A 45,024-nucleotide genomic window follows, 5' to 3' on the forward strand; every position below is an offset into this window, starting at 1 on the left:
TGGACTGGGGTTCCGACACCACATTCGTCATCGGGCACAAGACTCCTGATGTCGATGCAGTCACTTCGGCTATGAGTTATGCAGCACTCATGCGAGCTTTGGGGCACAACGCCGTAGCCAAAATCGTAAGTCCAATCAATCGCGAAACGGCTTACATCGCCGAGAAATTCGGATTCAAAATTCCTGAACAGATGTCGTCTGTAAAAGCCGGTACGCGTCTCATCCTCACCGACCACGCCGAATCCGCGCAGTCCGTCGAAGGAGTCAAAGAGGCTAAGATTCTCCAGATTATCGACCACCACATTCCTGGCGACCTTGATGAAAAAATCACCTCCGACACTTACGTGAACCGTCAAATGATCGGTTCCACCTGCACCATCATTTGGGATCTCTACAAAAAGGCCGACGTCAAAATCGATAACGACATGGCCAAGATTCTTTTGGCAGGCATCCTTTCTGACACGCGCAACTTGACCAAAGTCGCATCCTCGGCTTTAGATTCGTCTGCATGGAAAAGCCTCATCGAACAGCTCAAGCTTTCCCCCGATAGCGTCGCCAAGCTCTCCCGCGAAATGGACGATGCGTCGCACGATTACTACGGCATGACAGACAAAGAAATTTTCCTCTCCGACTACAAGGATTACGAAATCGAAGGCGTCAAAATTGGAATCGCAAGCAACGACTGGTATGTCGATTCGACCAAGAAGGATTTCTTTAAACGTCTCGCCGCCGTGATGCCCGAAATTGCCAAAGAAAAGAAGCGCGACATTCTCTTTGCCAAGGTTGACGGACACGACCCGAATCCGGATTCGGAGACCGCGGCCGAAACACCGTTCATCGAATCGGGTTCCTACACCATCATCTACGCTTCAGATGATTACGAAGCCACGGCTAAAGAAATCGCCGAAAGTGCATTTGGAGAACTTTTCAGCGAAGGCGTTTACTTCTCCGCCGAAAAAATCAGCCGCAAGTCGCTGATGGTCCCAAAAATCACGGAATACCTCGAAGGCAAGAAAAAATAAAACCACCCCTTGCCTCAAAAAATTTCAACACTATAGCAAAATGGCTTCCGGGATTTACCGGAAGCCTAATTTTTTTCCGTTTGTATTTCAATTATCTGATAATAGGCTTTTCCCATTTAAACACTGGATAACCATCATTAATGTCGTCATCATCGGCAACATAAATATTGTCAAAAGCAAGGCCATTCATGGTACTAATAAATTCATCACTTTGCATAAAATATTGTTCTTTTTCCAAAGCTCCATTAGCAATCAGCTTACGGTCATCTTGGATTAGATAAAATGAATTCACAGAAGTATTATACGTATTGGAATTCGTAGTATTCGAAATTCCTGCAGCCCGTTGGTTATTCGGAGCGATCAGGAAACCCACATTATAACAAACCTTAATTGTTGAAGCCGAGTTATTGTTAAAGCCTGCGATTCCAGCTGTACGATTAGATTGAGTTACAATCATTCCAGAATTATAGGCGTAATACAACCATCCATAGTTTTTGTAACCAACAATACCACCAGCAAAATCAGAGCCTTTGACATAAGACTTTCGATTGAATACCTGTTGAATCTCAGCATAGTTCATTCGGCCAACAATACCGCCAACATATTTGTCTCCAACAATGTAGGAATTTTCAATGCCAAGGAACATTACATGTCCACTATCGCTTTTAGTCGTAGCGCCAAGAGTTCCAATAAAACCAGCTCGTTCATAAGCAGGCTTATTTACATAAATGCCAGAAACAATATAACCATTTCCGTCAAAAGTTCCTTTATACATAATTTTATCCGTTCCGCCACCAATCGGCGTCCATTCATTCAAAGAACTTTGAGGCAAAATCAAATTTCCTTTTTCATCCACCATATTATCAGGGTTAAGGCGGATATGCTGCATCAACTTGGCATTAAGTCTTTCTTCGCCCTTATTCGTCACCTGGTCAGCAAAATACGCCAATTCCTCAGCGGTATAGATAAGCATGAATGACTTTCCATCAATAAATTCTGTTGATGGCTTAGTCATCTTGCCTGTCCAAACATCAGAAACATTTGTATAAGCTTTAGTGCTGCTTGACGATTTTACCGAACTACTCGATAATTTTGCAGAACTACTGGATTTTGCCATGCTGCTGGACGATTTCACGCTGCTTGAGCTTTTTGCTTTTTTCTCTGGAGCCCAGGTATATTTACCATCAACATAAGAGCACGTATAATAGTCCACTTCTTCAGAAACAAAAATACGCTCGCTAATGTTTGAATTTTTACAAGCTCCAAGTTCAAACATTGATTCAACGCTCGTTCTTTTTTCGCTAGAACTACTTTTAATTTTGCTGGAGCTACTTTCCTTTTCACTCACCTGCGGAACAACCGGCGAAGCGCTGTCATCACCACACGCAGAAAGAAGGGACATTCCTACGAGGGCAAATACGCCAACAAGGCTAGTCCATTTAACTTGTTTACTTTTCATTTTTTCTCCATTGGTTAAAAATCCAACAATGGAGCCCACCTCATCCCGTAAAAACGTTTTCGATCCGCACAAAAAAGGCGTGGAATCGTCCGCGCCATCGTAGTTGAGGTAACGACCAAGTAAACCTTAAGCAAAATAAACGCAAACGACCCACACCATAGGGTGTGAGTGTCTGCCCTTTTTCTCTTGCTTAGAAAGTTTTGGTCGTTTTTCAACTACAAGAATAAGAGCGAACTCTAAATTATGTCAATGTAAATATAAGTAAATAGTGAAATTTTCCAAAGCCCCTTTTTTATATCGAGAAAAAATCGAAAAAAATTTCCCATTCCCTTGCCAAATTAAATTTCCATTCCTACATTTATAGTATGAAGATGAACGCAGTAATCCGTTTCAACCGTTGGTGGTGGGGCTCTACGAAATAGAGTCCGGTTTGCTGATTTCATCAAGTGTTTGTAAAAGGCTTTCGGGACTCTCCGGAAGCCGATTTTTTTTGGTTTCTGGACTCGCAGCGCCTCAGCAGGCATAGAGACTTTAACCCTTAACTAGATCCTTCGACTTCGGGCTCCGCCCATCGCTCAGGATGACAGAACAACAATGACCTCTACAACTTCTAACAACGGTTTCTTTGACAAGTTCGGCGGCAAGTACGTTGCCGAAATCATCCGCCGCCCGCTCGACGACCTCGAAGCGGCATTCAACAAGTACATTCACGATCCGGAATTCCTCGAAGAACTCCACATCATCCAGCGCGACTACATCGGCCGCGAAACTCCGCTGTACTTTGCCCCGACGGCAACCAAGCTTTTGGGCGGTGCGCAGATTTACATCAAGCTCGAAGGCCTCGCCAACACAGGCGCCCACAAAATCAACAACGCTATCGGCCAGTGCCTACTTGCAAAGAAAATGGGCAAGACCCGCATCATCGCCGAAACAGGCGCCGGTCAGCACGGGCTCGCCACTGCCGCCGCTTGCGCCAAGCTCGGCCTTGAATGCGTTGTCTATATGGGCGAAGTGGATGTGCGCCGTCAGCAGCCGAACGTTGCCACCATGGAAATGTACGGCGCAAAGGTTGTGCCGGTCACGAGCGGTAGCCGCACGCTCAAGGATGCCGTGAACGAGGCGATGCGCGACTGGGCAACGAACTTTAAGAACACTCATTACGTGCTCGGTTCCGCTCTCGGCCCAGCCCCGTTCCCGGATATCGTTCGCACGTTCCAGTCCATAATCGGCGAAGAAGTCAAGCGCCAAGCCGCAGAACGCAACATCGACATCGCAGCCGTTGTCGCTTGCGTCGGAGGCGGTAGCAATTCCATCGGCGTGTTTACGCCGTTCATCAACGATGCGAATGTGCGCCTGATTGGTGCAGAAGCCGGAGGCATTGGCCCGAACGTCGGCGAAAACGCAGCCCGCATGACGGGTAACGCCAGCCGCGAAGGCATTGTGCAGGGTTACAAGAGCCGCTTCCTCATTGACGAAGACGGTCAATCCATGCCGACGCGCTCCATTTCGGCAGGCCTCGACTACATGGGCATTGGCCCGCAGCTCGCCGCCCTCGGCGAATCGGGCCGCGTGGAATTCACCGCGATTCTCGACAAGGAAGCTCTTGAAGCCGTCAAGTTCTTTGCCCGTAACGAAGGCATTTTGTTTGCCCTCGAAAGCGCTCACGCCGGTGCAGCCGCTATGAAGATTGCGAAGGAACTCCCGAAAGACAAGGCGCTCGTCATCAACATGAGTGGCCGCGGTGACAAGGACATCTTTATCACGAGCCCCGTGTTCCGCCCCGAAAAGTGGAAGGAATTCCTGAAGGCCGAACTCAAACGCCTCGACAACAACGAAGACATCCACGACGCGGAGATAATGAATAAGTAGGTTGTAGGTTACAGGTTATAGGTCTTAGGAAAAAACACGCGCAAGCGCATCTATAAAAGTGCTAAAACCGTGAAGTAATCCTAACTCCTATCTCCAAATGCCCAAAACCTAAAATCCATAACAAAATCCTAAAACCTAACACCTACTACCTAATACCTATTATGAACCTCATGTCTCATCTCATTGCCGGGTTTCCGGACGCTGAAACTTCTATCGCCATCGCCGACGCACTTGTGAAGGGTGGTGCAAACATCCTTGAAATTCAGCTCGCCTTCAGCGACCCGAGCGCAGACGGTCCGGCCATCCAGACCGCCTCCACCATCGCTCTCGAAAAGGGCTATTCCACCAAGCAGGGTCTCGCCATCGTGAAGCAGATTCACGAACGCCACCCCGAAACGCCGATCTACATCATGACTTACGGCTCCCTCGCCTTTACGCCGGGTGTAGAAAACTTTGTCAAGATGTGCAAGGACGCAGGCGTTTCTGCATGTATCATTCCGGACCTGCCGTTCGATTGCGATGAAGGCCTCACCGAAGCTTGCAAGAAGCATGGCCTCGAAAACATCCCGGTGGCGGCCCCAAGCATGACCAAAGAACGCCTTGAAACGATGGCATCCAAGGGCTTCAAGTACATCTACGCAGCACTCCGCGCAGGTACAACCGGCAGCGAAACCACCATTGACCAGGCAACGCTTGACTTTATCGACACCGTCGGTAAGGGTGGCGCGAAGGTGCTCGGCGGCTTCGGTATCCGCAACGGCGAACAGTCCAAGGTGCTCTCTAAGCATGTGTACGCCGTGGTCGCAGGTTCCGTGTTCGTGAATATTGTGCTCAGCAACGCAGACACCGCCGAAGGCCGCGCAAAAGCCATCGCCGAAATCGAAGCAAAAGCCAAGGAAATCGCCGGGAAGTAACCCGCGCGTATTTTTCCCGCGCATTCCCAAGCGCATTTCACAAAAGAAATTTGTCGTATGGAATTTATCCATACGACATTTCTTTTATTTGAATTTTACGGCAGTTCCGTAAGCAATGATTTCAGCGGAGCCAGCCATCACCGAGGCTGTAGCAAAACGCACGTTTACGATTGCATCAGCACCGATAGAAGTCGCTTCGCTAATCATACGTCCAATGGCTATATTGCGAGCATCGTTAAGCATTTCGGTATAGCCTGCAATTTCTCCACCTACAAGAGTCTTGAGCCCGGCAAACACGTCGCGCACCACATTCTTGCTAAAAACCACGCTCCCTCTTACCATTTGAAGAGTTTCTATTTCTTTGCCCGTAATAAAATCTGTTGTATAAAGTTTCATAAATTCTCCTTTTCTATACGTCTAAATATAAAATCAATTTTTCACACAGCGGACAGAAAATGCAATATCCTTGTTATCGCCAGGGATATCCGCAGAGTTGTTTCGGAAATACATATCCATGAAATAAGAATTGGCAAAATAGACTTCAGTCGTACTCCCAAAATACGCACTGCTATCCTGAAATCCGAAATGCCCATTAGCATCCCTGAAACCAGCCGGCATCGCCGCAAATCCAAACGCATCCGCACCGTTGCCGTTTTCAGTCCAGCCATGAGTTGCTTTTAGTTTCAACGCAGCAATAGAACTGCCACCCACCGCATTTAGCAAAGCTTCGAATTCTTCCATGCTAGGGAGGTGCCAACCTTTAGGGCATACACCGCGAACGACCTCGCTTGCTTTGCAGTCCCTCGTATAACCGCAGCCTTTGCCATCGGTACTGAATAAAGCGGCACTGTCCATAGCGGCAGGCCATGTATAAAGCCTCCCCAACGTTTTGCATTTCTCCGGATCGTTATAGACGCAATAACTTGATGTATCGGCGACACCTCCATTAACGGACTTCAAATTATAGCGGTAATTCAAATTTTGTGCCATCCATACTTTGGAATAGCCCGTTCCTTCGGGAGCTATAGTCGTAGTACGGTAAACTTGTCCGTCACGTAGATCGATTAATGTATTTTTCTCAGCATCGTAAATGCTTTCATCGCTGAAGGAAATCGTAGAATTACTGTCACAGGCAACGCAAGCAAAAGTTGCGGCACCAAGCAACCAATTCAGAAGCTTAAAAAGAACCTTTTGGGACGTAGATTTTACAGACATGATTACATTGAAAATATAAAATTGTCCGTATCGCGCACACATCACAAAAGCAGCTTTTTAAGAGCTCCAACAGAACATAATTGAAAATTACTAAAAGAAAAAATATATTTGCACCATGAAAAAAATCTTAGCTTTCTGCATTTTCAGCTTACTCTTTTTCACAGGTTGCGCCACAACAGCGTTCGAAAACAACTATAATCCTTGGCATAAAGAAGGATATTACCCCAAAGAAGCTTATCTTAAAGATGGACAAGAACCTAAAATAATCAAAACAAATAATATAGAGGAACAATATAGAGACATCGCATCACAATGGTATTGGTGTTTAGGTTCTTCATTCTTCAACGATGATGAAATCAACGAATATGAAGTTAATGCGGCATTAAAGAAGCTCAGCAAAAAAGAAAAAGCAACAATCGCATTATGGACTGACGAATATACAGGTTCAAGTGGAGTGATGTCCTACGCAATAACCTCCACAATAGCATACACAGAGCAAATAAATCAATACAATTATTCAGCTTTTCTATTCATTCCTATTCCCTATAAAAATAGACAAGCTTATACACCAGGAATTGCGGTATCTGAACTATCACAACACGATCGTGAAATTTATCAGCAAAACACCGGAGCCTTAATCAATATTGTATATAAAAACACGACCGCATATTACGCCAATTTAATTCATGGCGATATAATCACAAACATAAACGGGAAAAGAATTAATTCTCCAGAAGATTATTTTGACGTTTTAGAAAAATCAAAAATAGGTGATATTTGGAACATAACATTCGTTAGAAATGGACAAGAAAGACACGTTGAAATACCATTTAAGCTTTAACCATTACATTTCTTGTTCGCACATTACATTTGCAAGCCCCGCCTTTACACTTTCTAGAGGCCGCGTAGAAGTCGTGTTAACATACCCCAAACGCTTAATTCTTCCCTTTTTCCCACTTCGAAACCAAATCGAGTTCATTAGCAACAATTCTAAGATCTAAGTTCTAAAATCTAAGTTCTAAAAAGCTATCTTTACGCCCGAAAAATTCATGAGGTAACTATGCTTTTTAATTTCGACATGATCCAGGCCACATACGCTCGCATTCCTGCACGCGTCGCTGTTGCCCGCAAGCAGCTTGGCCGCCCGCTCACTCTCGCCGAGAAGATTCTCTACAGCCACCTGATCGATGGCGCAGAAAACAGAACTTACAAGCGCGGCGCTGATTTTGCCGAATTCCACCCGGACCGCGTTGCCATGCAAGACGCAACCGCCCAGATGGCCCTCCTCCAGTTCACGACTGCGGGCAAGTCCCGCGTGGCTGTGCCGAGCTCTGTGCACTGCGACCACTTGATTATCGCTCGCGAAGGTGTCGAAAAGGACCTCCCCCGCGCCAAGGAAGAAAGCAAGGAAGTGTACGATTTCTTGCAGTCCGTCTCTGCCAAGTACGGCATTGACTGCTGGCTCCCGGGTGCAGGCATCATCCATCAGGTGGTGCTCGAAAACTACGCCTTCCCAGGCGGAATGATGATCGGTACCGACTCCCACACCGTGAACGCTGGCGGTCTTGGCATGCTCGCGATTGGCGTGGGCGGTGCAGATGCTGTCGATGCGATGGTCGGCCTCCCGTGGGAACTCAAGTACCCGAAGATGATCGGCGTGAAGCTCACTGGCAAACTCCAGGGCTTTGCAACCGCAAAGGACATCATCCTCAAGCTCGCAGGCATCCTCACTGTTAAGGGTGGCACGAACGCTATTATCGAATACTTTGGCGAAGGCGCACGCAGCCTCTCCGCTACTGGCAAGGCAACGATTGCGAACATGGGTGCCGAAGTGGGCGCCACCTGCTCCACCTTCAGCTACGACGATTCCATGAGCCGTTACCTCCGCGCTACAGGCCGTGCCGACGTCGCTGATGCCGCCGACAAGATTGCCGCCGACCTCAAGGCCGACCCGGAAGTCGAAGCAAATCCGGAAAAGTACTTCGACCGCGTTGTGGAAATCGACCTCAACACGCTCATCCCGCATTACAACGGCCCGTTCAGCCCGGACCGTGCATTCGCCGTGACCGACATGGCAGAATCCCTCAAGGCTACCGAAACGAAGCCGGAATCTACGCCGGTCGTGAGCGCAGCCCTCATCGGTTCTTGCACGAACTCCAGCTACGAAGACCTCTACATGGCCGCGAACATGATCAAGCAGGCTCTCGCCAAGGGTCTTACCCCGAAATGCCCGCTCCTCATCAACCCGGGTTCCGAACAAGTTCGCTACACCGCTGAACGCGACGGCCTCATCGATTTGTTCAAGCAGTTCGGTGCAACGATTATGACGAACGCCTGCGGTCCTTGCATTGGCCGCTGGGACCGTGCAGGTGCCGACAAGAAGGAACTCAACACCATCGTCCACAGCTTTAACCGCAACTTCGCAAAGCGCGCTGACGGTAACCCGAATACGCACGCCTTCGTAGCCTCCCCGCTCATGGCTGTAATCGCCGCCCTCTCTGGCGACATCCGCTTCAACCCGATGACCGACACCCTCGTCAATAACGAAGGCAAGGCAGTGAAGCTCGACCCGCCAGAACAGTGCGAACTCCCGCCGAAGGGCTTCGACGTGAAAGACGCCGGCTACCAGGCTCCGGCAGAAGACGGCTCCAAGATTACCGTTTCCATCAACCCGGAAAGCAAGCGTTTGCAGGCTCTCGCCCCGTTCGCCGCTTGGGACGGCAAGGACATCGCCGGTGCCCCGCTCCTCATCAAGGCAAAGGGCAAGTGCACTACCGACCACATTTCTATGGCAGGTCCGTGGCTCAACTACCGCGGTCACCTCGAAAACATTTCGAACAACATGCTCATCGGCGCCGTGAACGCTTTCAACGGCGAAACGAACAAGGTTCTCTGCCAGTGCGGTAGCTACAAGGAAGTTCCGGAACTTGCCAAGATTTACAAGGCCAAGGGCACGGGCTCCATCGTCATCGGTGACGAAAACTACGGCGAAGGCTCCAGCCGCGAACACGCCGCCATGGAACCGCGCTTCCTCGGCGTGAAGGCCGTGATCGTGAAGAGCTTCGCCCGCATTCACGAAACGAACCTCAAGAAGCAGGGCATGCTCGCCCTCACCTTCAAGAACGCCGCCGACTACGATAAGATTCAGGAACAGGACGTGTTCGACATCGTTGGCCTCACCAAGTTCGCTCCGGGTTCCGAGTTCACGCTCGTCGCCCACCACAAGGACGGCTCGGTCGATAACATCGCGCTCAGCCACACCTACAACGAACAGCAGTGGGCATGGTTCAAGGCGGGTTCGGCCCTCAACCTCATCCGCGCGAACAACAAGTAATAGCTTGGTGCAACCTCTCAGCAGGTTCATAACAGCAAGCCATAAAAAAGTCTCCAGGAAATCCTGGAGACTTTTTGCATTAAAATCAACCCTAATTTAATACTCCATGTTAGTCACGTCCGAAACAGTAATAATGTACTTTTGAGAGCCATTAAAAAGCGCTCTTGCACGAATAAACTTAACTTCTCCATTTTCAGAAATCAGTTTTCGTCCATACGTTTCACCGGTTGCGCTATTGAGTCTCGCCTTTTCCAAGAATTTTTCCGAGGAACAAAGCGGAATCTGGAACAGCCTGCAAAGCACATCCATAGAATCCGAAATCAACCGTTGGACATACATGGGCTTGCCATCTACGCTTGAAAGCGTGAGCATTTTATCTGTATTTCCATCAATGTAGATAATCTGATCATACAGGTTCAAGACAACGGCGTCCGTCAATTCCTTGTAGGCTTCAACATCCGTATCATTTTCGTTCTGTAATTTTAGAATGATATCACCAGAATCAGGATCGGCCATCATATCAAATGTTGACTTGATAGAGAACCAGCCGTTCTTGAAGTTGTAATTTAAGTTCAGCGGAGGAACCGGACGCTTATTTACATAAGCCAGAATCAGCTTTTCACGAGTGTAATTAGCCGTTTTCTGGACATTCACGCTATCTTTCGACATCAGACCCAACAGGTAGTTGTAATGAGCATCGTAAGTGTACTTGCCATTCATTTCTTCCGGAATATAGCTAATGCCTTCCATTCTGATAACCGGAGAATTTTTCGTAAGGTTCCAGAACAAGAACGCCTTATATCCCGGTTCATACGACTTGGTATGAGTCGCCTCACCCGAAGCCATAAACAACTTAAACGCATTTTTGCGACCAAAGTAGTTCTTCAAAGCCATATCATCTTCAGAGACGAATACAGACAAAATTCGTCCATACGGCGTATCCCTAAAGAAACGTCCTACGTGGTAAATTCGCTTGACTGTACCTTTCTTAGTCTTGATGCGATAGGTTGTCTGCGTCGGCAAAGCGCTGCCACTGCGGAACAACGTTTCAAGTTTTTCGTCTACCGTAGCATAATCTTCAGGAAGCACGGCACCTTCAAGCTTATTACCCGCCAGACAGCGGAAATCATCAACACCGTCGCAGTCAAAAATTTCAAGCGCACGGCCATTCACGTAAAGAATGTCACCGGTCATAGCCTCCAGAAGAATCACGCCACCAGGAACGTATTCCATATAGTTTAGAGCAAGCTGGTGGAGCAACTCCGTATTCTTGATGGCTCCGTCAATTTTGGACTTGACTTGTTCCTTGTTGCTGATAGGCGTCAAGATAAACTGATAAGCCCCTAAACGGACGCCTTCCTTCGCAAGTTCCATGTTATCCGACATCACGATAAAAGGAATCTGGAATTCACGCTTTTCCCCTCTGAACTTCTGGATGATCTTAAAGCCATCAATTTTAGGGAGGGCCGCATCGATTAACGCTATCGAAATCTTATTACCATATTCCAGCAAAATATTCAAGACCTGTTCACCATCTTCGGCAAACAACAGATTGTAATCCGACCTTAAAATACCTTCAAGAATGGACCTGTTCGGCAAATTGACCGTCGCAAGCAAAATAGTCTTTGCTTCTACTGGGAACTTTACGACATTTTGAGAACCAGACGAACTGTCTTCAGCGCTCACATGAGTATTGCGAAACGACATGTCGTAAATACGGGCGCCATTGATATCGGCAACCAACCGACCCGTCAAAAAAACGTAGGTTCCGTGAGTGGCGTAAGTCACCTGCTGAGGCGCCCTGTATGCCGCCTGCTGTATTTCACGGAGTTTGTTGTAAACCGGGTTTTTGGGGTCGTTGCTAGCATCCTCGGCGTCCTTGAAACCGCTAAAGCCAAGGCTTTGGAGCTGTTCTTCATACTGCTTATTTACAAACAGGAACTTGAACATACCATTTTCAAACGACATGACCGCTTTAGGCGTATCCACCAAATAATCTAGGCTACCGAGCCTAGAATAGACGAGACGCGATTTCGGGTCTTCAATATGCATCCCCATAGCCGCCATGTGTCTAAGCGTCTCTTTTAAAGGCATGGGTTTTCCGTAATAATAGCCCTGGACCTTTTCGCAACCAATGCCCTTCAAGAACTCCATTTGCTCCTTGGTCTCGACACCTTCGGCAAGAGTCTTAAGCCCAAGGTTTTTCGCCATACGGACCGTCGAACGAATAATGGTGCGCGAGGCCTCGTTGAAATTCGAGAGGAACACCATGTCAATCTTGAGTTCATCGAACTTATAGTCCTTAAGCGTATTGAGCGAAGAGTATCCGCTACCAAAATCGTCCATCCAGACTTCGTAACCGGCCAAACGGAATCTTTGAATTTCGTTTCGGACATACGAATCCGAAGCCATAATGCTTTCCGTAATTTCAACGCGAATGTAATCGCGGTCAATCTTGTACTTGTCTAGCGCCCGTTCGACAACTTCAAAAATATCACAGCCGATAAAGTCCAGACGCGACAAGTTGAAAGAGACCGGGACCACGGGGTTTCCGTCATCCATCTCCTTACGCATTTCTTTACAGACTATGTTGATGACATGGCTATCGAGCTTGTGGATTTGGCGCGATTCCTCAAGCGCCCCGATAAAGACGGCCGGATTCAGGAACCCATACTGAGGGTCAATCCAGCGGGCAAGCGCTTCCATGCCGCAGAACGTTTCCGTAATCGTGCGGACAACAGGCTGATAATAAACCTTGATGTAACCTTTTTCAATAGCCTCATCGATATGGTTTACAACGTAATTTTGCAAGACGAGCGCCTTGCGCAAGTCATCATCGTAATAACGAATAAAGTTATCACCCGACAGCTTCTGGACCTTGCATGCAATTTTCGCTTTTTCACTCGCATTGAGCATGTCCTCAAATTCATCAATTTTACAAAGGCCGACATTGACGTCCATCGAGATTTTCGAAATGACACTCTTGACATACTTGCGGACTTCGTTCAGCTTTTCTTCTACGTTGCGGTTGTCGGCTATGATTGTAAAATGGTCATTGGACTGTCTGCAAATGAGGTTGTTTGGGAACTGCTTTTTTAGGAAAGCCGCAAAATTGAGCAGGAACTCATTACCCTTGTCGTAACCATTCGCATTGTTGTAAAGTTTCATCCCGACAATATCAAAATAAATGACACAGGGAATTCCGCCTGCAATCCTGATATCATCAGCAAAGTCCTCGCCACGCATGCGGGCATATTCCATGTTCGGAAGCCCCGTCAATGTATCGAAATAGCGGTCAGTCCTCTCACTTATCCTGTGGAAAATAGCATCCTTGCCATGCCATTTGATGAGGCTTGCCTTTAAAATCAGGTCGCCACCCGTGCGCGAATTAGGCACAATCACTTCGCCTTTCTCAAGAACTTCGTCAAGCGTAATCAGCTGAGGCTCATCCGGTTCAAAGAAGTAATCTTCAAATGTAATCCCCGAATTAAAAGGTCTTACAGGCTTCCATATTTTTTCCACAGAAGCACTGAGCATATAAATTTCATGTGTTTTGGCATCAGCAATAACAAACGGTTCTACGCTGTCATTGTTTAAAAATTCGATAAGGCTTGTATCAAATTCCTGACGGCAATCTTTACATTCTTTAAAAGCCTTGGTGACATCGTCATAAACGACAACCGTATATTTGGAACCGTCCTTCAAAAAACGATGGTAACCCTGGGCATGCACCGTACAGTATTCGTCCTTGCCATACAATTTTTGACGGTAAACAACCTCGTAGCGTCCGTCATTGGATTTTGCAAATTCCTTAGCCTTGGTTGCGACAAAAACAATATCTTCACGATGGACATCCCGATACATGTCCGTATTGAGGAACTTAATCAGGCTTTCACGGGTTCCTCCAGGCGGTTGCCACCGAACTAGTCCGTTAGAAACAAGAACTGTACGAATACGTCCATCAGCAAACTGATAGACCGCAAGCGGGACCTCGGAGTTTTCCAACTCCGTCCACGTACCCTCTGGAAACAATAAAGAATCTTGCACCGACATAGCCACACGCCTCCGTTACACGGGGATGACAGCTAAAAGCCAACAACAGCTTTTTAGAGCATCCCCTTAACGAACCCATTACACCGCTCCCCCAAAAAATAAAATAACTTCTGATGTTTAAAATAATTTAATACTTCATAATATGCAAGTTTTATGCAAGTTTTATGTAATATTTTTGATTTTTTTGTGATTTTTTTCACTTTTGGGGGCATTTAACAGAAAAACCCCGCTTTTTAGCAGGGTCTGGCATTTGATTTTTTTAGTGACGAAAAGGCTAGCCGCAAACCTTACGGCCGGCCTCGACAGCTTCGGCTACAGTCTTCCCGACGTAATCCTGGGCACTGAACCAGCGGCCGCTCTTCTTATCGTCGAGGAGCACACTTACGAGAGCCCCAGGAACAACGCTTTCCGGGGCATTCGGGGCGTTCGGACCGCCAAGATCTGTGCGGAGCCAACCCGGGTCCATCACGTTCATCATCACGTCGGTGCCGTTCAACTTGCAGGCGAAATCCTTCACGAACTTGGTAAGGGCAGCCTTTGCGCAAGCGTAAGCGGCAAGTTCCGGTTCATTGGCGATACCGCTCGTGGTGAGCTGCATACGTCCAAAACCGCGCTTGATCATGCCCGGCAAAAAGTGATACACAATCTTCATCGGAGCAAAGAAGTTCACGGCCATCGCCTGGCGGAAATCGTCCATCGTGTTTGTCAGGTAGTCCGAAAAATAGTGGCTCATAAGGCCCGCATTGTTGAATACGAGGTCCACCTGCACGCCAAAGGAATCGATTTCGGCAAGGGCTGCGTCAATTTCGGATTCATTCTCGAGATTGCAGCCCACCGCCTTCACCTGCACGCCATACGGCGCAAGCTCAGCGATGACTTTTTCGGCATGGCTCTTGTCACGCCCCTGCAAAATGAGGTTTGCACCGAGTTTCGCCATTTCTATTGCCACAAGGCGACCCACACCACGGCATCCGCCAGTCACGAGGCACCACTTACCTTTTACATTGATCATTCCGTTTCCCTTTGCGCCATGCGCGTATTCAAGTTTTATTCCATCTCTAAAAATACCTTTAGGCGAGATAAATGTAATAAACGCACAGTCGTTTTTTGTACACACCGGTAAAGGGCTTCTTTTTCAAGACACCTTTACAACAAAGGGTTAACAACCTCACTATGCAAGGCCTGCTATTTTTGACAAAGTATCAAACCTCGCTTTTTGATATCAAAGATTTACTTCATTTTGCAAACTAAAGGATGCACTCCCTTTTTTGACAATTTGATAAAATTTGCCACAATGTATTACGACACTCTCCTACTTCACGAAGCCATAAGGCAACTCCTGATTTCGATTAGGCAAAAGCGACGCCACACGCAACACTCTTTATCGCTTGAATCGGGGATTTCCAGGCAGTACATATCCCAGATGGAATGTGGAAAGAAGACTCCTTCAATCGACACACTCTTCCAGCTTTCGATTGCGCTCAAAACAAACATCAGTTCCCTAATGATTGAACTAGACCGATTTTACCAGCGTCTCTTTTGGCAGCAAAACACAAAACATGTAAACAGATTCAAGCATAGCCTGCAAAATGTAGCCGACAGCGAGGAGCTAGCCCGAGAATACATACGAAAAGCGAGAGGCAAGCGCACCCCCTAGCCCTTAACAAAAAGCTTAAAATTTTCTATCTTTTAGAGCTATGGAATGGCAGCGCAATATAAAAACTTTGACAACCGACGAGCTCAAAGCTTGGCTTCGGGACGTTGACGAAAAGCCCTACCGCGCCGACCAAATTCAAAAATGGCTATTCTGCCAGCAGGTGCGTTCTTACGACGAGATGGTGAACATCTCCCCTGCCCTCCGCGAAAAAATGGCAAAACAGTTCACGCTTTGCGGTCTCAAGGAAGACCAGCGTTCTGTTTCTGTCGACGGGACGGTCAAGTGGCTTTTTGAGACCGAAGACGGTCACCATATCGAAACCGTGATGATCCCGGCAAACGGTCGCTATTCCGTTTGCGTCTCGACCCAGGTCGGCTGCGCCATGAACTGCGCATTCTGCCGCACCGCCAAGATGGGATTCACGCGAAACCTCGAAGCAGGCGAAATTCTCGAAGAGATTATTAACGTCAACTGGTACTTGAAAGACAACGGCTTCATGAACGAAGAAGGCGGAGTCGCCCAGGTGACGAACATTATCTTCATGGGCATGGGCGAACCGCTCAACAACCTCGAGAACGTCCACCGCGTCTGCTGCACGCTCCATAACCAAAAACTTTTCAACATGGGCGCAAAGCGCATGACCGTGAGCACTTCGGGAGTCGTCCCGAAGATCAAGGAACTCGTGGACCGCAACACGCCCTGCTGCCTCGCCGTGAGCCTCAACAGCACGAACAACGAGTACCGTTCGTCCGTGATGCCGGTGAACAAGACCTGGCCTATCGAAAAACTTTTGGAGGCGGTTGACGAATACATCCGCCGCACCGATAATTATGTGACGTTCGAGTTCGTGCTCATCCAGAACATCACCTGCACGCCCAAGGCGGCAAAGGAACTCATCCGCATCTGCGCCCCGCGCCGCGTGAAGGTGAACGCCATCGTGCTTAACGACGGCGATGACCCGACGCTCCACGCCCCCACCCCCGAAGAGGTGGAAGATTTTCTCGCCGCCGTGCGAGCTGCTGAAATTCAAATCACGATCCGCAATCCACGCGGTAGGGATATCCTTGCTGCGTGTGGACAATTAGCGTACAAAAAGGAAGGTAAAGAATGTTAACGCAAAACCTCCCGGAATTCTGGGATAATCTTTATGCCGAAGGCAAGGACTACTGGAATTTCAAGAAGGCGACTCCTGCCCTGCTTGAATTTTTCAAGCACCCCTCCTGCCCTGCAGAGGGCTCCGTGCTGATTCCAGGTGCCGGGTTCGGCTATGATGCCGAGGCATGGGCTTTGCGTGGACACGATGTTTTGGCAGTCGACTTTGCGCCGACCGCCGTTGATGAACTGGACCACTTGAGCCGCAAGCATAAGAACTTGCGCTCCCTCGACCTCGACTTGTTCACCCTTTCTCCGAAGGATGCCAAGCGTGGTGGCCAGCAGTTCGATATCATTTATGACTACGGCACGTTCTCGGCAATCCATCCCGGCCGCCGCGACGAATTCTTCGAAGTCTGCTACAAGATGATGAAGGACGACGGCGTGTTCATCTGCCTCATGTACCCGCTCATGAACGGCAAGACCATGCAAGGCCCTCCGCACTGCATGAGCGAAGGCGAACTCATGGCTCGTCTGGACGGCGTATTCGATATTGTTGAACGCATCAAGCCCACGAACAGCATTCCGGGTCGCGAAGGCAAGGAAGAATTCTGGCTCTTGAAGAAGTGCCTGTAATAGTATTAGTTGGCAGAACTTAGATTTTAGAACTTAGTACATTCAATTTGTTAAGCCCGCCAACATTTTAGTTGTCACCCCGGCCTCCGTGCCGGGGTCTCTTTTTCTAGACTTTGCGCTTGTAAAAAATGCACGGAGCACTCCACAGGCGCCCCATTTTTTTGTATTTTTAGCCCAGTTTTTTATAAGGATTTTACTATGGCTAATGATTTATGCCCGTGCGGTTCTGGCAAGGCCTATTGCGATTGCTGCGAACCGATTATTAAGAAGACCACTCTCGCCCCGTCCCCGGAAGCCCTTATGCGCTCCCGTTACACCGCTTATGCCAAGCACGAAATTGCATGGCTCAAGGATTCCCTCGAAGCCACACAGCGTGACGACTTTGACGAACCGAGCGTAGAAGCCTGGAGCCGTCAGTCCGAATGGCTCGGCATCGAAATCAAGCAGACCAAGACCGAAGAAGACAAGAACATCGGCTGGGTCGAATTTGTCGCTCGTTTCAAGCAGGGAAACATCACCCGCAACCACCACGAACTTGGCGAATTCCACAAGGTCGGCGGTGCATGGTACTTCTATGATGGTCGTGCTGTGAAGCAGGAAACCGTCCGTCATGAAGGTCCGGTTGTCGGCCGTAACGACCCGTGCCCGTGCGGTTCAGGCAAAAAGTACAAGAAGTGCTGCGGAGCGAATAAGTAAGAAGTTAAGAGTTCTGAGTTACTAGTTACTAGAATTTCATAACAAGAATTTCTAGTAGCTGTAATCTATAAACTAATAACTTAATAATCCTAGTAACTATCAACTATTAACTAGTAACTAAATCAAATGTTCAAAGTTTTCGTAGATGGCGAAGCAGGTACCACAGGCCTGCAAATTTTCGAGAGACTTGCCAAGCGCAACGACCTGGAAATTATCAAGATCAATCCAGAACTCCGCAAGGACGTGAACGAACGCCAGAAGATGATCAATGAATCCGACGTGACGTTCCTTTGCCTCCCGGACGCAGCGTCCATGGAAAGCGCCGCCCTCTGCACGAATCCGAACACGCGCATCATCGACGCCTCCACGGCTCACCGCGTAAACCCGGCTTGGACATACGGTATGCCAGAACTTTCGGCCGAACAACGCGAAGCGATTTCCAAGAGCAAGCGCATTGCAAACCCCGGTTGCCACGCCTCTGGATTTATCCTCGGTGTGCACCCGCTCGTTGCATCGGGAATCCTCCCGAAGAGCGCTAACCTCGCGGCCTACAGCATCACCGGTTACTCCGGCGGTGGCAAGAAGCTCATCGCAGAATACGAAGCCGAAGACGCCCTCAGCCACAAGGCTGGTGAATCGAAAGCCATCATGGCTCCCGCCCCGTACGCGCTCGCGCTCGCACACAAGCACCTCCCCGAAATGAAGAAGTACTGCGGACTCGAAAACGTCCCGTTCTTCAACCCGGTGCTTGGCCCCTACTACAAGGGTATGGCCGTGACGGTCGCCATCTTCCCGAACATGCTTTCGAAGAAGGTCGGTCCGCAGGACTTGACCGAAATCCTCGCCAAGCATTACGAAGGTTCAAAGTTCGTGAAGGTCCTGCCGTACGAAGCCGCTCCGGTGCTCTTCAACGGCCGCTTGGACCCGACGGTCTGCAACGACACGAACAACGCCCGTATCCAAGTTTTCGGCAACGAAAACATCATGCAGGTCACGACGATTATCGACAACCTCGGCAAGGGTGCTAGCGGCGCTGCTATTCAGAACATGAATATCGCGCTCGGGCTGGACGAAACAATCGGATTGGTTTAATACCAGTTAAATTTCAAAAAGCGCCAAAGCTCCATGAGTTTTGGCGTTTTTTGTTTTTGGAGGTGAAAAATCAGACGTTCCAGGTTAGTATGTAATAATACCCAATTTCAGGCTTATCTAAAACATATGAATAAGATCGATGAGCCAAATCGAAATCTACATTTTGAACTATTTCCTCTTCAGGATTCACTTCAGAAGAAATTTTTTGACGCACAAGAACTGCAGGTTCCAATTTTTCATTCACATATCCAAGTAAAACTTTAAATCGTAACATATCTGTAGGTTCTTCCACCTTATAGCATATTCGCGGTTTTGAATCCGATAACGAGCTTTCAAAAGCGACTCGAACAGAAGAACATTCATTAAAAGTCAAAACCCTATCCAATTTTATCACAATGGTATCATAGGAATCAGAACTCCCAGTCTGTCGAGCACCAACAGGAACAACAGCATCGTTAACGAATACTTTCGGAATATTTTTTCCTCGCCATTTATACTTGTGCTCAATTTTATCTAAAAAGGGAACCTTGGCTTGAATTAATCGCACAACCTCAAATCGAGCAGTCTTTCCATCATCACATACAAATGTACAAAAAGAAGCTAGTCTACGATATTTTCCACTGTTTCTAAAAACGAGCGACTTCAACACAGCTCTATAGATGGCAACAGCAAGAACGGTTATGGCTATACAATAAAAGCCACATACCACAGCAATTGCATAATCTGAACGGACAAAAATAAGGCCTACCCCCACAATGGAGGCAAGCCCAGCAAGAATTCCAAAGGAATTTTTAAAGATTTCTTTCATGACTAAGCTTCGTTATCCATAATTACGCCTCAGTTGCTGAATTATCCTTCTACAATATAGGCTTTTTAAACCGAAAAAACAATACCCACAAATTGGGATTGACCGTAATATAGATTTGACCAATTTCAAAAACAAGGGGTCGTCCGTCGGGCGATTTATTTTGCAAACTACCGTTTGCAAAAATCAAAAGATTTTACAAAAGAGAAGGTGAGCCCGAGGCTAGGCAAGAGAAATTACTGCAATCACCACACAACGCCCTCTTCCCCAAATCGCAAAAATTTCTACATTTTACGTTGAAAATAGGTGATTTCACTGCGTACTAACCACTAACCACTAATCACTGATACATGTTCTTAGACGAAAAAAATATTGAAGTTCGCTCCGGCAGAGGCGGTGACGGCATCTGCAGTTTCCATCGTGAAAAGTTTGTACCCCTCGGCGGTCCCGATGGCGGTGATGGCGGTCGTGGCGGTCACGTGATTTTGCAGGTGAACGAGCAGTACACCACGCTCCTCGACATGGGCAACACGCACATTTACAAGGCAAAGAGCGGTCAGCCCGGTGGCGCCAAGCGCTGCTCCGGTGCATCTGCCGAAGATTTGATTATTAGCGTTCCGCGCGGCACAATCGTCAAGGACGAACAGGGCCATATCCTCACGGACTTGACTGAACCGGGCCAGAAGTGGATTGCGGCTCGCGGTGGCAAGGGCGGCATGGGCAACCAGCATTTCGCAACCCCGAAGGTGCAGGCACCGCGCAAGTGCACTCCGGGTGAAAAGGGCGAAGTCCGCCAGCTGTTCCTCGAACTCAAGCTCATGGCAGACGTGGGTCTCGTGGGCTTCCCGAACGCAGGCAAGTCGAGCCTCGTGAACAAGATTTCTAGCGGCCGCCCGAAAGTTGGCGACTATCCGTTTACGACGCTTGAACCGGTGCTCGGCATCGTTCAGGTGAACGGCCACAGCTTTGTAGTCGCGGACATTCCGGGTCTCTTGGAAGGCGCCAGCGAAGGCAAGGGCCTTGGCCACCAGTTCCTCAAGCATATCGAACGTACGCACACGTTGCTCTTTGTGATTGACGGTTTTGCCGAAAACGCCTACGAACAGTTCAAGGTCTTGAAGGAAGAGCTCAAGGCATTCCACCCGAAGCTTGCCGAAAAGAACTTTGTCGTTGCACTCAACAAGAGCGACCTCGGCATCGAAAACGCCATCAAGGAATTCAAGAAGCACCGCCAGAAAGTGGTCATCACATCGGCTGTTACTGGCGAAGGTTGCGCAGAACTCCAGCAGGCTTTGGACGCTGCAGTACCCCATATGCACAAAAAAAGCATCGGTTGGAGCAAAAAAGCGTAACGGTTGCTTAAAATTATTGTAAATTCTTTAATATGAAGGCGACTCAGTCCAACATAACTAAGAAGGAAATCGTTGATGAAATCGCTTCCCAGACAGGATTTACGCAAGTAAAAACCAAAGTCATCGTGGAAGAACTCATCGACGCGATTTCCAATTGCGTTATCGAGGGCAACAATATCGAGTTGCGTGGATTCGGTCGCTTCAAGAATAAACAGCGCAAGGAACGCCGCACACGGAACCCCAAAACTGGCGAACTCGTGAACATTCCCGCCAAGGTGCGCCCGGTGTTCGAACCCAGCAAGGACCTGATCGAAAAAATCAACAACGTTCCTTTCGACTTAGAAGAGGCTTTTGTCCCTAAAGATGATCAAGAAAGAATCTAGTACGCCCGTTATCCAGAACCGCAAGGCGAACCACCTCTATTTTGTAGATGAAACTTTTGAAGTGGGAATCATGCTCATCGGTTCGGAAGTCAAGTCTATCCGTAACGGCAAATGCACTCTGGGCGAAGCGTGGATTGATATCGACGAAAACAAAGATGAACTCTGGCTCGTCGGTGCGCATATCGATGAATACCTTTTCGCCAACCGCTTCAACCATTTCCCAGCCCGCAGGAGAAAGCTCCTCGCCCACACGCACGAAATCCAGAAGATGCGCAAGGCGAAGGAATTGAAGGGATGCACGATCATCCCATTGAAAATGTACTTTAAGAACCGTATTGCAAAACTCGAAGTAGGAATATGCCGAGGCAAGGATCAACACGACAAGCGACAGGACATTCTCGTCCGCGACGCCAAAATGGAAATGGCTCGCGCCGCCAAGGCTCATCGCTAATTTTAGCTTTACTGCTAGTCGCATCTAGTCTCGCCCTCGCTGCTTCGGCAAGGGTCGATGTGGAGTCTGTCGCCCGCGAAATCAAGGGTTCGTTCCACTGGTATCCGGTACAAAAGACGTTCTCGATTGTTTCTGCGAAGGACACGCTCAAGTTTGCCGTCGGCATTCCGTACATGACGCGCAACGGGCGCACGGTCGATTTGTCGGCAGCGCCGGAGCTCGATAACGGGCACCTGTGGATTGCGGAAAACGACGCCAAGAAAATCTCCAGTAAGGTTGCGGCAGTCCCTGTAACGAAGGTCGAAACCGCACAGCCCAAAGCAAATGAAACTGTGCCAGCCAAGCCGATAGCAAAGCCCGCCGAACAGAAACCTGCACAGCCGGTTGTCGTAAAGCCGAAGGCTCCGAAGCAAGAAATCGCCGGCACGCGCGAAGTCCGCACCATCGTAATTGACCCAGGACACGGAGGCAAGGACCCTGGCGCTTCGGGCAAGAAGTCTCAAGAAAAAGATATCGTTCTCGCGGTTGCAAAGCTTTTGCGCAAGAACCTTGCAGACGAAGGCTTCAACGTGAAGCTCACCCGCAGCAAGGACGTTTTCATTGAACTGCGCCAACGCGCCATGCTTGCAAACCAGTGGGATGGCGACCTCTTCATCAGCCTGCACTGTAACGCCATTGACGCAAGCGAAGAGCGCAAGAAGATTATCCAAGGTTACCAGTTCTACGTGCTGCGCGCACCGGAAAGCGAAGAGGACAAGGCCATAGCCCGTCGTGAAAACGCGGTCGCCACACTCTACGGCGAAAAGAACGCCAAGGACGAACTTTCACCGCTGGAATGGTTCAAGCTTGAGGCCCGCCTCGAGCAGTACAAACAAACTAGTTATCTATTCACGGAAAAACTGCTAGACAGTTTCGATGGCGGAAAAATCAAGAAGATGAACACAGGCGTCGGCGGTGCGGGATTCATGGTTCTCGTAGGCGCAATGATGCCCGCAGTACTCATTGAGCTTGGTTTTATCAGCAACGAAGAAGACGAAGCTTACATGATGAGTAAGGCAGGCCAGCAAGATCTCGCCGACCGCATTGCACAAGCAGTGAGCAAGTACAAGGACGCCGTCCACACCTACCGCGAAACACTCGGAAGATAGTTGGCAGAGCTTAGACCGCTGCGCTCTTAGAACTTAGAATTTCGAAATTAGGCTTTTTATTTCGCGTTTGCAGCCTTTGAATTTTTCTCAATGATTTCAAGGCATTCCGCCAAAATTGCATCGTACTTTTGTTTGTAGCGTTCCGTTATCACGGGCGTGTCATTTTCGCAGGTTTTGGTCTTGGCGATGTAGCCGCTAAACCAGTTTTCTGACTCATAATTCAAGCCATTCGTATATTTAACGTCTCCATTTTCCGTAAAATATGGAGCAAGGTTATATTTTAAAGTTTTATTTTCGCGATCTAAAAGACTTTCTAAATATGCGGTTTGGGATTCCGTCAAGGATGAATCCTTCATCAATTCATTGACTATTTTTTCGTATAATGCTTTTTGCACATCGGCAAGAATATCGACAAACAAAGCAAAGCCTTCTTGTGGACAAGATTCAACTAAATCTTCGGGAACAATTCCATGAGCGTCATTGTACTCTTTCTCGCACGTATAAGCTAGATCTCCATCTATTCTAAAATTTTTATAAGTACTATCATTAGAACATTTCATCTCGTATTTCATACGAGTAGAAGCACAGGGGCCTATTCCATATAATGGAGCGAACTGTTCAATAACAGCTTCACACGACGCTAGTTCGTCTTCCCAATATGTCAAAAGTTTTTCTGATACGGATTGTTTTTGCTCTAAGAAATTTTTTAAATCATTGCAATCGTAGTCTTGAGCACAAATCGAAACTGTATGCCAGGTTCTGGTGCAAGTCACAGAAGAATCGCGAGCCAAAATATAAGTCGGTATTGTAGATGAACTAGAAACACTTGAAGAACTCGATACAGGAGTATCAGAGGAACTCTGTGGCGGCACAATTGTCGAACTAGAAGATTCAAATGATTTCGCGGAGCTTGAGGGTTCAATCTGTGACGAGCTAGACACAGACTCCACCGACGCGCTGGATTCAGTTTCTGAAGATGCAGACGAGAGATTACCCACATCTGCCGATGAATCTGGATTCGCAGCCTGGGCTACTGGAAATTGTGGATTTGAATCAGAACAACTGGCCCAGAAAAGCGATGCGACAGACAAGCAACTCAAACGCCAAAACTTGCGAATATTCATAAAATTTCTCCTTTATTCTCTAATATATAATTTATCATAAAAAATGATTTCAGAAAACAATCAGATGAAAAAAAAACGTTGACATTCCGCCAATAAGAACAACAATCGCAAGCATCATTGCATACAAAAAAAGAACTGTCACTTTCGCAACAGTTCTCTCTAAAAAATAACTGGATCCTTCGCCTTCGCTCAGGATGACGTAAGGCTACTTACGGATTTGCACGGAGTGCTTGTTTACTGCAGGGCGACCGAGCAAGTCAAAGTATTGGAACTTTTTAATGTTCGCCGCCGCCGGTCGGATTTTTCGGATTCCAATCGTTTCTTCTTGAGGATACAGCGGGATAAAGAACATTTCTGTCAAGGTAGACGAATTTTCCTCAGTAAGATGAATTGTTTGGCCCAGAGCCTCGTAAGTAATCTTCACATATTTTTCATCATCAGGGTTGCCGATATGACAGACATTTGGATCTTTTTTATCCAAAAGTACTTTTATAAATTCTCCATTTTTGTACTCAACAAGAGTCTCTTCGTCTTTAAGATTTACATATCCATTAAGCGTGTCAACCTTCCCCGAATTAGATCTATAAAAAGCATAAGGATGCATATCATCAGCGACCTTCATATATTTGACCGTTCCGAAAAGTTCGCCATCGTTATTGATTACAAGCGTAATCATGCCATTCAAGGTATCCGCTTTCTGAGTATAATGGAAAACAGTTTTAACAGTATCTTTCGAATCCATCAAAACAAGACTATCCGGAAGAGAATTTCCAGGCGTGTAATAGTATTTCTTGGACCAAGGCTTTGAATCCGCACCCTCTGCAGGCGCCCTGTAAAGGCTGTCAAGAACATAGTCTTCCGGGACATAATAATCCACCGGCTTGGTTTTGAAATAAGCCTCAAGACAGTTGATGGCATTCGCGTAAATGGAAAGTGCAGCAAGAGAAAAGAGAATTTTTTTGAACATAAATGCCTTTGTAGTTAAAATATTAAATAAAATATAATTATTTTACAATAAAAAAAGAGAACCGTTGCCAAAGCAACAGTTCTCTTTTTGAAATGGAGATTCCCGCTCGGTGGCGGGAATGACATGCAAGACAAGCCGCTCTTTCGTCTCTCGTCTGTAGCGAGCGACGCGAGCGTTCTCTCGTCTAATTATTCAGCGTCCATGTCAGCTTCGTCGATTTCGGCGTTGTGGTAGACTTCCTGAACGTCGTCGTGGTCTTCGAACTTGTCGATGAGCTTGAGGAGCTTGACAGCGTCGTCGTGCCCGAGCTTGACCGGGTCATTCGGGACGTAGCTGAGTTCTGCACTCATCATTTCGATACCAGCATTTTCGAGAGCCTTGGAAACGGCGTCGAAAGCTTCCGGAGAAGTGGAGATTTCATGAACGCCATCTTCGGTGCTCATGTCTTCTGCACCAGCTTCGAGAACGAGGTCCATGATCTGGTCTTCCGGATACTTTTCAGCATCGACGACAATCACGCCCTTGTAGGTGAATGCCCAAGAAACGGAACCGGATTCGCCCATGGAACCGTTGTTCTTGTTGAAGATGTTACGGATTTCAGCAACCGTACGGACCTTGTTGTCGGTCATGCACTGCACCATGATGGCAATGCCTGCCGGGCCGCGTCCTTCGTACAGCGGTTCCGTCATTTCGGTACCGGAGTTAGCACCCGTACCCTTGGCAATAGCGCTTTCGATGTTCTTAGTCGGCAAGCTCTGGCTCTTGGACTTAAGGATTGCAGCACGGAGACGCGGGTTAGCGTCAGGGTTGCCGCCGCCGAGCTTAGCAGCGATGGAGATTTCCTTGATCAGCTTGTTCCAAGCCTTTGCACGAGCGACGTCGGTTTTGGCTTTCTTGCGTTTGGTGGTGGCCCATTTGGAGTGACCGGACATAATTTACCTCTAGTTGTTAAAAAAAGTTGTTAGTCATTAGTTATTAGTTTGTAGTTTAAATAATCGCGGCGTTGCCGCCTAGCTATATCTAAGAACCACTGACCAATGACTATTGACTGATTCTAAGTTCTATTTTCCATTCATCTTGCAGCGGCGTTTCTGCTTGGCTGTGAGCTTGCGGCTAGAACAATCTAGGTCATCGTGCTTTTTAGACTTGAACTTAGTCTTTTCAGCCTTTTCACGAGCCCTGCGGTCCGCCTCTTCCTTAGCCTTGCGTTCAGCTTCGAGAGCCTTAGCCGCTTGGCGCTTCTGCTGCATCTCGACAAGTTTCGTCTTGTCTATAGGTACCGCAGACGCCCTAGTAATTTCACGTTCGTACTTACCGCTCCAGATTTTACCGAGAAGCGAACCAGACTGGAGAGCATCATCTAAAATGCTCTGTGCCCAGCTGTCATTTGCAGGCGGCAAAAGCTTGAACGACAAGTTGCGAATTCTAGTCGGTTCCTCGTCGTAATAAAGCATCATGTCGAAGAAGCCCACGTTGTATTCCTCGCCATCGGAACCGGCAGCAATCTTATCCGGGATGTAGGCGAGCACAGCGTAAAGCGCTCTATCGAAAAGAGCCGTTATAAGGACATCGGAATCTCCACCAGGAGCCTGGACTTCACCTTCCGCAAGGAATGCCCACGGAGCCACATTGACTCGGAGCCTGAACTTGTGGAAACCCTTCTCAGCTTTTTTAAGCTTGATCAAGGCACCAGAGAAAGCCTGAAAATCCGGCTTAATGGAGCCTTCCTGCGCAAACACGAATGCACACGCAAGGAAGATGACCGTTAGAATTTTTTTCATTTCCCTAATCCAATTCGATTAATTTATTCTTAGTTCTTGAAGAACAGAGCCTTGGCAGCTTCGAACATCGGATCCTTTTCGTCCGGGTTGCGGCATTCCGTATAAATACGGACCTTCGGTTCCGTACCGGACGGACGCACGAGCATCCAGGAATCGTCGTCGAAAATAACCTTCACGCCATCGAGCGTGAGAAGCTGCTTCACAATCTTTTCGTTCCCGCCAACCATGACCTTTGCACCCGGCTTAGCGATATCGGCGATAGCGTTGACCTTGGCCTTGAGCGGTTCACCAACGAGGGACTTGTCGACTTCGAAACCAGAACGAGTCGGATAGAAGCGACCATATTCTTCGTACAAAGCGTCGAGGTATTCACCGAGGTTCTTGCCAGTCGTAGCGAGAATTTCGAGAGCGATGAGGAGGCCGAACTGGGCGTCCTTTTCGAGCGTGTTGTTGAGACCAGAAATACCGTCAGATTCTTCGAATGCAACGAGAGCCTTCTGCTTGGCATTGCGGCTGAGCCACGGGCGGAAGTTCTTGAAGCCCACCGGAGTTTCCATCACGGGAACGCCGAGCTTTTCAGCAATAATGTTCACGAAGTTGGAAGTTGCAACGGACTTAGCCACGCAGCCCTGTTCCTTGCGCCAGGTTGCCATGTAGTGGAATGCGATTGCACCGAACTGGTTCATGTCGATTTCGCGAGTGCCGTCGTAGAAACGGATACGGTCGCCATCCGGATCAAAGATTGCACCGAGACGGAACCAGGACTTGCTTTCGTCGAGGACCTTGCGGACCTTTTCGAGGTTCTTGCTGGACGGTTCCGGAGCGATACCGCCGAACAAAGGATCATCTTCGTTGCGGAGCGTGATGAGGCATTCCGGATTGTCGAGGAGAGCTGCCGGACGGCGGCGGGTAGAACCGTGAACGTGGTCACACACGAGCGTGAGGCGGCCCTTCTTGATGAATTCCTTGATGCGGTCGAACTTGATTGTGCCCTGCTTGACGAGGAATTCCTTGTAAATCTTGAGTGAGTCGATAATTTCCCAGTCAACCTTGGAGACCGGTTCGAACTTCCAGGTAGCCATCATTTCGTTAGAAAGCTTGGTGATGACGTTCGTGATTTCCGGACCTGCAGGACCGCCATCTGCCGGGTTGAACTTGATGCCGTTGTAGTGGCTCGGGTTGTGGCTCGGAGTCATGTTGATGGAGCAGGCAGCACCGAGCATTTCGATAGCAGCGGAGAATTCCGGAGTCGGCATTTCACCACCGTAGTAGACCTTCACGCCAGCCTTTGCAAACTGGTCTGCGACAGCTTCGCAGAATTCGTGACCGAGCAAACGGTTATCGTGGCCAACGACCACGCCACGCTTCTGGAGTTCAGCAAAATCCTTGACACCCAGAGCTTCGAAGAGTTCCGGAGTTGCTTCCTTGTACAAACGCACAATAGCAGCACCGACAACCTGCAAGTTGCGGAGCGTGAATTCAGAACCGATTTCACCGCGCCAGCCGGAGGTACCAAAGCTGACCTTAGCCGGTTCCTGGGAGGTCAATGCGACCTGCTTCACGGTTTCAACCAGGTTCATATCGGTAGCCGGGTTGAATTCGGGGGACTGAATCTTTTTCCAAATCTGGGTAATGTTTTCCATAGGGGTTCCTTTGTAGTTTTAACGTCGCAAAGATAGAAATTTAGTAGGAAGTAGGAAGTAGACAGTAGGAAGAAACGCCTAAAACAAGGGGTTACAATTCTTGTAAAAAAAAGACTCACTTTTATGTGAGCCTTGACTTTTACTTGTTTCTTAAATTGCAACGACTACTTCGATTTCAAAGCATCAAGCCTAGCTTTCGCCTCGGCTATTTGCTCAGGAGGCAAGCCCATGGCCTGCATAACGCTAATAGCATCAGCGTGGCCCTCAGTTTTACCTTCCGACTTGCCTTCAGCTTTCCCCTTGGCTTCGCCTTCGGCAATCCCGGCCTCCTTACCCTTGAGGAAATTCTCGGCTATAACGGCATCGTATGCATGCATTTCGTCGAACATGAATTGCTCCATTTTTTTCAAAAGTTCAGGATCAACATTGCTTACCCGCAAGCGGTCCAAAGCGTTCTTGAGAAGCGGGTCTTCCGATTCGGGGACTTCAAGCGGGCCCCTTGAAATGAGCCTAAGCCAGAAATCTTCACGGGAGTTCACGCCCTTGCGAAGCTTCAAGAACTTCACCAAATCGACAATAATATATTTATTTTTCGGGAACAACGGCAAGGCCGCTCCCATCTTCACATCATGTTTGCTGTATAGCGTCCATGTATCCTTGTAAATTTCCCTCGGCTCCAAAATCGGGAATCTGCAAAGCCAAATGGAAACGGTTTCAGGCACCTCGTAATAATGAGCCTTCTTTTCCTTTTCGGACATCGCAAGAAACCGTTCCGAACGATTGTAGTCATGCTTGCCACGTATCGTTAGATACGCGTTGTAAAGTTGCATACGGTCCAAGAAGAACGGATGTTCGCGGTTTTGCAGCTCTATATTCATAAAGCGGCTGTCACGCGTCGCCACCCACACGTCAAGACGCATAGGTTCATCCCCCGGCATAAACACATCGATATACTTTTCGAATGCATAGCTGAGGTCGACAATTTCGTGATCATGGTCGAGTTCAAGAATACTGTTCAGCAGGTCACGAATCGTGTCCTTGTCATCCAGCAAGGCGCGGAACGTCGCTGGATAATACGGGAGCAAGTATTCTACGCCATCTGCGTTTTTGACGATGTACGGTTTTGTCAACAAAGACTTATTTTCATTTGCCATTTGCATGTCCTTATAACGGCAAGGAACATCCCCGCCCGTTATATCAACACGCTTTTGACGCCTATTTGGCCCAAAACTTTTTTGAAAGTCGAGTAAAATGATTTTAACACAGACAACAAAACAATTTCGGATAAAGTTAATTTTTCAGCATCAAGCCGGGGCGTTACGGGCCGGCGTCTGAGGCCCCGTTCGAGGGGGTAGCGGAAGACCCGGAGGGGCTGAAGCGAGGGGGATCCCTCCCCCACCTAATAGAAATAATCTGTCGCCAACAAAATCACCGATGAGGCTATTTCGTTACCTTTGCAAAACGGAGCAATTTCAATAACAATTTACTGCCTACTGCCTACTGCCTACTGCCTACTTTTATATATTTAGGTTACTATGCAAATTACAAACGCTTCTCAACTTACTGGTGTTTTCCCCGCGTTGTTCACCCCGCTCAAGAACGACGATCCTAAGAACCTTCGCAACTCCATCGACTACAAGAAGATGGGGCAGATGATTGACGATGTTATTGCAGCTGGTGCTAGTGGTGTGCTCCCCGCCGTGACGACGGGCCAGAGTGCAACGGTCTCTCCGCAGCAGCACTTGGATATCATTAAGTTCACGCTCGACTACGTTGACGGTCGCGTTCCTGTGATTGCAGGCGCAGGCTCCAACTGCACGCGCGAATCTATCGAGATGATTGAAAACGTTTTGAAGATTGCTCCGGTGGCGGTCCTCTGCGTTACAGGCTACTACAACAATCCGCCGCAGGAAGGCTTGCTCAAGCACTACCAGACGCTCAGTAGCGAAACGGGTGCAAAGATTGTTATTTACAACGTTCCGGGCCGTACATCCAGCTATGTCCATCCGGACACCTTGATTGCTCTTGCCGAAGACAAGAACATCATCGGTCTCAAGCAGGCGGTTGAATTTGGTTTTGGCGAAAAGTTCCACGAAGACACGATGCGCGTCATCAAGGAAACAAAGGGCAAGGACTTCGCTGTGATGAGCGGTGAAGACGGTCTCTTTGCAGACCTCCTCGAAATGGGTGGTACCGGTATCGTGAGCGCAACGGGCAACATCCCGGAAGCTTGCAAGACTTTCGTTGACCTCTACAAGGCTTTCCAGGCTGGCGACAAGGACAAGGCTCACAATTTGCAGAAGGCTGCTCGTGACTACATCGACGCCACGTTCTGCCGCAAGAACCCGATTCCTCTCGGAACGCTCTTCAACAGCCCGTTGTTCCAGCCGCTCGTGAGCGTGAAGGACACGGCTAACGGTGCTGACGCTGTTGCCCGCATCATGAAGCTCATCGACGAGAAGGCAACCAGCTTAAAGAAGTATCATGAATAAGTTGGTAGAACTTAGTTGGCAGAACTTAGATATAATCGCTAGGTTCTAAGATCTAAGTTCTAAAATCTAAGTTCTATAATTCAGGAGAATCACAATGGCTAAGAATGAAAAATCCGTTACCGACTTGGTCTGCGAACACATCAAGAAGCAGAAGCTTCTCCCGATTCCGGTGCAGACTCTGAACGAAGAAGCCGAAGCAACTCGCTACTTTGGCGGCGACCTCAAGGAATTCTTGGCAGCAGCCAAGACTCTCGGCGCAAAGGGAATCTTCGTTGAAACACTTTATCTGGAAGACGACGAATTCTACTACGACAGCGGCATCGACGATGAAGAATACCTCGCCATGAACGGTGCTGATGGTAGCTGCACTTGCTGCTGCGGTGACAACTGCGACTGCAAGAAGGGCGACAAGAAGAAGTCCAAGAATGGTTCGACAAGCACACCAACCGAAAAAGACGACAAGGTCGATGGCGTGTTTCTTGAACCGGAAGACCTCGACGGTCTTGATCTCTCCCTCCTCCGTCCTGAAATTGCAAAGTTCCTCGACCGCGTTGGCGAATGCTGCGGCGTGCGCTTGACGGTTCCGGGTGTGGACCACCTCGAAGTCGAAATTTTCGCGGACTGGTATGACGAATTCGCTGAGCTCGTGGACGAAGCTTCTGAAATCATTGAAGAAGATCCGAACGGCGCTCTCGAACAGGTCGAAGCCATGTTCAAGGAAGCTGAAAAGGCTGCTAAGGAAGAAGACAAGAGCGTGAAGAAGATCGCTGCTCATCCTCCTAAAAAGAGTGCAAAGTCTAAGAAGTAGTCTTTGACTTTAGACAAAGTATTGACGCGAATTTCTTTTCGGGACTCGCGTTTTCTTGTGCGTGAGACGCGCGGCATCCCCCCCAAAAAATTTCGCGACATTTCCGACGTTCGCAAGCATTTCACAAAATTTATTCAACATGCAAAAAACGCTCCCCAACGGAGAGCGTTTTTACAGTCTTTAGGAGGAGAGACTTGTTACTTCACAGAGAAGCGCTGCATGTAAACGCCTTGCTTCACCATGTAGATGCCAGCATTCTTGAAGTTAGTCTTAAGCACTTCATTTACAGAGGCACCGGCATCGACCTTCATGTTGCCGAGATAACGGCCCTGCATGTCAAACACCTGGAAATTACCACTCTTGAGTTGCATTTTGTGTGCGACCGGAAGAGCTGTCGTGCTGCTAGAAGATTCTACCTTTTCAGAAGAGCTAGACACCGGTTCATCCTTTGCCACGTAGACCTTTGCATGCGGGAAGTCTGCCGTACCAGAAACGCCACCGCCATTGCTGCCCGCTTCGCCGAGCACCTTGGCTTCGTAGAGCTTACCCATCGTCATGCCAAGTTCTTCCCACTTCTTCATGTGAGCGGAAATGTTGATGACGCCACAATCACGAGCTTGCTTACGGACGCTGAAATACTGGTAGAACTCGACGTTGCCACTAGACTTGATTGCAGGACCTGTACGAGTGTTGCGATAAACATCGTATTCGGCACCGTCAATCGTGAATGTACCATACTTCTTGTTGCCAACCCAGTCACCCGGGCGGTACTGGCTCAACCAGTTATCGACCACATAGTATTCCACCAACTTGCTCTGCGTTCCCGGCACGCCTTCCATCCAGCCATAGACACCCACGTAGGAGTAGTCAGCGCCATTAACATTCTGCTTCACGAGCTTGTATTCAGCAAGCATATCGCCATCAAGTTCCTTGTAGGTCTTGTCGCTATTGAAGGACAGGCCCGAACGGCAGAGATAGTCACCAGCGTTCTGGAAAGAGCAAGACATAGAGCCATCGGAATAGAACGTTGCCGAACCGGACGTTGCACGGTCATACCAAAGTTCATAACCAATTCCGTTGATGGAGCCCACCTTGTTGCCGTTTTCGGTCTTCTTATCGCCAGTGTGCTGAGCATCCTTGCAGAATTCAGTGCTGACAACAGGACCAACGCCGCTACCCTTCGAAGAGCTGGACTTTGGCGTTACTGTAGAAGAGCTGGACTTCACAGAAGAGGAAGAAGCCGGATCAGAGCCGTTTTTCACATAGACCTTGGCATGCGGGAAATCCATACGACCATTGCGGACTTCACCATTGACGTTACCCGCTTCACCGAGCACCTTGGCTTCGTAGAGCTTACCCATGGTCATGCCCATCTTTTCCCACTGTCTCATGTGTTCGGAAATGTTGATGGTACCGCAATCGCGAGGCGAGGTACGCACGCTAAAATACTGATAGAACGTAACGTTGCCCGAGGATTTAATTGCAGGACCGGTACGAGTGTTGCGATAAACTGTATAGGTACCACCATCAACCGTAATGGTTCCCTTTCGTTCATTACCAATCCAGCTACCAGGCATATCATTGGCAAGAGTGTTATCAATCACATAGTATTCAACCAACTGGCTAGGCGTTCCAGAAACGCCTTCCATCCAGCCGTAAACGCCAATGTAAGAGTACCCAACGTTCTGGGCCGGGCTCTTCACAAGCTTGAACTCGGCAATCATGTCGCCGCCAAGTTCCTTATAGGTTTTGTTACTGCCAAGGGAAAGACCAGCACGGCAGAGATAGTCCTTAGCGCCCGTGATGCTGCAATCCATGGAACCGTCGCTATAGAACGTAGCGCTACCGCCATGACCATTTTCGTCCCAAAGTTCATAACCGATATCACCGATTTTACCGACTTGGTTCGAAGAAATTTTCACGGATTGACCGGAATGCGACGAGTTGCTGCAGAAATCCTGAGCAAAAGCAGTCGTCGCCATTCCCAAAGCCATTGCGAAAACAACGCTAGACTTGGTCACACTAAATGTTTTCATATGATACTCCTCACATTTTAGTTATGCTGAACATAATATATGAGAGTCAGATGAAAAAAGACCTACATTAAACAAATGTTTGTTGTTGAAAAAAACAACGACAATAATTTTACATTATACGACCGCTCGCCTCGCTCTCACAACCACTCCAGTTCAAAAGAACTGGGGCTTTGTTGCTCACGGCACGCCCGCTCGGCATAAAAAAAGCCCCTTCCCGGGAACTCCAGGAAGAGGCTAAAACGACTTTTGGGAACAAAAGTTCCGCTTTTGTAAGGTTTATTGATTATTCTTCCGTTTCAACCGGTCCGACGTCCTGCTTTTCAGCATCGTCCTTGACAACGGAATCGTCATCGACTTCTACGCCCTTAACCTTGTCGAAAGTTTCCTTGGCATCGGCGCTATCTTGTTCGATATCTTCGACGCTCGGGAGTGCAGTTGCATCCTTCACGACATCGCCATCGCGCAGCGTGATTGCCTTGACGCCCTGGGCATTGCGGCCCGTGAGGCGGATATCGGCAGCCTTGATGCGGATGACCTGACCGTCCTTACTTGTGATGATCAAATCGTAATCGTCAGCAACGCTTTCGACGAACACGGCGGCACCAATCTTGTCTGTAACGTTCAAGTTGCGGACCCCCTTGCTACCACGGCGGGTCACACGGTAAGAACCCGGTTCAGAACGCTTGCCATAACCCTTTTCGGTGATGGTCAAAATCTTGTTGCCGGCCTTGAGCCACAGGAGCGAAATGACTTCGTCGCCTTCGGCGAGCGTAATGCCCTTCACGCCGTGCGTGCCACGGCCCATAGCGCGGAAGCAGCTAATCGGGAACGTGACGGCCTGACCGTTCTTAGTCGCAATCATCAAAAGATCCTTCGGAATCGGGCGGTTAGCGAATTCTTCGGCATCGCCAGATTCTTCTTCAGAAGCATCGGTTGGTGAGCCAGCCGAATCAGTCGAACCATCGTCGGTTGGTGAGCTCGTCGAACCATCAACGGCTTCTGCGGAATCATCGTCAGAGGCGTTCTTGCTCGCTTCGTATTCTTCAGCAGACATGCCCACGAGCTGGACCTTCACAAGTTCATCGTCTTCGTCGAGGCTAATGGCATTGACGCCAGCCTTGCGCGGACGGCTAAAGAGCGTGAGGTCCATCTTGTTGATGATACCCTTCTTGGTGGCAAACACGAGGCAGAAGTAGCCACCGAACTTGCGCACCGGCACAATCGCCTGCACCTTTTCGCCTTCGGTGAGCGCCACAAAGTTCACAATCGGACGGCCCTTGCCATTGCGGGCACCTTCCGGCAAGCGGTAGACCTTCGTCCAGTAGACACGGCCCTTGTTCGTAAACACGAGCAAATAGCTGTGCGTGCTAGCCGTGAAGATCTGCTCCACGTTATCTTCGTCCTTGAGGCCTGCACCGATGATGCCTTTACCACCGCGGTTCTGAGCCTTGAACGTGTCAATCGGCAAGCGACGGATATAGCCTTCCTTACTGAGCGTGATGACCTGTTCTTCTTCGGCAATGAGGTCTTCGTCATCGCTATCGTCAATAGCTTCGCCAATCGTCGTACGGCGTTCATCGCCATACTTGGCCACAACGGCATCGAGCTTTTCGAGCATGATGGCAATGCGGCGTTCGCGTTTTTCCAAGATGTCCTTCAAGTCAGCAACTGTTGCAATGAGTTCGTTGTATTCGGCTTCCAACTTTTCGATATTCAAGCCGACCAACTGGGCAAGGCGCATGTCAACAATTGCCTGAGACTGGATTTCGTCGAGCGAGAAGCGATCCTGCAAGCTCTGCTTTGCTATTTCGGTCGTCTTGCTCTGGCGAATAATCTTCACGACTTCGTCGATGTTCTGCGTTGCGATTCGCAAACCTTCAATGATGTGGAGGCGAGCTGCAGCCTTCTTCAAATCGAACTGCGTTGCACGCGTAATCACATCGAGGCGGTGGTCAATGTAGACCTGCAAAAGATCCTTGAGCGTAAGGAGCTTCGGGAGGTTATTGACGAGTGCCAAGTTGTAAATGCTGAACGTCGTCTGGAGCTGCGTGTACTTGAACAAGTTATTCAAGACAACTTCACCAACTGCATCACGGCGGAGTTCAATCACAATGCGGATGTCGCGGCTCGATTCATCGCGGATGTCCGTAATACCGTCGACGCGCTTGTCGCGGACGAGGTCTGCAATCTTCTTGCAGAGTTCGGCCTTGTTCACCATGTACGGAATTTCGGTGACGATGATACGCGGTTTGCCCTTTGCATCCGTTTCAATTTCGGTACGGGCGCGCACACGCACACGGCCATGACCCGTGAGGTAAGCTTCACGAATACCAGAACGGCCACAGACAATAGCGCCTGTCGGGAAGTCCGGGCCCTTCACATATTCCATGAGGTCTTCGCCAGTCAAGTCTGGATTTTCAGCCAAAGCATGGATAGCGGCACCGACTTCGCGCAAGTTGTGCGGAGCCATATTCGTCGCCATACCTACTGCAATACCCGATGTTCCGTTCACAATCATGTTCGGGAGCGCAGACGGGAGCACCAGCGGTTCTTCGAGCGATTCATCGTAGTTCGGGCCCATGTCGACCGTCTCTTTTTCGAGATCTTCGAGCATAAGGGCGCCAAGGTTATTCATCTTAGCTTCGGTATAACGCATGGCAGCCGGGCTGTCACCGTCGATAGAACCGAAGTTACCCTGACCAAACACCAGCGGATAGCGCAACGAGAAATCCTGCGCCATACGAGCAAGAGTATCGTAAACAGCAACGTCACCATGCGGGTGGTACTTACCGATAACATCACCCACGATACGGGCGGACTTGACGGTTCCCTTGTTCGGAACCACGCCCAGCTTGTGCATACTGTACATCACACGACGGTGCACGGGCTTAAAGCCATCGCGCGCATCCGGCAATGCACGAGCGACAATAACGCTCATCGAGTAGCGAAGATAGCAGTCCTGCATGTCTTGTTCGACAAGACTCTTGAACTGCGATCCAGGTACCATTTCTTCTGACATTAGTTAACCTCAAATAGTGGTTAGTGGTTAGTGGCTAGTGGCTAGGTTACAGGTGTTAGGTTGTAGGAGGTAGGCGAATAATCTTTTTGCTACGCAAAAGCTCTTTAAAGGGCGGCGAAGCCGCGATTATAAATCCTAAGACCTAATACCTAAACCCTAATACCTTTCTCTACCATTCACCTCCCGCTAACATTTCATTTATCACTTCCAAACTTTCTTCATCGGTCTGGTCTATGCGGTGCGGTGTGATTGTCGCATAGCCCTTATCTAGCAAGTTGTCGTCCGAACCCTCAGGAGCCATCGACCACAGCTTTTCGCCATCCAAAAACCACAAGCCATCCTTGTGATCGTAGTGGTCGGTAAACATACCACGGTCCATCGTACAAGCCTTAAATCCAAGGAATTCATCGTCTTTCACTTTCGGGAAATTCACATTCCAGAAGACACCCTTGGAAATTTTCTTGAACAGGTTCTCAGAAACAATCTTGCGTGCAAAATCAATCGCCACCTGCAACAGGTTGCCTTTCAATCCTCGGAGAGAAAGCGCCACCGCAGGCACGCCCCAAAGGGCCGCTTCGCGAGCTCCGGCAACCGTCCCCGAATACAGCGACGACACACCGGAATTTTCACCCACATTGACTCCCGAAAAACAAACATCAAAGCCTTCGGGAACAATCGTGTTATCATCAAGGCCGTAATTGGTAAAATGCCCCACGGCAAACTTTACGCAGTCTGCTGGAGTGCCCGAAACCGAGTAAACCTCGTACGGCAACTTCGCCTTCCCCGGGACCGCTTCGACATGCAGGACGCGCAGCCCGCGACGAATCGTAAAGGCGTGACCGACACCACTCTGCTCGTCTTCGGGCGCAAAAACATAGACATCGGAAACCTCACTCAAAGCAAGAGCGAGAGCATGCAAATTGACACTACCAACACCATCGTCGTTAGTGATCAATACCCTAGTTTTCCGTAATTTATCCATTTATATGCAATTTAGAAAAAAGGGGGGTAAAATTGTTTCAAAATCCTTAAAAACACGCGAAAAAAGCCACTTTCGGCTACATTTTCCCGTCCAAAGCATTTAGCAGGGAATCAAGGCGCAAAGTGAGCTTTTTAGCCCCCAGACGGCACAGGTGGTCGTAATCATTTGCCACCCTCCCCACATAGTCATGACTGCCCATTTTGTTTTCATCCATCAGCACAAAATTCTTGTCCGTTTCAGCCAATTCTTCAAGCCGTTTCAAGAGCATTTCCGCAGTCGAGCGACGCATGCCATGCCGCCCATAACTCCCCGTATTTCGGTAATACGGACTGATAGGGAAAACCACCCCCACGACAACGACATTCTGCCTTTTAGCAATTTCCAATATTCGCGAAAGTTCCGAAAAATTCGATTCATAGCGAGCCCCGTCATCGTACGCTGTGCTATCCTCCAAAATTTCAACAACCCCTTTGCCATCAGACGCCCAATCTTCCACGCAAGCTATAGACCGCCATCCGCGACTATCACACATCTGTTTATACTCACGGTCTTCATCATCCAACTTCGCTTTTGCAATTTCCATGACACGGTTTACAAACAAGCTATCTACGCCATCACGCCAAAACTGGTGATGCATATCGTACTGAAACCCCGCTGCATCTCCAAAATTCACCTGAATGGCGTCCATCGAGTCGCATTCGTTCCAAAGATCAAAATCCATTCCTATCACTAGATATTTCAGTTCCTTTGCATGTAACGAGACATAGTTTTCATAAAGGTATTCCATGCAATGCAAATCACACGGAACTGTAGACAAGTTAATAGCAAAGTGTTGTAACATTTCTGGATTAATGCCAGACATCGTATGAGAATTGCCCATGCAGACGACTTCCGCAGAATCGCGATACTCCCACAAAAGTGAAATTTTTTGAGCAAGAATATGCGTATACTGGCCTTCGTTGGCATAATAAGCGCCTAAGCTATCATAATTCCACGAATACGATTTTGTCGATTGAGAAGAAACCGGCTCAGAATCCGAGCAACCGGAAACAAGCAAAAGCGAGAACATCACCAAACCAACAAGGAACTTCATACTCGCAAAATATATTTTTCTATCATTATATGCATGTACACGGAACCTAAATTTTTAGCAATGAAAGAGCCCTCCAAGTTCAAGAGGCTCGCTGAACTTTTAAGAGTCATTATTTTGCAATTAGGCGATGACGTACCACGCGCCCGCCGTGAGTTCGAGACCTACACCGAATGGCTCCACCTGCCCGAATCCGAGCGATTGACAGGCAAGAACCAAGCGCAAATGATTGACTTGTACAAGACGTTTCGCACCCGCGCGGGGCTTGGCTTTGAACGTGACGTGTACCTGGAACAGGAACCGGGCGACCGCGAAGTGGCAAACGAAAAGCCTATTCAATTTGCGGTACTCGTACACAATTTGCGAAGCGCATTTAACGTGGGTTCAATCATCCGCAGCACCGACTGCTTTGGACTCGAAGGCGTACACCTCAGCGGCTACAGTTGCAGCCCCGACCACGTGACCGTCAAAAGCGCTGCACGCGGCTGCCAGGAATGGATTCCCATCAAGCGTTGGGAAAGCCCGTTCGATTGCATCAAGTGGCACAAGGAAAACGGCTACGAAATCATTGCGCTCGAAACCGGCGAAGACATCCCTAGTATAAACAACGTAAAATGGCCCGAAAAAGGCCTCATCGTTCTCGGTAACGAAGAACTCGGCATCGCCCCAGAAATCATGGCCGAAGCGACCATGAAAGTCACCATCCCGATGGCAGGCCGCAAGGCATCCATGAACGTTGCCGGCGCATTCGCCATCATGGCCTTCTGCCTCCGCAGTAACGCAAAGTAACACCTCGCGCATTTTCAACGTTTTTTCAACGCATTTGCAAAACCGCGCACAAAGCAAAAACCGCAGCATCAAGCCGCGGCTTTTTTGCATTCTGTCACGTCCAACTTGATGGGGCATCTCCTTTTCTCAAATTACTTCTGCGGAGCAAGCGCTTTCACTGCTTCGGTCAAGCGGTCAATAGCCTTGATGAGTTCATCCATCTTGGCATCGCTTACGCCACCGGCAATAGCGGCAGCCGTTGCATTTGCGGCAGTTTCAACAGCCTTAGCCGTTGCTGCAGGAGCTGCGCTCACCGGAACCTTACCAAACCAGATATCCGGCCAACGGTCGTTTCCGCTGTTGTACGTAATACGCGTTGCCGTTTCGACCGGTTCGCCAATCTTCCACAGATAAAGTTCGTAGTCGAACAGGTCGTGGTCATGGCCCTTGTCCGTTGCGCCCCACACGAGCCACTTGCCATCCGGCGAGAGGCGCGGGAAATATTCATGACTGCGACGTCCCGGCAAGTCCATCAGCTTCACGTTCTTCGGGATTCCAAAGAATCCGACCTTTTCCACTTGCTTGCCGTCCTTAGCTGTAAACCACAAAATTTCACTCGGAGCAGCCGTTCCGCCATTACCCGTGGGGTTCACGCGGTAGAGCTTGGAACCATCGAAATTCCAGTCAATCTGGCAACCGTCACCGGACTTGGTCCAGGCGTTCTTAGTCAAATTCCACACCCCCGTTTCGCGCATCGAACCACGGAGCGTGATTGCCAAATGCTTGCCATCCGGGCTCATGTTCGGTTCCTGCAGAATCACGCCAGCCTTCTTGAACGCCTTTTCACCATCGAGCACAAGCGTTTCCTTTTTGCTCGCGAGGTCCATCGTAAAGACCTTGCCAGCACGGCTGAACACAATGGACTTGCCATCCGGGCGCCACGTGCCCCATGTCGCGTTTTCAACAATCTTCGTCTCGTTCGCGCCGTCAATTCCAACGGTCCACAAATCCCACTTTTCCGGGTAATTCGCATCGTTTTCAGGAACCCAACCAGCCTTGCTACGATTGAAAAGCACCTTCGAGCCATCTGGAGCAACACGCGGGAACCAATCCACGTTATTACTCTTGGTGAGCGCACGAGCATTCGTCCCGTCCGCATTCATAATCCAAATGTCGTGGAGCGAATTTGCACGACTCGTCGACCAGACAATAGCTCCTTCAAGCTTGCCCTTCAAGGCATCAAGAGCCTTCTGTTCTTCAGGAGTCGGATCGACAGAAGCACCCATCGGAGCGCCCTGTGCAGCAAAAGCAGATGCGGCCAAAAAGCCAATTGCAGAAATCAACGCAAACTTTTTCATAATCATATTCAAAAGATAGTAACACTAAAAAAAATGCGGAGACACTTTTCTCAAAGCACCTCAAATTCACCGTCTACAAATATAAGTTTTTCGTAAGAAACAAGAGTTTGGGAGAGAACACTAAGGGAACATTTAATCTTATTATAAGCTTTTTTCGCAACCTCTTAAAAATTCGTCAATATATATTTACAAACCGAGGAATGAGCATGAAGTTAAAATTATTCAAAAGCATACTTTTTGCAGGCGTTCTCGCCACCGCATGGAACTGCTCCGAAAGTGCAGCGACACAAGATTCGGCACCCAAGACTTCAGCTACCCCAATCCCCCAGAACATCGTCGTAAGCGAACCCAGCTATTTCTACCAGCTCGGGTCCAGCAATTACGTCATCGCCTCCTCGACTATGACCGTAAGTGACGGTTCCGGGAAAGTCATCGGCACATTCAACACCTCCACAGGCGCCATTTTGTCGCTCTCCGGCGAAATCATCGCCATCAACCTGGACTTGAGCAAACTCCCCGTCATTGCCCCGGCCGTTCCCAACAAAGAACTCATTGCCGTTGACCTTGGCTCCTAGCAATTTTTATATTGCAGTCCATGAGTGACGCTCTCGAAAAACGCATCAAGAAACACATCATCGGAAAACCGCACCGCTTTTTAGCAGTGTCTCCGCTTGGTTTTGAACAAACGCTTTCAAAAGAACTTGGTTTCATTTTGGGAGATGGCTCTACAGAACCTCCGCACGTCACCGGAGATGGCAAAGTCGAATTTATCACAAAAATCACAGAAGCCTGGAAAGTTGTCGCCGTAAGCCGCATCGCAAACCGCGTCCTTATGGAAGTCGCAAATTTCAAGGCCGAAAACTTCCGCGAACTCGAAAAAAAAGCATTCGAAATTCCGTGGGAACTTTATTTAGACGAGAGACGAGAGACGAAAGACGAAAGATATTTATCTAGTAACTCAAAACTAGTAACTAGGAACTTACCGCACATCCACGTTACTTGCAAGCATTCCCGCCTTTACCACAGCGACGCTATCGCCGAACGTTTGTATAAAATAATAGAAGGGGTAAGCATCCCCCTCGCTTCTGCCGACACGGCATCCGCTACCCCCTCTGCGGGGACACCCCGCAACGCCCCGTTGCAAAACGAGAATCACAGCATTCAACAAAATCTTTACGTCAACTTTCTAGACGACCGTTGCACCATTTGGCTAGACCTCGCGGGCGAAGAACTTTACAAACGCGGCTTTGAGAGATTCGTAAATGACGCCCCACTCAAAGAGACCATCGCCTCGGCAATGATCTTCGAAGCTTTCTATACAGCGTCCCTAACCACTAACCACCAACCACTAACCACTCTTATTGATCCCATGTCCGGCAGTGGCACGTTCAGCCTCGAAGCAGCCTGCATTGCAAACAAAATCATTCCCGGTACTTGTCGCGATTTTGCGCTCAAGCACCAGCCAGCCTTCAAAGAAGCTACGTGGAATTTTTTGATTAGACAAGAGACGAGAGACGACAAATGCGTAGGACGAGTGTCGCGACCATGCTTGCATGAGCATGACCGAGTCCAGCATTTGGGATTAGAGCGAAGCGATAATCCAAAGACGAACAGTGCAACTGCAACAATCGCTAAAATCCTCACGAGCGACATTTCCGAACGCGCGGTAAACATCATCAAGCACAACATCGAATGTAGCCCGCTCGCACATATCGAACCTGCGCCAATCGCACCGCAGCAAAAAGATTTTTTCAGCTACACCGCCAAAGAAATTGCAGATGCCTGCAGCGATTCCTCGCCCATTCTCGTGCTGAACCCGCCCTACGGCAAACGCCTTGATTTTGACGCCCCAAAGCTTTACACGCAAATAGGTAAAAAACTAACGGAACTCGCCCGCGACCTGCACCATTTCGGCAAATCGCTCACAGTCGCCATCCTCGCCCCGAAAGACGACACCCGTGATGGCGCCAAGTACACCTGCACTACAAACCTTTTGCGCGAATGCCCCATCCTTTCTAGAGAACATTCCACAACCGCCAAGGTCATCCAAACAAGCCATGGTGGCTTTAGCCTCAACGCCTTCTTTGCTACAATCTAGGCGTCTCGCCATTTTCATCACAAGAATTAATTTTCTAACTTATAACCGAAATTTAAGGTGGCATATATAATGCCGCTAGAATTATTAAAGACAAAAAAAGGATCATTATGCCGAAACTTCGTTCGCTCAAGACTATGGAAGGCCGCGAAATGGCCGGTGCACGTGCCCTTTGGCACGCAACAGGAACCAAGGTTGAAGACTTTGGTAAACCCGTCATTTGCGTGGTGAACAGCTACACCCAGTTTGTACCGGGTCATGTCCACCTCAAGGATGTCGGTCAGGTTGTCGCACGCGCGATCGAAGCTGCCGGCGGTGTCGCCAAGGAAATGAACACCATCGCCGTCGATGACGGTATCGCCATGGGCCACGACGGCATGCTCTACAGCTTGCCCTCCCGTGACCTCATCGCCGACTCCACCGAATACATGGCTAACGCCCACCGCGCCGACGCCCTCGTTTGCATCTCTAACTGCGACAAGGTGACTCCGGGTATGCTCATGGCTGCAATGCGCCTCAACATTCCGGCAATCTTCGTTTCCGGTGGTCCGATGGAAGCTGGCCACGTCACGACGAAGGACGGTAAGGACCGCGCTCTCGACTTGATCGACGCCATGATCGATTCTGCAGACAACACCATCAGCGATGAAGAAGTTGCCGACATCGAAGCCAACGCTTGCCCGACTTGCGGTTCCTGCTCCGGCATGTTCACCGCAAACTCCATGAACTCCCTTACCGAAGCTCTCGGCCTTAGCCTCCCGGGCAACGGCACCATCGTCGCTACCCACGCCGAACGCAAGAAGCTCTTCGAAGCTGCCGGTAAGCGTATCGTGGAACTCTGCCACCAGTATTACGATTTGAACGACGAAAGCATCCTCCCGCGCAGCATCGCCACGAAGGACGCCTTCGAAAACGCCATGCGCCTCGACATCGCCATGGGCGGTTCTTCTAACACCGTTCTCCACTTGCTCGCCGTCGCTCAGGAAGCTGGCGTGGACTTCACCATGAAGGACATCGACCGCCTCTCCCGCAACACGCCGTGCATCTGCAAGGTCGCCCCGACCGTCCACAACATCCACGTCGAAAACGTGAACCGCGCAGGCGGTATCATGGGCATCCTCGGTGAACTTGACCGCATGGGCCTCATCCACAAGAGCGCAAAGACGGTTCACGCCGCCACGATGGGCGACGCCCTCGAAGCAAACGACCTCAAGCGTAATCCGACTGCCGAAGCCAAGCAGCGCTACCTCGCAGGCCCTGGCCGCAAGTACAACATCGAAGCATTCTCTCAGAACTTCATGTATCCGGATCACGACCTCGACCGCGCAAACGGCGCTATCCGCGATGGTGAACACGCTTACACCAAGGACGGCGGCCTCGCTGTTCTGTACGGCAACCTCGCTGTCGATGGCTGCATCGTGAAGACCGCAGGCGTTGACGAATCCATCTGGAAGTTCACCGGCCCGGCCATCGTATTCGAAAGCCAAGAAGAAGCCGTGAACGGCATTCTCGGTAACAAGGTGAAGGCTGGCGACGTGGTCGTCATCCGCTACGAAGGCCCGAAGGGTGGTCCTGGCATGCAAGAAATGCTCTACCCGACCTCTTACCTCAAGAGCCGTCACCTCGGCAAGTCCTGCGCACTGCTTACCGACGGTCGATTCTCCGGCGGTACGAGCGGTCTCT

Annotated in this window: 36 protein-coding genes and 1 pseudogene (1 of these 37 running past the window's edge); 20 read left to right on the forward strand and 17 right to left on the reverse strand. The window is 49.1% G+C overall.

Annotated features, from left to right (window positions below):
- Positions 1–1,022: the 3' portion of a DHH family phosphoesterase gene (locus B3A20_RS10580; protein WP_290764520.1), read on the forward strand. Its footprint begins 133 nt before the window's first position; the window shows 1,022 of its 1,155 coding nt (coding positions 134–1,155); its start codon lies off the left edge, out of view; its stop codon occupies positions 1,020–1,022.
- 91 nt (positions 1,023–1,113) lie between these two features.
- On the opposite strand, the gene B3A20_RS10585 is transcribed toward B3A20_RS10580, so the two are convergent.
- On the reverse strand, positions 1,114–2,481 hold the full coding sequence (locus tag B3A20_RS10585; protein ID WP_290764521.1) for a hypothetical protein: 1,368 nt from the start codon (positions 2,479–2,481) through the stop codon (positions 1,114–1,116).
- Positions 2,482–3,075: 594 nt separating this feature from the next.
- Between B3A20_RS10585 and trpB the strand changes: the two genes are divergently transcribed.
- Positions 3,076–4,350, forward strand: a complete 1,275-nt coding sequence (trpB, locus tag B3A20_RS10590) for a tryptophan synthase subunit beta (RefSeq protein ID WP_290764522.1) — start codon at positions 3,076–3,078, stop codon at positions 4,348–4,350.
- 170 nt (positions 4,351–4,520) lie between these two features.
- Positions 4,521–5,264 (forward strand): tryptophan synthase subunit alpha, encoded by a 744-nt coding sequence (trpA, locus tag B3A20_RS10595; protein ID WP_290764523.1) that lies wholly within the window; start codon positions 4,521–4,523, stop codon positions 5,262–5,264.
- A gap of 84 nt (positions 5,265–5,348) precedes the next feature.
- Here the strand turns inward: trpA and B3A20_RS10600 are convergent, their stop codons facing one another.
- Positions 5,349–5,660, reverse strand: coding sequence for a YbjQ family protein (locus B3A20_RS10600; protein ID WP_290764525.1), 312 nt, complete (start codon positions 5,658–5,660; stop codon positions 5,349–5,351).
- Positions 5,661–5,693: 33 nt separating this feature from the next.
- Positions 5,694–6,479 carry a fibrobacter succinogenes major paralogous domain-containing protein gene (locus B3A20_RS10605; RefSeq protein WP_290764527.1) on the reverse strand — a complete coding sequence of 262 codons (786 nt, stop codon included), beginning with the start codon at positions 6,477–6,479 and terminating at the stop codon, positions 5,694–5,696.
- A gap of 115 nt (positions 6,480–6,594) precedes the next feature.
- Between B3A20_RS10605 and B3A20_RS10610 the strand changes: the two genes are divergently transcribed.
- Together B3A20_RS10610 and B3A20_RS10615 are read left to right on the forward strand one after the other, a co-directional pair.
- Positions 6,595–7,320: a PDZ domain-containing protein gene (locus B3A20_RS10610; protein ID WP_290764529.1), complete on the forward strand. Its 726-nt coding sequence runs from the start codon at positions 6,595–6,597 to the stop codon at positions 7,318–7,320.
- A 219-nt stretch (positions 7,321–7,539) separates the two neighbouring features.
- Positions 7,540–9,813, forward strand: coding sequence for an aconitate hydratase (locus B3A20_RS10615; RefSeq protein WP_290764531.1), 2,274 nt, complete (start codon positions 7,540–7,542; stop codon positions 9,811–9,813).
- A gap of 96 nt (positions 9,814–9,909) precedes the next feature.
- On the opposite strand, the gene B3A20_RS10620 is transcribed toward B3A20_RS10615, so the two are convergent.
- Positions 9,910–13,866 carry an EAL domain-containing protein gene (locus B3A20_RS10620; protein WP_290764533.1) on the reverse strand — a complete coding sequence of 1,319 codons (3,957 nt, stop codon included), beginning with the start codon at positions 13,864–13,866 and terminating at the stop codon, positions 9,910–9,912.
- A 274-nt stretch (positions 13,867–14,140) separates the two neighbouring features.
- Complete coding sequence (locus B3A20_RS10625; RefSeq protein WP_290764535.1) at positions 14,141–14,878, reverse strand: SDR family NAD(P)-dependent oxidoreductase; 738 nt, start codon at positions 14,876–14,878, stop codon at positions 14,141–14,143.
- A 282-nt stretch (positions 14,879–15,160) separates the two neighbouring features.
- Here B3A20_RS10625 and B3A20_RS10630 point away from each other — a divergent pair, with 282 nt between their 5' ends.
- The 5 genes from B3A20_RS10630 (at position 15,161) to argC (ending at position 19,039) form a co-directional block, all read left to right on the forward strand.
- Entirely contained in the window at positions 15,161–15,523 is a 363-nt protein-coding gene (locus B3A20_RS10630) for a helix-turn-helix domain-containing protein (RefSeq protein ID WP_290764537.1), read from the forward strand.
- 40 nt (positions 15,524–15,563) lie between these two features.
- Positions 15,564–16,637: a 23S rRNA (adenine(2503)-C(2))-methyltransferase RlmN gene (rlmN, locus tag B3A20_RS10635; RefSeq protein WP_012820178.1), complete on the forward strand. Its 1,074-nt coding sequence runs from the start codon at positions 15,564–15,566 to the stop codon at positions 16,635–16,637.
- A complete protein-coding gene (locus tag B3A20_RS10640; RefSeq protein ID WP_173356641.1) occupies positions 16,631–17,251 on the forward strand; it encodes a methyltransferase in 621 nt (206 codons plus the stop codon). The genes rlmN and B3A20_RS10640 overlap by 7 nt, the downstream gene beginning before the upstream one ends.
- Positions 17,252–17,449: 198 nt before the next feature.
- Entirely contained in the window at positions 17,450–17,947 is a 498-nt protein-coding gene (locus tag B3A20_RS10645) for a YchJ family protein (RefSeq protein ID WP_012820180.1), read from the forward strand.
- Between the two features lie 126 nt (positions 17,948–18,073).
- Positions 18,074–19,039: an N-acetyl-gamma-glutamyl-phosphate reductase gene (gene argC / locus B3A20_RS10650; protein WP_290764544.1), complete on the forward strand. Its 966-nt coding sequence runs from the start codon at positions 18,074–18,076 to the stop codon at positions 19,037–19,039.
- A gap of 70 nt (positions 19,040–19,109) precedes the next feature.
- Here argC and B3A20_RS10655 read toward each other — a convergent pair whose 3' ends face one another.
- A complete protein-coding gene (locus B3A20_RS10655) occupies positions 19,110–19,847 on the reverse strand; it encodes a hypothetical protein (protein WP_290764546.1) in 738 nt (245 codons plus the stop codon).
- 347 nt (positions 19,848–20,194) lie between these two features.
- Here B3A20_RS10655 and obgE point away from each other — a divergent pair, with 347 nt between their 5' ends.
- Genes obgE through B3A20_RS10675 form a run of 4 tightly spaced genes read left to right on the forward strand, consistent with a single transcriptional unit; the run spans position 20,195 to position 23,178 of the window.
- Positions 20,195–21,196: a GTPase ObgE gene (gene obgE, locus B3A20_RS10660; protein WP_012820189.1), complete on the forward strand. Its 1,002-nt coding sequence runs from the start codon at positions 20,195–20,197 to the stop codon at positions 21,194–21,196.
- A gap of 32 nt (positions 21,197–21,228) precedes the next feature.
- Positions 21,229–21,579, forward strand: coding sequence for an HU family DNA-binding protein (locus B3A20_RS10665; RefSeq protein WP_012820190.1), 351 nt, complete (start codon positions 21,229–21,231; stop codon positions 21,577–21,579).
- Complete coding sequence (gene smpB, locus B3A20_RS10670; RefSeq protein ID WP_012820191.1) at positions 21,560–22,030, forward strand: SsrA-binding protein SmpB; 471 nt, start codon at positions 21,560–21,562, stop codon at positions 22,028–22,030. Before B3A20_RS10665 ends, smpB begins: the two co-directional genes overlap by 20 nt.
- Positions 22,031–22,089: 59 nt before the next feature.
- Positions 22,090–23,178 carry an N-acetylmuramoyl-L-alanine amidase gene (locus tag B3A20_RS10675; protein ID WP_290764550.1) on the forward strand — a complete coding sequence of 363 codons (1,089 nt, stop codon included), beginning with the start codon at positions 22,090–22,092 and terminating at the stop codon, positions 23,176–23,178.
- 56 nt (positions 23,179–23,234) lie between these two features.
- Here B3A20_RS10675 and B3A20_RS10680 read toward each other — a convergent pair whose 3' ends face one another.
- The 6 genes from B3A20_RS10680 to B3A20_RS10705 form a co-directional block, all read right to left on the reverse strand.
- A complete protein-coding gene (locus B3A20_RS10680; RefSeq protein WP_290764552.1) occupies positions 23,235–24,302 on the reverse strand; it encodes a hypothetical protein in 1,068 nt (355 codons plus the stop codon).
- Between the two features lie 205 nt (positions 24,303–24,507).
- Positions 24,508–25,269, reverse strand: coding sequence for a hypothetical protein (locus tag B3A20_RS10685; protein ID WP_290764555.1), 762 nt, complete (start codon positions 25,267–25,269; stop codon positions 24,508–24,510).
- A 188-nt stretch (positions 25,270–25,457) separates the two neighbouring features.
- Complete coding sequence (locus B3A20_RS10690; RefSeq protein WP_073424666.1) at positions 25,458–26,201, reverse strand: YebC/PmpR family DNA-binding transcriptional regulator; 744 nt, start codon at positions 26,199–26,201, stop codon at positions 25,458–25,460.
- Positions 26,202–26,330: 129 nt separating this feature from the next.
- Positions 26,331–27,050, reverse strand: a complete 720-nt coding sequence (locus tag B3A20_RS10695; RefSeq protein WP_290764558.1) for a hypothetical protein — start codon at positions 27,048–27,050, stop codon at positions 26,331–26,333.
- 29 nt (positions 27,051–27,079) lie between these two features.
- On the reverse strand, positions 27,080–28,693 hold the full coding sequence (locus B3A20_RS10700; protein ID WP_290764560.1) for a phosphomannomutase: 1,614 nt from the start codon (positions 28,691–28,693) through the stop codon (positions 27,080–27,082).
- A 164-nt stretch (positions 28,694–28,857) separates the two neighbouring features.
- Positions 28,858–29,847, reverse strand: a complete 990-nt coding sequence (locus tag B3A20_RS10705; RefSeq protein WP_290764563.1) for a PD-(D/E)XK nuclease family transposase — start codon at positions 29,845–29,847, stop codon at positions 28,858–28,860.
- A 381-nt stretch (positions 29,848–30,228) separates the two neighbouring features.
- On the opposite strand from B3A20_RS10705, the gene dapA reads away from it, so the two are divergent.
- Both dapA and B3A20_RS10715 read left to right on the forward strand, forming a co-directional pair.
- The gene (gene dapA / locus B3A20_RS10710) at positions 30,229–31,185 is read left to right on the forward strand and encodes a 4-hydroxy-tetrahydrodipicolinate synthase (protein WP_290764565.1); all 957 of its coding nucleotides are present in this window, start codon (positions 30,229–30,231) and stop codon (positions 31,183–31,185) included.
- 94 nt (positions 31,186–31,279) lie between these two features.
- Positions 31,280–31,993, forward strand: coding sequence for a hypothetical protein (locus B3A20_RS10715; RefSeq protein ID WP_290764567.1), 714 nt, complete (start codon positions 31,280–31,282; stop codon positions 31,991–31,993).
- Positions 31,994–32,190: 197 nt separating this feature from the next.
- Here the strand turns inward: B3A20_RS10715 and B3A20_RS10720 are convergent, their stop codons facing one another.
- The 4 genes and pseudogenes from B3A20_RS10720 to B3A20_RS10735 all read right to left on the reverse strand — a co-directional run.
- Positions 32,191–34,029, reverse strand: a complete 1,839-nt coding sequence (locus tag B3A20_RS10720) for a glycoside hydrolase family 11 protein (protein ID WP_290764569.1) — start codon at positions 34,027–34,029, stop codon at positions 32,191–32,193.
- 283 nt (positions 34,030–34,312) lie between these two features.
- Positions 34,313–37,048 (reverse strand): DNA gyrase subunit A, encoded by a 2,736-nt coding sequence (gyrA, locus tag B3A20_RS10725; RefSeq protein ID WP_290764572.1) that lies wholly within the window; start codon positions 37,046–37,048, stop codon positions 34,313–34,315.
- Between the two features lie 169 nt (positions 37,049–37,217).
- Positions 37,218–38,003 carry a 5'/3'-nucleotidase SurE gene (surE, locus tag B3A20_RS10730; protein ID WP_290764574.1) on the reverse strand — a complete coding sequence of 262 codons (786 nt, stop codon included), beginning with the start codon at positions 38,001–38,003 and terminating at the stop codon, positions 37,218–37,220.
- Positions 38,004–38,106: 103 nt separating this feature from the next.
- Positions 38,107–39,024 (reverse strand): annotated as a pseudogene (locus tag B3A20_RS10735) (TIGR02171 family lipoprotein); the annotation flags it as partial.
- A 159-nt stretch (positions 39,025–39,183) separates the two neighbouring features.
- Here B3A20_RS10735 and B3A20_RS10740 point away from each other — a divergent pair.
- The gene (locus B3A20_RS10740; RefSeq protein WP_290764579.1) at positions 39,184–39,909 is read left to right on the forward strand and encodes a TrmH family RNA methyltransferase; all 726 of its coding nucleotides are present in this window, start codon (positions 39,184–39,186) and stop codon (positions 39,907–39,909) included.
- Between the two features lie 131 nt (positions 39,910–40,040).
- Here the strand turns inward: B3A20_RS10740 and B3A20_RS10745 are convergent, their stop codons facing one another.
- Entirely contained in the window at positions 40,041–41,252 is a 1,212-nt protein-coding gene (locus B3A20_RS10745) for a hypothetical protein (RefSeq protein ID WP_290764581.1), read from the reverse strand.
- Positions 41,253–41,452: 200 nt separating this feature from the next.
- On the opposite strand from B3A20_RS10745, the gene B3A20_RS10750 reads away from it, so the two are divergent.
- The 3 genes from B3A20_RS10750 to ilvD form a co-directional block, all read left to right on the forward strand.
- Positions 41,453–41,821: a hypothetical protein gene (locus tag B3A20_RS10750; RefSeq protein WP_290764583.1), complete on the forward strand. Its 369-nt coding sequence runs from the start codon at positions 41,453–41,455 to the stop codon at positions 41,819–41,821.
- Positions 41,822–41,841: 20 nt separating this feature from the next.
- Positions 41,842–43,344, forward strand: coding sequence for a THUMP domain-containing class I SAM-dependent RNA methyltransferase (locus B3A20_RS10755; protein WP_290764585.1), 1,503 nt, complete (start codon positions 41,842–41,844; stop codon positions 43,342–43,344).
- 107 nt (positions 43,345–43,451) lie between these two features.
- Positions 43,452–45,024, forward strand: a 1,573-nt coding sequence (gene ilvD / locus B3A20_RS10760; protein WP_290764588.1) for a dihydroxy-acid dehydratase, incomplete at its 3' end; no start/stop codon positions are given.

This window comes from Fibrobacter sp. UBA4297 (assembly GCF_002394865.1).
GTDB lineage: Bacteria > Fibrobacterota > Fibrobacteria > Fibrobacterales > Fibrobacteraceae > Fibrobacter.

Coding starts and splice junctions, on each gene's coding strand:
- B3A20_RS10585 (WP_290764521.1), bottom strand. CDS start 2,481: ATGAAAAGTAAACAAGTTAAATGGACTAGCCTTGTTGGCGTATTTGCC.
- trpB (WP_290764522.1), top strand. CDS start 3,076: ATGACCTCTACAACTTCTAACAACGGTTTCTTTGACAAGTTCGGCGGC.
- trpA (WP_290764523.1), top strand. CDS start 4,521: ATGTCTCATCTCATTGCCGGGTTTCCGGACGCTGAAACTTCTATCGCC.
- B3A20_RS10600 (WP_290764525.1), bottom strand. CDS start 5,660: ATGAAACTTTATACAACAGATTTTATTACGGGCAAAGAAATAGAAACT.
- B3A20_RS10605 (WP_290764527.1), bottom strand. CDS start 6,479: ATGTCTGTAAAATCTACGTCCCAAAAGGTTCTTTTTAAGCTTCTGAAT.
- B3A20_RS10610 (WP_290764529.1), top strand. CDS start 6,595: ATGAAAAAAATCTTAGCTTTCTGCATTTTCAGCTTACTCTTTTTCACA.
- B3A20_RS10615 (WP_290764531.1), top strand. CDS start 7,540: ATGCTTTTTAATTTCGACATGATCCAGGCCACATACGCTCGCATTCCT.
- B3A20_RS10620 (WP_290764533.1), bottom strand. CDS start 13,866: ATGTCGGTGCAAGATTCTTTATTGTTTCCAGAGGGTACGTGGACGGAG.
- B3A20_RS10625 (WP_290764535.1), bottom strand. CDS start 14,878: ATGATCAATGTAAAAGGTAAGTGGTGCCTCGTGACTGGCGGATGCCGT.
- B3A20_RS10630 (WP_290764537.1), top strand. CDS start 15,161: ATGTATTACGACACTCTCCTACTTCACGAAGCCATAAGGCAACTCCTG.
- rlmN (WP_012820178.1), top strand. CDS start 15,564: ATGGAATGGCAGCGCAATATAAAAACTTTGACAACCGACGAGCTCAAA.
- B3A20_RS10640 (WP_173356641.1), top strand. CDS start 16,631: ATGTTAACGCAAAACCTCCCGGAATTCTGGGATAATCTTTATGCCGAA.
- B3A20_RS10645 (WP_012820180.1), top strand. CDS start 17,450: ATGGCTAATGATTTATGCCCGTGCGGTTCTGGCAAGGCCTATTGCGAT.
- argC (WP_290764544.1), top strand. CDS start 18,074: ATGTTCAAAGTTTTCGTAGATGGCGAAGCAGGTACCACAGGCCTGCAA.
- B3A20_RS10655 (WP_290764546.1), bottom strand. CDS start 19,847: ATGAAAGAAATCTTTAAAAATTCCTTTGGAATTCTTGCTGGGCTTGCC.
- obgE (WP_012820189.1), top strand. CDS start 20,195: ATGTTCTTAGACGAAAAAAATATTGAAGTTCGCTCCGGCAGAGGCGGT.
- B3A20_RS10665 (WP_012820190.1), top strand. CDS start 21,229: ATGAAGGCGACTCAGTCCAACATAACTAAGAAGGAAATCGTTGATGAA.
- smpB (WP_012820191.1), top strand. CDS start 21,560: ATGATCAAGAAAGAATCTAGTACGCCCGTTATCCAGAACCGCAAGGCG.
- B3A20_RS10680 (WP_290764552.1), bottom strand. CDS start 24,302: ATGAATATTCGCAAGTTTTGGCGTTTGAGTTGCTTGTCTGTCGCATCG.
- B3A20_RS10685 (WP_290764555.1), bottom strand. CDS start 25,269: ATGTTCAAAAAAATTCTCTTTTCTCTTGCTGCACTTTCCATTTACGCG.
- B3A20_RS10690 (WP_073424666.1), bottom strand. CDS start 26,201: ATGTCCGGTCACTCCAAATGGGCCACCACCAAACGCAAGAAAGCCAAA.
- B3A20_RS10695 (WP_290764558.1), bottom strand. CDS start 27,050: ATGAAAAAAATTCTAACGGTCATCTTCCTTGCGTGTGCATTCGTGTTT.
- B3A20_RS10700 (WP_290764560.1), bottom strand. CDS start 28,693: ATGGAAAACATTACCCAGATTTGGAAAAAGATTCAGTCCCCCGAATTC.
- B3A20_RS10705 (WP_290764563.1), bottom strand. CDS start 29,847: ATGGCAAATGAAAATAAGTCTTTGTTGACAAAACCGTACATCGTCAAA.
- dapA (WP_290764565.1), top strand. CDS start 30,229: ATGCAAATTACAAACGCTTCTCAACTTACTGGTGTTTTCCCCGCGTTG.
- B3A20_RS10715 (WP_290764567.1), top strand. CDS start 31,280: ATGGCTAAGAATGAAAAATCCGTTACCGACTTGGTCTGCGAACACATC.
- B3A20_RS10720 (WP_290764569.1), bottom strand. CDS start 34,029: ATGAAAACATTTAGTGTGACCAAGTCTAGCGTTGTTTTCGCAATGGCT.
- gyrA (WP_290764572.1), bottom strand. CDS start 37,048: ATGTCAGAAGAAATGGTACCTGGATCGCAGTTCAAGAGTCTTGTCGAA.
- B3A20_RS10740 (WP_290764579.1), top strand. CDS start 39,184: ATGAAAGAGCCCTCCAAGTTCAAGAGGCTCGCTGAACTTTTAAGAGTC.
- B3A20_RS10745 (WP_290764581.1), bottom strand. CDS start 41,252: ATGATTATGAAAAAGTTTGCGTTGATTTCTGCAATTGGCTTTTTGGCC.
- B3A20_RS10750 (WP_290764583.1), top strand. CDS start 41,453: ATGAAGTTAAAATTATTCAAAAGCATACTTTTTGCAGGCGTTCTCGCC.
- B3A20_RS10755 (WP_290764585.1), top strand. CDS start 41,842: ATGAGTGACGCTCTCGAAAAACGCATCAAGAAACACATCATCGGAAAA.